Origin of the sequence: Mesorhizobium sp. B2-4-17 (assembly GCF_006441275.1) — a bacterium.
Lineage (GTDB): Bacteria > Pseudomonadota > Alphaproteobacteria > Rhizobiales > Rhizobiaceae > Mesorhizobium.
In genome coordinates, this window is sequence record NZ_VFUX01000008.1 from 54058 (window position 1) to 110369 (window position 56312).

The 56312-nt window shown below is 63.2% G+C and carries 56 protein-coding genes, 1 tRNA gene and 2 pseudogenes (2 of these 59 only partly in view); 36 read left to right on the forward strand and 23 right to left on the reverse strand.

From position 1 onward, the window contains the following. Together FJ548_RS08405 and FJ548_RS08410 are read right to left on the reverse strand one after the other, a co-directional pair. On the reverse strand, window positions 1-548 hold the start of the coding sequence (locus FJ548_RS08405; RefSeq protein ID WP_140766716.1) for an ABC transporter permease. 592 nt of this gene lie to the left of the window's left edge; only the first 548 of its 1140 coding nucleotides appear in the window; its start codon is at window positions 546-548; its stop codon lies off the left edge, out of view. Next, window positions 545-2074 carry an ABC transporter ATP-binding protein gene (locus FJ548_RS08410; RefSeq protein ID WP_140777637.1) on the reverse strand — a complete coding sequence of 510 codons (1530 nt, stop codon included), beginning with the start codon at window positions 2072-2074 and terminating at the stop codon, window positions 545-547. The genes FJ548_RS08405 and FJ548_RS08410 overlap by 4 nt, the downstream gene beginning before the upstream one ends. Window positions 2075-2287: 213 nt before the next feature. Here FJ548_RS08410 and FJ548_RS08415 point away from each other — a divergent pair, with 213 nt between their 5' ends. Both FJ548_RS08415 and FJ548_RS08420 read left to right on the forward strand, forming a co-directional pair. Next, complete coding sequence (locus FJ548_RS08415; RefSeq protein WP_140777638.1) at window positions 2288-2497, forward strand: SlyX family protein; 210 nt, start codon at window positions 2288-2290, stop codon at window positions 2495-2497. Between the two features lie 14 nt (window positions 2498-2511). After that, the gene (locus tag FJ548_RS08420; RefSeq protein WP_140766714.1) at window positions 2512-2898 is read left to right on the forward strand and encodes a hypothetical protein; all 387 of its coding nucleotides are present in this window, start codon (window positions 2512-2514) and stop codon (window positions 2896-2898) included. A gap of 17 nt (window positions 2899-2915) precedes the next feature. Here FJ548_RS08420 and FJ548_RS08425 read toward each other — a convergent pair whose 3' ends face one another. From FJ548_RS08425 to FJ548_RS29795, 4 genes are all read right to left on the reverse strand, one after another. Then, window positions 2916-3371, reverse strand: coding sequence for a GNAT family N-acetyltransferase (locus FJ548_RS08425; RefSeq protein WP_246678593.1), 456 nt, complete (start codon window positions 3369-3371; stop codon window positions 2916-2918). A 99-nt stretch (window positions 3372-3470) separates the two neighbouring features. After that, a complete protein-coding gene (locus FJ548_RS08430) occupies window positions 3471-4460 on the reverse strand; it encodes a BMP family ABC transporter substrate-binding protein (RefSeq protein WP_140609598.1) in 990 nt (329 codons plus the stop codon). 206 nt (window positions 4461-4666) lie between these two features. Then, window positions 4667-4990, reverse strand: coding sequence for a hypothetical protein (locus FJ548_RS08435; RefSeq protein ID WP_140609600.1), 324 nt, complete (start codon window positions 4988-4990; stop codon window positions 4667-4669). A gap of 145 nt (window positions 4991-5135) precedes the next feature. Further along, window positions 5136-5291 (reverse strand): hypothetical protein, encoded by a 156-nt coding sequence (locus tag FJ548_RS29795; protein WP_181168739.1) that lies wholly within the window; start codon window positions 5289-5291, stop codon window positions 5136-5138. 310 nt (window positions 5292-5601) lie between these two features. On the opposite strand from FJ548_RS29795, the gene FJ548_RS08440 reads away from it, so the two are divergent. Together FJ548_RS08440 and FJ548_RS08445 are read left to right on the forward strand one after the other, a co-directional pair. Next, a tRNA-Ser gene (locus tag FJ548_RS08440) sits at window positions 5602-5691 on the forward strand. Window positions 5692-6554: 863 nt separating this feature from the next. Beyond that, window positions 6555-6845 carry a hypothetical protein gene (locus FJ548_RS08445; RefSeq protein ID WP_140777639.1) on the forward strand — a complete coding sequence of 97 codons (291 nt, stop codon included), beginning with the start codon at window positions 6555-6557 and terminating at the stop codon, window positions 6843-6845. A gap of 671 nt (window positions 6846-7516) precedes the next feature. Here the strand turns inward: FJ548_RS08445 and FJ548_RS08450 are convergent. Beyond that, on the reverse strand, window positions 7517-7714 hold the full coding sequence (locus FJ548_RS08450; RefSeq protein WP_140777640.1) for a hypothetical protein: 198 nt from the start codon (window positions 7712-7714) through the stop codon (window positions 7517-7519). An 818-nt stretch (window positions 7715-8532) separates the two neighbouring features. Between FJ548_RS08450 and kdpF the strand changes: the two genes are divergently transcribed. The 7 genes from kdpF to FJ548_RS08485 are packed head-to-tail and all read left to right on the forward strand — an operon-like array spanning window position 8533 to window position 16716. Then, complete coding sequence (gene kdpF, locus FJ548_RS08455) at window positions 8533-8622, forward strand: K(+)-transporting ATPase subunit F (RefSeq protein WP_140609606.1); 90 nt, start codon at window positions 8533-8535, stop codon at window positions 8620-8622. Window positions 8623-8642: 20 nt separating this feature from the next. Beyond that, on the forward strand, window positions 8643-10346 hold the full coding sequence (kdpA, locus tag FJ548_RS08460; RefSeq protein WP_140766713.1) for a potassium-transporting ATPase subunit KdpA: 1704 nt from the start codon (window positions 8643-8645) through the stop codon (window positions 10344-10346). Between the two features lie 13 nt (window positions 10347-10359). Further along, on the forward strand, window positions 10360-10575 hold the full coding sequence (locus tag FJ548_RS08465; protein WP_226890408.1) for a hypothetical protein: 216 nt from the start codon (window positions 10360-10362) through the stop codon (window positions 10573-10575). Further along, the gene (gene kdpB, locus FJ548_RS08470; RefSeq protein ID WP_140777641.1) at window positions 10572-12665 is read left to right on the forward strand and encodes a potassium-transporting ATPase subunit KdpB; all 2094 of its coding nucleotides are present in this window, start codon (window positions 10572-10574) and stop codon (window positions 12663-12665) included. Before FJ548_RS08465 ends, kdpB begins: the two co-directional genes overlap by 4 nt. Window positions 12666-12676: 11 nt before the next feature. Continuing rightward, complete coding sequence (kdpC, locus tag FJ548_RS08475; protein WP_140766710.1) at window positions 12677-13240, forward strand: potassium-transporting ATPase subunit KdpC; 564 nt, start codon at window positions 12677-12679, stop codon at window positions 13238-13240. Between the two features lie 57 nt (window positions 13241-13297). Next, window positions 13298-16027, forward strand: coding sequence for a sensor histidine kinase KdpD (locus FJ548_RS08480; RefSeq protein ID WP_140777642.1), 2730 nt, complete (start codon window positions 13298-13300; stop codon window positions 16025-16027). Continuing rightward, the gene (locus tag FJ548_RS08485; protein WP_140777643.1) at window positions 16027-16716 is read left to right on the forward strand and encodes a response regulator transcription factor; all 690 of its coding nucleotides are present in this window, start codon (window positions 16027-16029) and stop codon (window positions 16714-16716) included. The genes FJ548_RS08480 and FJ548_RS08485 overlap by 1 nt, the downstream gene beginning before the upstream one ends. 24 nt (window positions 16717-16740) lie before the next feature. Here the strand turns inward: FJ548_RS08485 and FJ548_RS08490 are convergent, their stop codons facing one another. The 7 genes and pseudogenes from FJ548_RS08490 to FJ548_RS08520 all read right to left on the reverse strand — a co-directional run bounded on the left by FJ548_RS08490 (window position 16741) and on the right by FJ548_RS08520 (window position 21874). Next, window positions 16741-18177, reverse strand: a complete 1437-nt coding sequence (locus FJ548_RS08490) for an MFS transporter (protein ID WP_140777644.1) — start codon at window positions 18175-18177, stop codon at window positions 16741-16743. A 214-nt stretch (window positions 18178-18391) separates the two neighbouring features. Next, window positions 18392-18873: pseudogene (locus tag FJ548_RS08495) on the reverse strand (DUF992 domain-containing protein). A gap of 191 nt (window positions 18874-19064) precedes the next feature. After that, on the reverse strand, window positions 19065-19541 hold the full coding sequence (locus FJ548_RS08500; RefSeq protein WP_140777645.1) for a DUF992 domain-containing protein: 477 nt from the start codon (window positions 19539-19541) through the stop codon (window positions 19065-19067). Window positions 19542-19734: 193 nt separating this feature from the next. Beyond that, a complete protein-coding gene (locus FJ548_RS08505) occupies window positions 19735-20577 on the reverse strand; it encodes a tetratricopeptide repeat protein (protein WP_140609626.1) in 843 nt (280 codons plus the stop codon). Between the two features lie 191 nt (window positions 20578-20768). Next, a complete protein-coding gene (gene rpsU, locus FJ548_RS08510) occupies window positions 20769-21032 on the reverse strand; it encodes a 30S ribosomal protein S21 (protein ID WP_008874389.1) in 264 nt (87 codons plus the stop codon). 177 nt (window positions 21033-21209) lie between these two features. Further along, window positions 21210-21596: an SET domain-containing protein-lysine N-methyltransferase gene (locus FJ548_RS08515; RefSeq protein ID WP_140609628.1), complete on the reverse strand. Its 387-nt coding sequence runs from the start codon at window positions 21594-21596 to the stop codon at window positions 21210-21212. Between the two features lie 53 nt (window positions 21597-21649). Beyond that, window positions 21650-21874 carry a hypothetical protein gene (locus FJ548_RS08520; RefSeq protein ID WP_140777646.1) on the reverse strand — a complete coding sequence of 75 codons (225 nt, stop codon included), beginning with the start codon at window positions 21872-21874 and terminating at the stop codon, window positions 21650-21652. A gap of 137 nt (window positions 21875-22011) precedes the next feature. Between FJ548_RS08520 and FJ548_RS08525 the strand changes: the two genes are divergently transcribed. From FJ548_RS08525 to FJ548_RS08560, 8 genes are all read left to right on the forward strand, one after another. After that, a complete protein-coding gene (locus FJ548_RS08525) occupies window positions 22012-23265 on the forward strand; it encodes a sarcosine oxidase subunit beta (protein ID WP_140609630.1) in 1254 nt (417 codons plus the stop codon). Beyond that, window positions 23265-23690 carry a hypothetical protein gene (locus FJ548_RS08530; RefSeq protein WP_140777647.1) on the forward strand — a complete coding sequence of 142 codons (426 nt, stop codon included), beginning with the start codon at window positions 23265-23267 and terminating at the stop codon, window positions 23688-23690. Before FJ548_RS08525 ends, FJ548_RS08530 begins: the two co-directional genes overlap by 1 nt. 12 nt (window positions 23691-23702) lie before the next feature. After that, window positions 23703-24014, forward strand: coding sequence for a sarcosine oxidase subunit delta (locus FJ548_RS08535; protein ID WP_023810124.1), 312 nt, complete (start codon window positions 23703-23705; stop codon window positions 24012-24014). Next, the gene (locus FJ548_RS08540; protein WP_140777648.1) at window positions 24011-27004 is read left to right on the forward strand and encodes a sarcosine oxidase subunit alpha; all 2994 of its coding nucleotides are present in this window, start codon (window positions 24011-24013) and stop codon (window positions 27002-27004) included. Before FJ548_RS08535 ends, FJ548_RS08540 begins: the two co-directional genes overlap by 4 nt. Beyond that, window positions 26997-27578 carry a sarcosine oxidase subunit gamma gene (locus FJ548_RS08545; protein WP_140777649.1) on the forward strand — a complete coding sequence of 194 codons (582 nt, stop codon included), beginning with the start codon at window positions 26997-26999 and terminating at the stop codon, window positions 27576-27578. Before FJ548_RS08540 ends, FJ548_RS08545 begins: the two co-directional genes overlap by 8 nt. Window positions 27579-27637: 59 nt before the next feature. Continuing rightward, window positions 27638-27889 carry a hypothetical protein gene (locus FJ548_RS08550; RefSeq protein WP_140777650.1) on the forward strand — a complete coding sequence of 84 codons (252 nt, stop codon included), beginning with the start codon at window positions 27638-27640 and terminating at the stop codon, window positions 27887-27889. A 79-nt stretch (window positions 27890-27968) separates the two neighbouring features. Further along, window positions 27969-28754, forward strand: coding sequence for a ThuA domain-containing protein (locus FJ548_RS08555; RefSeq protein ID WP_140777651.1), 786 nt, complete (start codon window positions 27969-27971; stop codon window positions 28752-28754). Window positions 28755-28799: 45 nt separating this feature from the next. Next, window positions 28800-29852, forward strand: a complete 1053-nt coding sequence (locus FJ548_RS08560; RefSeq protein WP_140777652.1) for a Gfo/Idh/MocA family oxidoreductase — start codon at window positions 28800-28802, stop codon at window positions 29850-29852. Window positions 29853-29917: 65 nt separating this feature from the next. On the opposite strand, the gene FJ548_RS08565 is transcribed toward FJ548_RS08560, so the two are convergent. From FJ548_RS08565 to FJ548_RS08585, 6 genes are all read right to left on the reverse strand, one after another. After that, on the reverse strand, window positions 29918-30157 hold the full coding sequence (locus FJ548_RS08565; protein ID WP_140777653.1) for a DUF680 domain-containing protein: 240 nt from the start codon (window positions 30155-30157) through the stop codon (window positions 29918-29920). A gap of 181 nt (window positions 30158-30338) precedes the next feature. Then, window positions 30339-30983, reverse strand: a complete 645-nt coding sequence (locus FJ548_RS08570) for a TetR/AcrR family transcriptional regulator (RefSeq protein WP_140777654.1) — start codon at window positions 30981-30983, stop codon at window positions 30339-30341. Window positions 30984-31073: 90 nt separating this feature from the next. Continuing rightward, window positions 31074-31205 (reverse strand): hypothetical protein, encoded by a 132-nt coding sequence (locus FJ548_RS30695; protein WP_281407056.1) that lies wholly within the window; start codon window positions 31203-31205, stop codon window positions 31074-31076. Beyond that, complete coding sequence (locus FJ548_RS08575; protein WP_140777655.1) at window positions 31202-32236, reverse strand: phosphotransferase; 1035 nt, start codon at window positions 32234-32236, stop codon at window positions 31202-31204. The genes FJ548_RS30695 and FJ548_RS08575 overlap by 4 nt, the downstream gene beginning before the upstream one ends. Further along, window positions 32233-32718 (reverse strand): MaoC family dehydratase, encoded by a 486-nt coding sequence (locus FJ548_RS08580; protein WP_280175382.1) that lies wholly within the window; start codon window positions 32716-32718, stop codon window positions 32233-32235. Before FJ548_RS08580 ends, FJ548_RS08575 begins: the two co-directional genes overlap by 4 nt. Window positions 32719-32757: 39 nt before the next feature. After that, complete coding sequence (locus FJ548_RS08585; RefSeq protein WP_140609651.1) at window positions 32758-33573, reverse strand: SDR family oxidoreductase; 816 nt, start codon at window positions 33571-33573, stop codon at window positions 32758-32760. 115 nt (window positions 33574-33688) lie between these two features. On the opposite strand from FJ548_RS08585, the gene FJ548_RS08590 reads away from it, so the two are divergent. From FJ548_RS08590 to FJ548_RS08615, 6 genes are all read left to right on the forward strand, one after another. Then, window positions 33689-34930 carry an acyl-CoA dehydrogenase family protein gene (locus FJ548_RS08590; RefSeq protein ID WP_140609653.1) on the forward strand — a complete coding sequence of 414 codons (1242 nt, stop codon included), beginning with the start codon at window positions 33689-33691 and terminating at the stop codon, window positions 34928-34930. Between the two features lie 58 nt (window positions 34931-34988). Further along, window positions 34989-36026, forward strand: coding sequence for a zinc-binding dehydrogenase (locus FJ548_RS08595; RefSeq protein WP_140609655.1), 1038 nt, complete (start codon window positions 34989-34991; stop codon window positions 36024-36026). 214 nt (window positions 36027-36240) lie between these two features. Continuing rightward, on the forward strand, window positions 36241-37407 hold the full coding sequence (locus FJ548_RS08600; RefSeq protein WP_140609657.1) for a glycosyltransferase family 87 protein: 1167 nt from the start codon (window positions 36241-36243) through the stop codon (window positions 37405-37407). Continuing rightward, window positions 37400-38383, forward strand: a complete 984-nt coding sequence (locus FJ548_RS08605; protein ID WP_140609659.1) for a glycosyltransferase family 2 protein — start codon at window positions 37400-37402, stop codon at window positions 38381-38383. Before FJ548_RS08600 ends, FJ548_RS08605 begins: the two co-directional genes overlap by 8 nt. Continuing rightward, on the forward strand, window positions 38380-39189 hold the full coding sequence (locus tag FJ548_RS08610; protein ID WP_140777656.1) for a ChbG/HpnK family deacetylase: 810 nt from the start codon (window positions 38380-38382) through the stop codon (window positions 39187-39189). The genes FJ548_RS08605 and FJ548_RS08610 overlap by 4 nt, the downstream gene beginning before the upstream one ends. Beyond that, window positions 39186-39596, forward strand: coding sequence for a GtrA family protein (locus FJ548_RS08615; protein ID WP_140777657.1), 411 nt, complete (start codon window positions 39186-39188; stop codon window positions 39594-39596). The genes FJ548_RS08610 and FJ548_RS08615 overlap by 4 nt, the downstream gene beginning before the upstream one ends. Window positions 39597-39609: 13 nt before the next feature. Here the strand turns inward: FJ548_RS08615 and FJ548_RS08620 are convergent, their stop codons facing one another. From FJ548_RS08620 to FJ548_RS08630, 3 genes and pseudogenes are all read right to left on the reverse strand, one after another. Then, window positions 39610-42741: an efflux RND transporter permease subunit gene (locus FJ548_RS08620; protein ID WP_140777658.1), complete on the reverse strand. Its 3132-nt coding sequence runs from the start codon at window positions 42739-42741 to the stop codon at window positions 39610-39612. Next, window positions 42738-43900 (reverse strand): annotated as a pseudogene (locus tag FJ548_RS08625) (efflux RND transporter periplasmic adaptor subunit). Before FJ548_RS08625 ends, FJ548_RS08620 begins: the two are co-directional and overlap by 4 nt. 272 nt (window positions 43901-44172) lie before the next feature. Then, complete coding sequence (locus tag FJ548_RS08630; RefSeq protein ID WP_140766507.1) at window positions 44173-45000, reverse strand: MurR/RpiR family transcriptional regulator; 828 nt, start codon at window positions 44998-45000, stop codon at window positions 44173-44175. Between the two features lie 136 nt (window positions 45001-45136). Between FJ548_RS08630 and FJ548_RS08635 the strand changes: the two genes are divergently transcribed. From FJ548_RS08635 to FJ548_RS08685, 11 genes are all read left to right on the forward strand, one after another. After that, window positions 45137-45955, forward strand: coding sequence for an N-formylglutamate amidohydrolase (locus FJ548_RS08635; protein WP_140777659.1), 819 nt, complete (start codon window positions 45137-45139; stop codon window positions 45953-45955). A 20-nt stretch (window positions 45956-45975) separates the two neighbouring features. Then, a complete protein-coding gene (locus FJ548_RS08640; protein WP_140777660.1) occupies window positions 45976-47517 on the forward strand; it encodes an amino acid permease in 1542 nt (513 codons plus the stop codon). An 88-nt stretch (window positions 47518-47605) separates the two neighbouring features. Next, the gene (locus FJ548_RS08645) at window positions 47606-48976 is read left to right on the forward strand and encodes a glutamine synthetase family protein (protein ID WP_140609673.1); all 1371 of its coding nucleotides are present in this window, start codon (window positions 47606-47608) and stop codon (window positions 48974-48976) included. A 91-nt stretch (window positions 48977-49067) separates the two neighbouring features. Next, a complete protein-coding gene (locus FJ548_RS08650) occupies window positions 49068-49520 on the forward strand; it encodes a hypothetical protein (protein ID WP_140609675.1) in 453 nt (150 codons plus the stop codon). After that, entirely contained in the window at window positions 49517-49936 is a 420-nt protein-coding gene (locus FJ548_RS08655; protein WP_140609677.1) for a type II toxin-antitoxin system VapC family toxin, read from the forward strand. The genes FJ548_RS08650 and FJ548_RS08655 overlap by 4 nt, the downstream gene beginning before the upstream one ends. A 13-nt stretch (window positions 49937-49949) precedes the next feature. Then, on the forward strand, window positions 49950-51335 hold the full coding sequence (locus FJ548_RS08660; protein WP_140609679.1) for an aldehyde dehydrogenase family protein: 1386 nt from the start codon (window positions 49950-49952) through the stop codon (window positions 51333-51335). An 18-nt stretch (window positions 51336-51353) separates the two neighbouring features. Beyond that, window positions 51354-52526 carry an iron-containing alcohol dehydrogenase gene (locus FJ548_RS08665; RefSeq protein WP_140766512.1) on the forward strand — a complete coding sequence of 391 codons (1173 nt, stop codon included), beginning with the start codon at window positions 51354-51356 and terminating at the stop codon, window positions 52524-52526. A gap of 243 nt (window positions 52527-52769) precedes the next feature. Next, entirely contained in the window at window positions 52770-53876 is a 1107-nt protein-coding gene (locus FJ548_RS08670; RefSeq protein WP_140609683.1) for an ABC transporter substrate-binding protein, read from the forward strand. 187 nt (window positions 53877-54063) lie between these two features. Further along, a complete protein-coding gene (locus FJ548_RS08675; protein ID WP_226890706.1) occupies window positions 54064-54858 on the forward strand; it encodes an ABC transporter permease subunit in 795 nt (264 codons plus the stop codon). Continuing rightward, window positions 54855-55646 (forward strand): ABC transporter permease, encoded by a 792-nt coding sequence (locus FJ548_RS08680; protein ID WP_140609687.1) that lies wholly within the window; start codon window positions 54855-54857, stop codon window positions 55644-55646. Before FJ548_RS08675 ends, FJ548_RS08680 begins: the two co-directional genes overlap by 4 nt. Before the next feature lie 30 nt (window positions 55647-55676). After that, window positions 55677-56312: the 5' portion of an ABC transporter ATP-binding protein gene (locus tag FJ548_RS08685; RefSeq protein WP_140766513.1), read on the forward strand. 429 nt of this gene lie beyond the right edge of the window; the window shows 636 of its 1065 coding nt (coding positions 1-636); its start codon is at window positions 55677-55679; its stop codon lies beyond the right edge, outside the window.

A 56312-nucleotide genomic window follows, 5' to 3' on the forward strand; every position in this document is an offset into this window, starting at 1 on the left:
GCAAGGAAGTTCCGGGTTTGCGGGGCTTGCGAACCGGCCGGCTTTAACGGTCCCACCAGGAGGTAGACCATGATCGAGGCGGCGATGAAGTTGAACATGATGGTGGTGATGACGATGTGCGAGCCACGCTTGGCCTGCAGATAGGCCGGGATCAGCGCCCACAACGCGCCTACAAGCGCGGAAGCGACGATGGCCAGCGGAAATGTCAGCCACCAGGGCAGCGCGCTGTCGAAGGACAGGCAGACGATGGCGATGCCGAGACCGGCGATGTAGGCCTGCCCCTCGGTGCCGATGTTGAACAGGCCGCAATGCGCGGCCACCGCCACCGAGAGCCCGGTAAAGATGAAGGTGGTGGCATAGAAGAGAGTGAAGGCGATGCCTGTTCCCTTGCCGAAGGCGCCCTCGACCAGGATGACGGCGGCACGCAACGGATTTTCGCCGACCAACAGCACGACGAAGCCGGCGACGATGAAAGCCACGGCCAGATTGATCAGCGGGATCAGCCCATAGTCGGCCCAGGCCGGCAATTTGGCGTAAGGCGTGCTCATGCGGCGGCCTCCTGCTCGACCCCGGCCATGAGCAGGCCGAGCTCGCCTTCGGTGGCTTCGGGGCCGCGTTCGCCGACGATGCGGCCGGCAAACATCACCAGGATGCGGTCGGAGAGCGAGCGGATTTCGTCGAGCTCGACCGACACCACCAGCACGGCCTTGCCCTGGTCGCGCATGGCGATCAGGCGCTTGTGGATGAATTCGATGGCGCCGACATCGACGCCGCGCGTCGGCTGGCCGACGATCAGCACGCCGGGATCCTGTTCCATCTCCCGCGCCAGCACGATCTTCTGCTGGTTGCCGCCTGAAAAATTGGCGGTCTTCAGGCGCGGATTGCCGGGACGGATATCGTATTTCTCGATCTTGTCCTTCGCATCGGCCATGATGGCGTCGACATTGAGGAATGGCCCTTTGAGATAGCGGGGGTCGTCGTGATAGCCGAGAGTGGAATTCTCGTTCTCCTCGAAGGCCAGCACCAGCCCGACATGATGGCGGTCCTCCGGCACATGCGCGAGGCCGCGGTCGCGCAATTCGCCGGGATCGGCCTTGCCCGTCAGGTCGATCGGCTTGTCGTCGAGCATGACCGAGCCTGAAACGGCATGTCTGATGCCGGAAATCGCCTCGAGCAGCTCGGATTGGCCGTTGCCGGCGACGCCGGCGATGCCGACGATCTCGCCGGCGCGCACGTCGAAGGAGATGTCGTCGACCATGGTGACGCCACGGGAATCCCTGACCGTCAGGTTCTTGACCGCGAGCTTGACGGCACCGGCTTCCGCTTCGCCCTTTTCGACCCGCAGAAGCACACGGCGCCCGACCATCAGTTCGGCCAGTTCCTCGACGGTGGTTTTCTTCGTCTCCCGGGTCGCTACCATCGTCCCTTGGCGCATGACCGACACGGTGTCGGTGATGGCCATGATCTCGCGCAGCTTGTGGGTGATCAGAACCACCGTCTTGCCCTGTTCCTTCAGCTGCTTGAGGATGCGGAACAGATGATCGGCCTCGGCAGGCGTCAGCACGCCCGTTGGCTCGTCGAGGATCAGGATCTCGGCGCCGCGATAGAGCGCCTTGAGAATTTCGACACGCTGCTGCAGGCCGACCGGCAGTTCCTCGATGATCGCGTCGGGATCGACTTCCAGCCCGTATTCGCGCTCCAGCCGCTCCAGCTCGGAACGCGCCTTGGCGATGCTGCTCTTCAAGAGCGCATCGTTTTCGGCGCCGAGAATGATGTTCTCCAGCACCGAGAAATTGTCGACCAGCATGAAATGCTGGTGCACCATGCCGATACCGAGCGCGATCGCGTCGTTGGGCGTCTTGATCGATGCCGGCTTGCCGCCGACGCGGATTTCGCCGCCGTCGGCCTGGTAGAAACCGTAGAGGATCGACATCAGCGTCGACTTGCCGGCGCCATTTTCGCCGACGATGCCGTGGATGGTGCCGCGCGCGATCTCCAGATTGATGTCGCGGTTGGCACGCACGGCGCCAAAACTCTTGTTGATGCCGATCAGTTCGATTGCGGCTTGCGCCATGCAGCCTTTCCCACTCTTATTTTTTTATCGCTTGGTCAAAATGCCTAGCATGACGCTCCGCCCATGCCAATTGGCCGGAGCAGCGTCCACTCTCGACAAATCCGCGCGCGCTTGTCAATTTCGAACGTGTCCGAAGCTCTCACATTCGCTAGTATGGCGAAGCCGAATTGAAACCGCGGCGCAAGGCATCGCGGTATAAACTGGGGACTTTGCATGACCACGCCTTCCGACCGGCTGACGACGCTGGAAATCCGCGCCGCCGAGCAGGAAAAGACCATCGAGGAACTGTCGGGCCAGATCGCCGAGCAGTGGACGGTGATAGAGCGCATGCAGCGTAAGCTCGACGCGCTGACCGAGCGTTTCCTGGCGCTCGAGGAGCAAGCGGGGTCAGACGTGCCGGTGACCAAACCCCCGCACTGGTAGGGTGGAGGGGAGCCATGGCCGGGGAGGGCGACCGCATGGCAAGGGCTGGGGACTATGTGCTTGGCCTGATGAACGACGTGGAGCGCCAACGGGCCGAGCGTGACCTGGAGATCGACCCAGCCTTCCGCGATGCGGTGATACGGCTTGCCGAGCGCATGCACATTTTCGACCGTGCCGTGCCGTCGGGCGGCGACGATCGGTGGCGGCTGATCACCACACGCATTGCCGAACTGCCGCAGATGCGCGCCGCCGGCCTGGACGACGTCAAGCCGGTGATCCATGGTCTTGCCCGGAAGCCACATGGGTTCGGTGTGCATTCTCTTGGCGGCCGGTGCGGGATGATCGTTGCCGCTGCGCTGATTGCTGTCTTCGTGTTCGGCTATCTGATGGGAAGGTTATAGGCCAAGTCCACGCGACATCAGCAGCATCGTCTCGCCATCCTGCTCGAATGTCTCCACCCAAGTCCAGCCAAGAGCCGCGTAGAAGTCGCGCGCTTCCAGGTGTAGAGATAAAGCGTCTCGACACCGACGGAGGCCGCATGCGCTTCGATCGCATTGACCAGCGTCGTGCCAATCCCTTTGCCTCGATGCGGGATGTCGACGACAAGGCCCGCCAGCCAAGGCGTCAGATCGTGCGCCGGTTCCAATTCGTCGCGCACCAACAGGCAGCTGCCGACCGGCACACCGTCAATCCGGACGACTAGGGCCGCCTCGAACCCGTCGCCTGCAAGCAATTTTCGAAGTCCTGCCGCATCGTCTTCAAGCGTCCTTCCCGTGCCTTCGAAAAAGGCCGCGAGGCGCAGCCGCGCCACGGTCTCGATGTCGTGGTCCTGCATGGGTTCGATTGTCGGCTGCATCGCTCTCTCGAATGTCATTCCCTCCGGACGGATTGAAGCGTCGCCCCATCCAGCAAGAACAAACCGCCGGGCTTTCGCCCGGCGGTCTGCAAAATCATGGCTGGAGAGCGCTACCGATCAATAGGGACAGGCGTTGTCGGCCGTGTAGTCGTGCACCTGAATCTTGCCGGCGATAATGTCGGCCTTGGCCTTCTCGACCGCGGCCTTCATCGCATCGGTCACCAGCGCCTTGTTGTTGTCGTCCATGGCGTAGTCGACGCCGCCTTCCTTGAGGCCGAGGTTTTCGACGCCGCCCTTGAAAGTGCCGTTCTTGCCGTCCATGAAGGCGGTGTAGACTGCGACGTCGACGCGCTTCATCATCGAAGTCAGCACCTTGCCGGGCTGCAGGCCGTTCTGGTTGGAATCAACTCCGATGCCGAGCTTGCCGGCATCAGCCGCCGCCTGCAGCACGCCGACGCCGGTGCCGCCGGCCGCGGCGTAGACCACGTCGGAGCCCTGGTCGATCTGCGTCTTGGCGATTTCGCCGCCCTTGGCCGGATCGTTCCAGGCGGCCGGCGTGTCGCCGGTCATATTCTGGATCACTTCCGTCGCACCGGCCGCCTTGGCGCCACCGACATAGCCGCATTCGAATTTGCGGATCAGCGGGATGTCCATGCCGCCGACGAAGGAGACCTTCTTCGACTTCGAGGCCATCGCCGCCATGATGCCGACGAGGTAGGAGCCTTCGTTCTCCTTGAACACCAGCGAGCGGACATTGGGCAGGTCGACGGCATCGTCGATGATGGCGAAGTTGAGATCGGGATATTCGGCCGCGACCTTCTTCAGCGCATCCTCCCAGGCGAAGCCGGCCATGACGATCGGGTTGTGGCCGTCCTCGGCGAAGCGGCGCAGCGCCTGCTCGCGCTGCGAGGCATTGGACACCTCGAATTCGACATAGGGCGTGCCGGTCTCGGTCTTGAACTTCTCGGCGCCGTGATAGGCCGCTTCGTTGAACGATTTGTCGAACTTGCCGCCCAGATCATAGAGGATGGCCGGCTGGACATCCGCGGCAAAAGCCGGAAGAACCATTGCGGTTGCGGCCAGAAGGCCGAGAACGATACGTTTCATGTGATCCACACCCTGTCGGTTATTTTTTCCGTTACGCCCCGCCCGCCTGTCCGGTTCTGCGGCAGGCATGCGACGTCAGCCAGGAGTGTACTGACCTCCCGCTCGGCGGCAATCTGGCACGGCCCGAAACAAAATTCACGCGGAATTTTGACCCTTTGGAAAAGCGTGCCAAGGGCAAGCCGTGCCGGCAGTTTGGTCCTTGCGGATCAGTTGGCGGCGAACTGACCTGCACGCCGCTGCCGCTTGTAGCCGATGGCGTAGAGCAGGAAGGCCAGCACCGCGAACACGGCAAATCCCGGCTGGTTGAGCACCCAGGCAATGGCGCCATCCCACAGCAGTGGACTGGCTTTGGCGCGGACGAAGGTTTCGAAGGCCGCCCTTGTGTCCGGCGAGACGGCCAGCCAGCTGGCGTTCAGCGGGGTCAGCACTAGGGCCGAAGCCGCCACCGTGCGGGTGGTATCGAGCACCGCCATGATGACGGAAACCGACAGCGCGACCATGGCAGCAAGACGAAAGATGAAACGAAACATCAAAGCCCTCCCCCGGCCCATCCTGGACGCTTCCCAGGAACCTCCGGCACGTGTCCCGAAACGAGAAATAGAATGGGTATGGCTTGCCCGCAACCGCGATACGCGAATTTGAAGGCTCGGGCTTTCTCTTCCTATGCCACCGGCCCTATGCGGCCGGCCGACGCCTATGCCGGTGAGCGAGCCAGACGGCGAGAATGCCGCCGGCGATGGCGCCGACCACCAGTCCGGCCAGGCCGATGAAGGCGGCGAAATAGCCGCAATCGCCCTCGAAGCAGCTTATCCCGGCGACATCGGCGATCACCGAACCGGCGAAGAAGCCGCCCCTTGCCTGTGCACATCATTCGGGTGCCGTCGTCTCAAATTCGGGTACGACGGCGGCTTTGCGAAACGCTGTGTGGTCGGCAAAGCGAATAGACTGCCGTTATGGCTTGGCATTCGGCGCGGGATCGACTAGATGAGCCCCGCGCCTGTTGCTTTGACGGCTCAGGTGCCGGGGAAGGATGCCCGTTGGTTGGACGGCATCCATGGCGCGGAAGCTCCGCGCCGCAGGCCCAAGGAGATGCATCTCCCCAACCCGCACGGCGAAACCGGCCGGCGCGAAGGCAAAGGACGGAGAGGTGGCCGAGTGGTTGAAGGCGCACGCCTGGAAAGTGTGTTTACGGGAAACCGTAACGCGGGTTCGAATCCCGCTCTCTCCGCCATTCTCACGACTGTGGCATTTACGCCGGCAAAATCAAATGGTTAGTGGAATTGGTCATTATAGCTTCGACCAACTACTTAGACCAATCTGGAGCAATCGCCGGGCCCGTCAGCCAACCTTTCGCCTGTCCTCGTATCACTCAAGCTCCTGCCACAGGTCTCCTCGCACAGCCTCACCGCCTTGCCTCGAATCCAAAGTTAACTCTTGGCACCTAAAAAGCAGCAATGATCAAGGCTGCGGTCTTTTCAATTGGGTGCGTGATCGCATTAGGTCTTTGGATCAGCGGTCTAAGAGCTTGGTCTTCCAGCATCGCCTCTCAAAAAGCCCGTCGCCACAGAGACAGCGGTATAACCCTTTGGCTGGCATTATGTTCATGGGCCGCCATGATAGGCGTGCTGTTTGCTACAATTTATGTAATTAAATCAACTTAATTTGGTCGGTCGCTTACTTGGGAGGAGCTTCGCGGTGCGCGTCATGGATTGAACCCGGGGGGCGACAGCCGCTCCTCGGTCAAACCGCTGGGTGTTCTCTGCTTATTTGGAAAGCAGGTCCCGGGCAAGAATGTGGTGGGAGCTTGGGGCGTCCCGCCTACCCTACACCCCGGCCCGGGCGCCTAGCGAATTCTTCCTCGTGGCAAAAGACGTCCTTTCAGGTTGGGCAAAAGGGCCGAGTGCATGATTACCGAGCAGCGGGGGTAGCCGGCTGATGTGTCACCAGAAGAAAGAGGGCGGGCATCTGATCAACCCGGACGCGCTCAGCTCGACTCGCAAGTTTGTTTTGCAGCGCGCGGGAACCGACCCGAGTCAGTACACGTTCTTCCGTTACGGTCACAACTTTGGTGAATGACCTACGGAGGATATTCAAATGAACATCAAAGTGCTCAGTATGGGCGCAATTGCGCTCGCAATGATGGGTAGTACTGCAATAGCTGCCTCTACGAGCGGCGGCACGTCAGCACTCGATGACCCGGCCAAGATGTCGCCGTTCTTCACCGATGCCGGCATGAAGACAATGAAATCCGAAAAGGATTTCAAGACCGCGTGGACGGCCATGAAACCCGATGAGCGTAAGGCGGTGCTGAAAGACTGCGGCGATGCCGCTGTTAACAAGTCGCACGCAGAGTTCTGCGCGATGGCAAAGAAGATGGGTGGCTAACGTTTGACGTTTGCGGGAAGGCCCGGTTCGATTATCCAGAGTGTCAGTCCAGATGAACGAGCCGGGCTCGCGCCTCATTAGAGTCGCGACCGCAACACGCCCTTGCGATCATCCGCACCCAGTTCATGGTGCCGTTCGCTTTTTTCCCCAGCCAAGGCATTTGGTGATCGCGCCTAAGGTCCATCATGCCCACAGGCCGAACCGCCGCTGCCGTACCTCATGGTGATGTTTGTCGCATCGACGGCAATAGCAGCCATCTGCGAGGAACTAGTGTTGTTGGACGTTGTTCGAGGAACTTCGGCACACCGGCGCGTAGAGCGTATCGAAGTACGTCTTCAGGTACGCCTTGAACTGCGTTAGCGTGGTGTACTTGGGGATGTTCGAGGTCGTACTGTCACCGATCCAAATCCTGTCAGCGTCAGTCGCGTGGCTTTGAAGTAGCGAGGATGCCAGCCTTGATATTTGCCGACCTTGTTGTCGAGAAGCCCGGCGTCTCGCTGGGAAACAGTGCGGCAAAGCTTCGCCTGTTGGCGAAGCGCCAGACAGCCGAGAATGAGACAGCCGGGAATGCGGCGCAGCCCTGGATGATGGCGAATTTCAGAACACAATCGGCGGATCGGTCATAGCAACCGCAACATAGCCCTTCCATAAGTCGGGCACGCGTCTTGCCGTCACCCTTTCGGATGCGCGTGTCGGGGTGCCGGCCTGGGGCTCGCCGCTTCAGGTCCGTTCACCGCTCGCGCGGCAAGGCGCAGCGCTCTCAGCCTGGCTGTCTTTTCCTCGCGGGCTGCCCGCTCTGCATCGATCAAGATTTGCGATTCACGCTTGGCGCGCTCGTCACGCTGGGTGTCGACTTTTGCACGAACCATGTGCCGCTACTCCGTCCTGGGAGGCACCGTTTTCGGAACAATCGCCGCCTCCATCATCCTCAAGCTCCATGGTGCAGCGTTGCGGGGGATGCGACGATTACAAATGATAATTGGGAAATGTTTGTCATCGGTGCCCGGGCTGAAAGCTGTCAGTCACACCACCTGGAAAAGACGACAAGCGGACGATGTCGGGCAGGGTGCGGATCGCTTCGCGCCGCATGCGCTCGCGGGTTTCGAAGACCGGCCGTCATCGTCCATCGTCAGCCCGTCGCCACTGTAGAGATCGAGATAATGTCTTGGCATGGTGCGGCTGGACCTCAGGCTGACGGGTTTATGAGATTCGACCGACAATTCGCGGGCCGGGTGGTTGTTCCATCAGCGGTGGTGTTTGCCAGCGAATAGCGCACTCTAACGAATGTTAATGCCCGCCATCGCCCGAACACCCAGTGCTTGCCCCAAGGCGTGGTTGCGCGCCGCAATCCACCAGATCCAAATCGAAACGCCGGCTCGCTGACGGCGACGAGGCGGCAAAACCTTTATGAAATTTCTATTTCTTTCCGCCTCGCGCCGTCTCGAACCTTTATGGCGATCGGGCCCATATTCCCCTTGAGAAAAACGTCGGACGTGGCCGCCACTTGAAGTGCGGCGCACTGTTTCGACGTGGGTGCCGAGCTGGCCAGGCTAGGGCGAAGTAGAAAAGTGGAAGCAAGGAACAAGCACAATGGACGTCGTTTTTCTGGGTATAGGGATTTTGTTTTTTGCCCTGTCCTTTGCCTACGTCAAAGCCTGCGATGGAATTTGAGCTGAAGGACCGGACCATGCTTTTCGATTACATCCTGGGTGGCGGCGTGACGGTGTTCCTGCTCGCCTACCTGACCTACGCGCTCGTTCGTCCAGAACGCTTCTGAAGGCACGGAAAGCCACAGCCATGACACTGAACGGTTGGATACAGATCCTGGTCTTTTGCGGGATCATCGTTTTGCTTGTGAAGCCGCTTGGCTTCTATATGCACCGCGTCTTCAACGGTGAGCGCACGCCGCTTTCACCCATCTTCGGCCCGCTGGAGCGCGGGCTCTACCACATTTGCGGAACCAGCGAGCGAGAAGAACAACACTGGGCCGCCTATGCGGTGGCCCTGCTGCTCTTCAATCTTGCCGGCTTCCTGGTGCTCTATCTCCTGCAGCGCCTGCAAGGCAGCCTGCCCTACAACCCCGCAGGCATGAGCGCGGTGGGCCCGGCGCTTGCGTTCAACACGGCCGCCAGCTTCGTAACCAACACCAACTGGCAGAACTACGGCGGCGAAAGCACGATGTCCTATCTCGTGCAGATGGCCGGCCTGACGGTCCAGAATTTCGTTTCGGCGGCAACCGGCGTCGCGATCGCGATCGCGCTGATCCGAGGCTTCGCCCGCGCCTCCGGTAGATCGATCGGCAACTTCTGGGTCGATATGACCCGATGCATCCTCTACGTGCTCTTGCCGCTCTGTATCGTGCTGACGCTGGTTTATGTCTGGCTCGGCATGCCGCAGACGCTTGGGCCATATGTCGACGCCACCACGCTGGAGGGCGCCAAGCAGACGATCGCGCTTGGCCCGGTCGCTTCGCAGGTGGCCATCAAGATGCTTGGCACCAATGGTGGCGGTTTCTTCAACGCCAATGCGGCGCATCCGTTCGAAAATCCCGACGCGATTTCCAACCTGATCCAGATGGTGACGATCTTCGCGCTCGGCGCTGCTCTCACCAACGTCTTCGGCCGCATGGTCGGCAACCAGCGGCAGGGCTGGGCGATCCTGGCGTCGATGGGCGTTCTGTTCATCGCCGGCGTCGCCGTCTGCTACTGGGCGGAAGCCGCGGGCAATCCGCTGGTGCACGCGCTGGGCATTGACGGCGGCAATATGGAAGGCAAGGAAACCCGCTTCGGCATCGCGCTGTCGGCGTTGTTCGCGGTCATCACCACGGCCGCGTCCTGCGGCGCGGTCAATGCCATGCACGACAGTTTCACCGCGCTCGGCGGCATGGTCCCGATCATCAACATGCAGCTCGGCGAGGTCATCATCGGCGGCGTCGGTGCCGGTTTCTACGGCATCCTGATGTTCATCCTGATCGCGGTCTTCGTCGCCGGGCTGATGGTGGGACGCACGCCCGAATATCTCGGCAAGAAGATCGAGGCCAAGGAGGTCAAGATGGCGATGCTGGCGATCCTGTGCCTGCCGCTGGCGATGCTCATCTTCATCGCCGTCGCGGTGGTCCTGCCAAGTGCCGTGGCGTCCATCGCCAATGGCGGCCCGCATGGTTTCTCCGAAATGCTCTACGCCTACACGTCGGCGGCCGCCAACAACGGCTCGGCCTTCGCCGGCCTCAGCGGCAACACACCCTGGTACAACGTCACGCTCGGCATCGGCATGCTGATGGGCCGTTTTCTGGTCATCATCCCGGCGCTCGCCATCGCGGGTTCGCTGGCGGCGAAGAAAACCGTGCCGGCCTCGGCCGGCACCTTCCCCACCGACAGTCCGCTGTTCGTCGGGCTGCTGGTCGGCGTCATCGTCATCGTCGGCGGCCTGACCTTCTTCCCCGCGCTCGCCGTCGGCCCGATCGTCGAGCATCTGGCGATGATCCACGGGCAGACATTCTGAGGCGGACATGTCCATGTTCAACATCAGACGTCCGAATGGCCGGCATCAGCCCGACGGTGAAGGTGAAAGGGGCGGCAAGCCTCCTCCCTTTCCGACGATGTCGACGTTCCTCGGACTTGCCATCGTCATGATCGCCCTTTGGTTGCTGGCCTACGGGCTTCCGCATCTTCTTCAGGCGCCCGATCGGTCGGTGCCGACCAACAACAGCGAAGCTGGAGCTTCAAGATGAGACACTCAAAATCCGCGAGCATCATGGATGCACGCATCCTGTGGCCCGCCATCGGCGGCGCCTTCCGCAAGCTCGATCCACGCACGCTGGCCCGCAACCCGGTGATGTTCGTCGTCGCGGTGGTTACGGCGCTGACATCAGTGCTGTTCGTCAAGGATCTCCTCACCGGCGGTGGCGATCCGCGCTTCACCCTGCAGATCATCATTTGGCTGTGGTTCACGGTGCTCTTCGCCAATTTCGCCGAAGCCGTCGCCGAGGGGCGCGGCAAGGCGCAGGCGGATTCGCTGCGCAAGGCGCGTACCGAAACGCAGGCCAAGCTGTTGACCGGCGAGGATCGCACCAGGTTCAAGCTGGTGCCTGGCACTAGCCTGAAGGTCGGCGACGCCGTGCTGGTCGAAGCGGGCGACATCATCCCATCCGACGGCGAGGTGATCGAAGGCGTCACCTCGGTCAACGAGGCGGCTATCACCGGAGAATCCGCGCCGGTGATCCGCGAATCCGGCGGCGACCGCTCGGCGGTCACCGGCGGCACCCAGGTGCTGTCGGATTGGATCCGCGTCCGCATCACCGCCGCCGCCGGACACACATTCCTTGACCGTATGATCTCGCTGGTCGAAGGCGCCGAACGCCAGAAGACGCCGAACGAGATCGCGCTCAACATCCTGCTCGTCGGCATGACGCTGATCTTCGTGCTGGCCACGGCGACCATCCCGAGTTTTGCGTCCTATTCCGGCGGCTATATTTCGGTCACCGTGCTTGTCGCTTTGTTCGTGACCCTGATCCCGACCACGATCGGCGCGCTGCTGTCGGCCATCGGCATCGCCGGCATGGACCGGCTGGTGCGCTTCAACGTGCTGGCCATGTCGGGCCGCGCCGTGGAGGCCGCCGGCGACGTCGACACGCTGTTGCTCGACAAGACCGGCACCATCACGCTCGGCAACCGCCAGGCGACCGAGTTCTGTCCGGTCAAGGGCGTCACCGAGCAGGAACTGGCCGACGCGGCGCAGCTTGCCTCGCTCGCCGACGAAACGCCGGAGGGCCGCTCGATCGTCGTGCTGGCCAAGGAGAAATACGCCATCCGTGCCCGCGACATGGCCACGCTGCACGCGACCTTCGTGCCGTTCACCGCGCAGACCCGCATGAGCGGTGTCGACATTGACGGCTCCTCGGTGCGCAAGGGCGCGGTCGATTCCGTGCTCGCCCATGTCAACCGGTCGAACGCGGGCGGCCACGCGACGCGCCCGAACAGCGACACGATCAGGGATCTGCAGGCGATGGCCGACGAGGTCGCCAAGTCCGGGGGCACGCCGCTGGCGGTCGAGCGGGACGGGCGCCTGCTCGGCATCGTCCACCTCAAGGACATCGTCAAGGGGGGCATCCGCGAGCGCTTCGCCGAGCTGCGCAAGATGGGCATCCGCACGGTGATGATCACCGGCGACAACCCCATGACGGCGGCGGCCATCGCGGCGGAAGCCGGCGTCGACGATTTTCTTGCCCAGGCAACCCCGGAGGACAAGCTGAAGCTGATCCGCGACGAGCAGGCCAGGGGCAAGCTGGTCGCCATGTGCGGCGACGGCACCAATGATGCGCCGGCGCTAGCCCAGGCTGATGTCGGCGTCGCCATGAACACCGGCACGGTCGCCGCTCGCGAGGCCGGCAACATGGTCGATCTCGACAGCGACCCGACCAAGCTGATCGAGATCGTCGAGATCGGCAAGGCGCTGCTGATGACGCGCGGCTCGCTGACCACTTTCTCCATCGCCAACGATGTGGCCAAATACTTCGCCATCATCCCGGCCATGTTCGCCGTCTTCTACGTCGCGCCCGGCCAGACCACCGGCCCGCTGCAAGCGCTCAACATCATGCATCTGGCGACACCGCAGAGCGCCATCCTGTCGGCCATCATCTTCAACGCGCTGATCATCATAGCGCTGATCCCGCTGTCGCTGCGCGGCGTCAAATACAGGGCGATCGGCGCCGGTGCGCTGCTCAGCCGCAACCTCCTCGTCTACGGCCTTGGCGGCATCATAGTGCCGTTCGTCGGCATCAAGGTGATCGACATGGCCGTCACGGCCCTCGGCCTCGCATAAGGATCATTCCGATGGTCAAGCAAATCAGACCCGCGATCGTCATGGTCGTTTTCTTCACCGTGCTGACCGGCCTGGTCTATCCGCTGGGCATGACCGGCATCGCGCAGGCGCTGTTCCCGAAGCAGGCCAATGGCAGCCTGATCGAGAAGGACGGCAAGGTGATCGGCTCCGAACTGATCGGCCAGGCCTTCGCCGGCGATAGGTATTTCCATGGCAGGCTTTCGGCCGCCGGCAACGGCTATGACGCCAGCGCCTCCGGCGGTTCCAATCTCGGCCCGACCAATCCCAAGCTGATCGAGCGCATCAAGGGCGATGCCGGGAAGCTGAAGGCAGAGAATCCGAACGCGCCGGTGCCGATGGATCTCGTCACGACGTCCGGCAGCGGCCTCGACCCGCAGATCAGCCCGGAGGCCGCCTATTTCCAGGTTCCCCGCGTGGCCAAGGCCAGGGGCATCGACGAAGCCAGGGTCAAGGCGCTCGTCGACGGCCGGGTCGAGAGCCGGGAACTCGGTTTCATGGGAGAGCCTGTGGTCAACGTGCTGGCGCTCAACATGGCGCTGGACGCCGCGAAATAGTTGATGGCAGGCGCCGGGGATCGACAGCATCCCCGGCGCCATACATGATCGGTTCCGATGCCGGAAGACAGCAGCAGCGAAAACAGACCTTCTCCCGACGCGCTGCTCGAGCATGCCGAGCGGGAAGGGCGCGGCCGTCTGCGGATATTCCTTGGCGCGGCGCCCGGTGTCGGCAAGACCTACGAGATGCTGATGTCGGGCCGTGCCAGGCTGGCCGACGGCATCGACGTGGTGATCGGCGTCATCGAGACGCATGGCCGTCGGGAAACCCAGGCCCTGGTCGAGGGTTATGAAGTCATTCCCCGCCGCAAGGTCGACTACAAGGGACGCATTCTCGACGAGATGGATATCGACGCCATCCTTGCCCGGCGCCCGGCGCTGGTCCTCGTCGACGAGCTCGCCCATACCAACGCGCCCGGCAGCCGCCATCCCAAGCGCTACCTCGACGTCCAGGAAATCCTGGCGCGAGACATCGATGTCTACACGACGCTCAACATCCAGCATGTCGAAAGCCTGAACGACGTCGTCGCCCAGATCACGCGGGTCAGGGTTCGCGAGACGGTTCCCGATTCCATCATCGACCAGGCCGACGACGTCGAAATCATCGATCTGACCCCCGATGACCTGATCAAGCGGCTGCAGGAAGGCAAGGTCTATTTCCCCAACACCGCGCAACGCGCCATCGAGAACTATTTCTCGCCGGGCAATCTGACGGCGCTGCGGGAGCTGGCGCTGCGCCGCACGGCCCAGCGCGTCGACGAGCAATTGCTCAACCACATGCAGGCGCACGCCATTTCGGGACCGTGGGCTGCCGGGGAACGGGTTCTCGTCTGCGTTGATGCGCGTCCAGGCGGTGCTGCCCGCATCCGCTACGCCCGCAGGCTGGCCGACCGGCTTCGCGCGCCATGGACGGCGCTTCATGTGGATACGCCTCGCTCGGCGGGCATGTCCGAGGAAGACAAGGACCGCCTCGCCACGCTGCTGCGCCTTGCCGAGCAGCTCGGCGCCGAGGTGACGACCATTCCCGGCCAGAACGTCGCGCAGGACATCGTCCGCCATGCGACGGCGAACAACTTCACCCATATCGTGGTCGGCAGGCCGACCCGGTCGCGCTGGCGAGAATTGATCGAGGGATCGCTCACCTATGACCTGATCCGCAATGCCGGCGACATCAGCGTCCATGTCATTTCCGGAACGGAGCGTGATGCCGAGGCAAGTTCGAGAAGCGTCAAGGCGGCCGACGAGCAATGGCAATTCCAGATCCGGCCCTATCTCAAGGCTACCGCTTTTGTCGCCGGCTCGCTCGCTTTCGCCGTCCTGCTCGACCAGTTTCTCGACGTTCGCAACCTCGCGATCATCTTCCTCATCGGGGTGCTGACGTCCGCCGTCGCCGGTGGTCTCTGGCCGGCCCTGTATGCCTGCGTCGTCAGCGCCATTGCCTTCAACTATTTCTTCCTGGAGCCGCGCTACACGCTGACGATCCGGGATCCGGAGAGCATTGTGGCGCTCGGCGTGTTCCTGGTCGTCGCCGTCATCGCCAGCGACCTGACGGCACGCGTGCAGCGCCAGGCGGTCGCTGCCCGCTCGCGGGCGCGGGCCACGGAAGACATCTATCTGTTCTCCAAGAAGCTCGCCGGCGCCGGTACGCTCGACGACGTTCTCTGGGCCACCGCCTTCCAGATCGCCTCGATGCTGAAGCTGCGCGTGGTGCTGCTTCTGCCCGAAGACGGCACCATAACCGTCAAGGCCGGTTATCCGCCCGACGACACGCTGGCGGAGGCCGACATCGCCGCCGCCCGCTGGGCCTGGGAGCACAACCGTGCCGCCGGGCGCGGCGCCGACACGCTGCCCGGCGCCAAACGCCTCTATCTTCCCTTGCGCACGGGGCGCACCGCGCTCGGTGTCGTCGGCCTCGACAATGACAAGCAGGGCCCGCTGCTGACGCCCGAGCAACAGCGCCTGCTCGACGCGCTGGCCGACCAGGCTGCGGTGGCGATCGAGCGCATCCAACTGGTCGCCGACGTCGACCGTGCCAAGCTCGCCGCCGAGGCCGACCGGCTGCGCTCGGCCCTGCTGACCTCGATTTCGCATGATCTGAAAACGCCGCTCTCGGCCATCATGGGGGCGGCCGGCACGCTCAAGGAATTCGCGCCTGATCTCCCCGAGCAGGACAGGGCGGAGCTTCTGTCGACGGTGATCGACGAGTCGGAACGGCTGAACCGCTTCATCGCCAATCTGCTCGACATGACCAAGATCGAATCCGGTGCGATGGAGCCGAACTGTGCCCTCCACTATGCCGGCGATATCGTCGGCACGGCGCTTGACCGCGCCCGCAAGATCACCAGCGAACATAGAATCGAGGTCGATATTCCGCCTGACCTGCCGATGCTGAAGCTCGATCCCGTGCTGTTCGAACAGGTCCTGTTCAATCTTCTCGACAATGCGTCGAAATATTCGCCACCCGGCTCGACGATCCGCGTGCAGGGATGGATCGACAATGGCTCCGTCGTCGTGCGGATCATGGATGAGGGACCGGGCATTCCGGCGCAGGATCTGGAACGCGTGTTCGACACTTTCTACCGGGTGCGCAAGGGCGATCAGGTGCGCGCCGGCACTGGGCTCGGCCTGTCGATCTGCCGCGGCTTTGTCGAAGCGATGGGCGGCACGATCTCGGCCGCCAATCGCAGCGACCGTCCCGGTGCCGCTTTCACCATCAGGATGCCGGTGCCGGCCGAAGCGCCCGAGGCCGACAATCGCGGCAACGGGCCCAGCGTGGATCAGCTTTGATGACGAATTCGAATGTCAGGATACTGGTTGTCGATGACGAGCCGCCGATCCGCAAGCTGCTTCGGGTCGGCCTCGCCAGCCAGGGCTATGCGGTCAGCGAAGCGCCGAACGCCAAGGTGGCGATCGAGCTGATGGAACAGGAAAAGCCCGACCTGGTGTTGCTCGATCTCGGCCTGCCGGGCATGGGTGGCCATGAACTCTTGCGCAAATGGCGTGACGAGGGCGTCGACATCCCCGTCGTCATCCTCTCCAGCCGCACCGACGAGGCGGGCATCGTCAACGCGCTCGAACTCGGCGCTGACGACTATGTCACCAAGCCGTTCGGCATGAACGAACTGGTGGCGCGCATCCGCGTGGCGCTGCGGCACAAGTTCCAACAACAGGGCGAGAAGCCGGTTTTCCAGAGCGGCGACCTCTCGGTTGACCTGGTCAAGCGCATCGTCAAGGTCGAGGGCAGGGAGATAAAGCTCTCGCCGAAGGAATACGACATCCTTCGCATCCTGGTGCAGCATGCCGGCAAGGTGCTGACCCACCACTTCATCCTCAAGCAGATCTGGGGAGATTCCACCGACGTGCAGTATCTCAGGGTCTATGTCCGGCAGCTCAGGCAGAAGATCGAGAAGACCCCCGACCAGCCGCGCTACATCACCACCGAAACCGGTGTCGGCTACCGCCTGCGTGTCGATTGAGACGGCGCTTCGATTGACCCCAAGTCAGCCGGTGGCTTCCAGCGGCCGGCTCGCGGCCGCCGACATCCGGAGGGCGGCGAGACAGCCGAGCAGCCCAAGCGGCACGAAAGCAAGGAACAGCCAGCTCGCGACATTGGCCGCCGCGTCGTGGTTCAGTCCTTGCGAAAAACCACTGGCGTTGGCGACGATGCCGGCAAGGGCCGCACCCACGGCATAGCCGATGCGCTGCATGGTCGGCACCGCGGCCGAGGCGATGGTCTGCTCGTCGTCCGGGGCGGAGGCGACGATGACGCGGGTCAGGAATGGCCAGGCCACGCCGAAGCCGCCGCCTTGCAAAAGGGCGCAGACCAGGATCAGCGGGATCGAGCCCAGCGGTATCGTGTAGGCAAAGCCAGCTATGCCCGCGGCGATCATCAATGCGCCACAGACGATGATCAGCCGCTCACGCCGCGGCGGGGCGTTGGCGACGAGGATCGACAGGATAGACCAGGCGATCGATTCGGCGGCGATGATGTAGCCGGTGGTCAGCAGCGGAATGTCGTGCAGGCTGGTCAGCAGCAGGGGTCCGTAGACGCCGAAGGAGCAGGTCGCGATAGAAAAGGCGGCGACCATGGTCATGCCGGCGCCGACCGGTGTGCGCCACGAGAACAGCCGCGCCGGGAAAAGCCGCGAGCGCGGCTTCAGCCCGTCGATGTAGAAAAACAGCGCGAGACCCGCCAGGCCAAGCACGATCAGCAGCGAAGAGCGCAGCAGGGCGATATCGACGCCGGCCGAGGCGATCAGCACCACCGCGACGGCAAGGCAGCCGAGGGCCGCGAACGGAAAGGGCGGGGCCTTGCCCGCGCTTGTCGCGGGTTTCTTCGCCTCCGGCGTGTCGAGCACGAGGAAGCTCGCCAGCGCCATGGCGGTGCCGCCCAAGGTGAAGACGCCGAAGGCCCAGCGCCACGACAGGAGCTCGGTCATGATCGCGCCGAGCAGCGGGCCGCTGAACGCCGCGACGCCCCAGATCGCCGACATGATGCCGAAAAGCTGCGGCCAGATGGCGCGCGAAAACAGCCGCTCGACCGAGACGAAGGCCAGCGACACCAGCGCGCCGCCACCCAGCCCCTCGATCAGGCGGCCGGCAAGGAACAATTGCATGGACGGCGAGGTGGCGCAGATCAGCGCCCCGGCGGCGTAGAGCAGCGCCGCGACCACCATGGTGGTGCGCAGCGCTACATAGCTCACCAGCCGTCCGGCGGCAGCACCGGCGACGATGGCGCCAAGCTCGTAGATTGCCAGGGACCAGCCGACGAGCTGCACGCCGGCCAGTTCCCCGACCATGGCCGGCATGACGGTCGCCACCATCGTTTCATTGGTGGCGTGAAGCAGGATGCCGAGACTGATGAAGCAGAAGCGCGCCAGGTCGCCGCTCGCCCACAAGGCGCGCCAGTCGACCCTATTTGTGCTGATTTCAGCCATCTTCACCCCCGCCTCTGCATATCTCGACGCCGGCGCGTGGCACCAGAAGCCAGCAAGGCTTTCCGGCAGGACCATGCGCATCGGGATGGTGCGCCGCACCAGGCGTCGTTTGCCTGGGCGGGCTTGTAGAACCTCAACCGCGCTTGAGCTCAAGCGGTTTTTTGAGAGTGCGTTACGCGGCCGTCTCCCGCGATTGGCCGCGTTCGCGAAGCAATCAGTTCTCGGTGCTGCGCAGCTGGAACTGGCTGACGCCGATGGCGAGATTCATGCCGGTCTGGGTCTGCAGGCTGAGCGGCTGGAGGGTGAAGGCCTGCGAGGAGCCGCCGACCAAAAGATTGGCGCCGGCGCCGACGGCCGCCGTCACCTCGGCGCTGGGGCCGATATAGTCGCCCGCCAGCGCGCCGGGCGCGTAGATGTTCTTCAGCGGTGTCAGCACCAGCCATTGCATCACCGCCTGCTTCGTCGTGCCGATGTCGAGGCCGTATTTGTTGACGGCGCCGAAATAGGCTTCCGGCGCGAAGGTCTTGTCGGTCGGGTGAAGGTGCAGCTCAGATCCTTGCTCGAGCCGAAAATGAAGCCGGTGCCGCCCCCGATGGCGCATTCGAGCGTGCCGAGCTCTATTCCGCCGTCCTGCGCTTGTGCCGCGCCGGCAAGCACGGTTGCGATCACGGCAGCGGCAATGGCTGTCTTTGGCATGGCGGTCCCCCCAAAATCAAACGGCGCGGAACCATCCTATCCGGTTCCGCGCCGCAGGGTGAGGGGTCGTGGAGCTCACAGCAGTTCGCCGTGTCACGGAAACGTTGAACTGCTCTAACCCTTCGTTTTAGCGCAATTGCGGACGGGAAACCGTCTCACACTTTTCCTGTAATTGCGCGAGACCTATCCACTCACTTGAGCGAATGGATCAGCTCAAGCGAGGTCACGGCCACGGCAAGATTGACGCCGGTCTGCGCCTGGACGCTGAGTGGCTCCAGCATGAAGGCGCTATCCAAGCCGCCGACCAGCAAATTGGCGCCGCCGCCAGTGACGACGCTGGCCTCGGCGTTCACGCCATAATAGCTGCCGGCAAGGTCGCCGGCGTCGCGGTCGTGGGTCGCGGCAAGAACCGCCCAGACGAGCTGGCCCTGATGCGTCTTGCCGAGGTCGACGCCGAGCTTGGAGATGACGCCGGTGTAGATCTCCGACGGCCCGTGATGGTGGGGACGGAAAACGCAGGACACACCCTTGTTGGACGTCACGATGTAGCCGGTGCCGCCATCAATGGTGCAGTCGAGCGTGCCGAGTTGCAGCTTTCCGGCACTGGCCGGAGCGGCAGCAAACACGGTCGTGGCGAGTGCCGCGGCGCAGACGAGTCTCTTGATCATGGGGGAGGGTCCTTTCGCAAAATGCTTCGAAATAACGGCTTGGGTGACCAGTCCGTTCCGCCGAAAACTTGGCGCGAACAAGGCAAGGGCTAACGGCTTGTTGCGGGGGTTAACGCGCGGTTGATTGGCGGCGATCCGCCGCGGTGCGTGTCCTTTCGGACACGCAACCTGACCCGCAATGCTTAGCCGGCTATCAGCTGACGCGAGCGAGGCCGTCCTTGGCCGGCTGGTAGCTGGGGTTGAGGCGCACGGCTTCGTGATAGGATTTCGCCGCCTTCGCCTTGTCGCCGCGCTTCTCATAGATCAGCGCCTGGTTGGCCCAGGCCTCGGCATTCTGGCCGTCGAGCTTGATGGCCATGTTGAAATCGGAGAAGGCATTGTCCTCGTCGCCCGTCGCCAGGTAGGAGAGGCCGCGCCCGTTGTAAGGCTCCGCGGCATCAGGGGCCAGCGAGATGGCGGTCGAGAAATCCTCGATGGCGAATTTGTGCTGGCCCTGGCTCTGATAGATCAGGCCGCGATTGTGATACGCGCGGGCGTCCGTGGTGTCGAGCTGGATCGCCTTCTGGAAATCGTTGAAGGCATCCTGGGTGCGGCCCGCCTTGCGATAGAGATTGCCGCGGCCGATATAGGCGGCATCATAATTGCCGTTGATCTGGATCGAGCGGTTGTAGTCGGCAAGCGCTGCTTCCTGATTGCCGAGGAAGCGCTGGATGAGCGCGCGGTTCGAATAGGCCTGGTAGAAATTCGGATTGAGCTGGATAGCCTGGTTGAAGTCCTTGAGCGCCGCCTGGTACTGGCCGCCCCGGCCATAGGCCGAGCCTCGCACATTGTAGCCTTCGGGATCCTGGGGATTGCGCTGGATGACCGCCGACAGCGAGGAGATGTTCTCGCTCGACCCCTGCGCCTTGTCGATGTTGTTGAACTCGCCGGCCGGGCCCGACGTCTGGCAGGCGGCAAGCACCAATCCGGAAAGCAGGGCCGCTGTCAGGGCGAAACCACGCAATGCGGTCCCCCGCTCCACGCTTGTTGCGTTCATGTCTGCCCTGTCCTCACTTGCCGCGTCGTTCAGGTCCGGATCCCCCCTCCGGGCCGGTCACAATGTCATAAAGTGTCAGAGCGTATCCTGTGCGCCCAGGCGGGCGCATGTGGCTCTAAACAAAAAGGTGGCGGCGATTCCGCATCGCGCCACCTTGGTATCCTTCGAAAAGGACGAAATATTGGCGATAATCAGCGCGGCGGACGCGCTGCACCGGCAGCACCGGCAGCCACCGGACGCGGCGTCATCGGCAGCAGGCCTTCGCGCTGTGCGCGCTTACGGGCCAGCTTGCGGGCGCGGCGCACGGCTTCAGCCTTTTCGCGGGCGCGCTTCTCGGAAGGCTTCTCGTAGTGACCGCGCATCTTCATTTCGCGGAAAATGCCTTCGCGCTGCATCTTCTTCTTCAGCGCGCGAAGCGCCTGATCAACGTTATTGTCGCGGACGAGTACCTGCACGGGCAATCCTGTCTTTCGGGTTTGATATCAATAGGCAGGCGGCCATAGCCACTAGCCTCCGCAGCGGTCGACACCACGAATTGTGGCGGCTGATAGCAGAATCAGACCGCGCTGTCCACAGCCGAAATGAAGGACGGCGGCCTAATCGCCACGAATGGACAAGAGATAGGGGGCCGACTACGCCGTGGCCAGATGCAGCCGCTCAAAATCCTCGAAGAACTCGCCATAATCACAGGTGATCTCTTCGCCAATTGCAATGTCGCGGGTGGCGGTCGCGCCGCCATATTGCGAAAAGTCGGTGTTCGGCGTCGCCGAATGGTTCATGAAGCGGCCATTGTCGACCTCATAGACCATGAAACCCGGCCGATCGGGACTCGGATAGGCGTAGCGGTCGAGCAATTCCTTCAGAGGCGGCGGCGCCGCCTCGTATTTGTCCATCGGGATCAGCCGGTCGAAATCGGGATCGAGGCGCCAGATCGAGGCGCCTTTCCGGATCGGCTCGGCGGCGAACATGCCGACGCCCTCGATTGCGCTCGCGGCGACGTAGGTTCGGATCAGCATCATGGTTCCAGGACCTTTTTCGGCAAGAAGACCCGTTTCGACAGGAAACGAGATCGTCAAATCGCGCCAAAAAAGCAAGCCCGGCGGACTGGTAAAAAGTGGCGGACCAGCATCATCGCCTCGAAGCCCTTCACGTCCGGCTGATCGAGACCGCCGTCGGCAAACAGCGCGATGCCCGTGGTGAAGCTCGAGGCATCGGATGGCCTGGCGGTAGCCGGGATCGGGCGGGCGACCCGAAACCGGCCAATGTGCCGATGCCTAGCGGGCGTCTTTTTCACCACGGCGCAAAACGGCAAGCGCCGTCGCAAACAGCGCAAGGGTGGCAGCGCTGTTTCGCTAGTGATACACCTCGCGCGCCGGGGCCGAGTGAATGCCCCTGCGCCATTTTGCGAGACCTTTTTGGCGAGAGGCTGGGACGTTGAAAAAATATTCGGTATTCGCCATCGCCCGCGAGGCCATGCGCGGCCATAAGGGCTGGGAGGAGCAATGGTCCTCGCCCGAGCCCAAGAAGGAATACGACGTCATCATCGTCGGCGCCGGCGGCCATGGCCTGGCCACCGCCTATTATCTCGCCACGGTGCACGGCATCACCAATGTCGCGGTGCTGGAAAAGGGCTGGCTGGGCGGCGGCAACACCGGCCGCAACACCACCATCATCCGCTCCAATTATCTCTATGACGAGAGCGCCGGCATCTATGACCACGCGCTGAAGCTGTGGGATGGACTGAGCCAGGAGCTCAACTACAACGTCATGTATTCGGCGCGCGGCGTCATGATGCTCGCCCACAATGTGCACGACATCCAGGTGCTGAAGCGCCATGTCCATGCCAACCGGCTGAACGGCATCGACAATGAATGGCTGACACCAGAGCAGGCCAAGGAATTCTGTCCGCCGCTCAACACCTCGAAAGATGCGCGCTACCCGGTGGTGGGTGCGGCGCTGCAGCGCCGTGGCGGCACCGCGCGTCATGATGCCGTCGCCTGGGGCTATGCGCGCGGCGCTTCGGCGCGCGGCGTCCACATCATCCAGAATTGCGAGGTGACCGGGGTCAAGCGGGCACCGAACGGCGCGGTCACCGGCGTCGAGACGACACGCGGCTTCATCGGCGCCAAGAAGGTCGGCGTCGTCGCCGCCGGACACTCCTCGGTGATCATGAACATGGCCGGTGTGCGTATGCCGCTGGAGAGCTATCCGCTGCAGGCGCTGGTGTCGGAGCCGATCAAGCCGGTGGTGCCCTGCGTGGTGATGTCGAACACCGTGCATGCCTACATCTCGCAGTCCGACAAGGGCGAACTGGTGATCGGCGCCGGCACCGACCAGTATGTCTCCTATTCGCAGACCGGCGGCCTGCACATATTGCAGCATACGCTCGACGCCATCTGCGAGATGTTCCCGATCTTCACGCGCATGAAGATGCTGCGCTCGTGGGGCGGCATCGTCGACGTGACGCCCGACCGCTCGCCGATCCTGGCCAAGACGCCGGTGCCCGGCCTCTACGTGAATTGCGGCTGGGGCACAGGCGGCTTCAAGGCGACGCCGGGCTCGGGCCATGTCTTCGCCCACACCATCGCCAAGGACGATCCGCATCCGATCAACGCGCCCTTCACCATCGAACGCTTCCGCACCGGCCGTCTTATCGACGAGGCGGCAGCGGCGGCGGTGGCGCACTGATGATGGCCGAAATGGCTGTCGCGATGCCGCTGATGCTGGCGGGGGAACAGGGGATGTTCCATTTTCCGACGCCGGAAGAAGTGCGGCTGCAGCCGATCAGCCGCGCCGGCAACGAGACCGCATGGCCGTTTTCGATCGACGAGGGAATGCTCGCCTGTGTGTGGAGCGCCGGCCAGAAAGTCGTGATGTTCTTTGAAGGCCGGCCGGAAGGCCTGGACGAGGACGAGAATTTGAAACCGCGCGGCGGCGTCATCGTCACCACGGACCCGATGCAATTGACACTCGGCAACATGGCCAATCGCGACCTGTTTCGTGCCTCGGCTAGCGTCGAGGAGCGGCTGCGGCTCGTCGCTCCCTTCATGACAATGGGCCAGAAGCTTTGCGACCAACCCGCCGGCGCCCGCGTCGGCCATGGCGAATTGTAGGATCAACGAAAAATGCTTCTCATCCGCTGCCCCTATTGCGAGGAAGAGCGCCCGGAACTCGAGTTCCGCAACGCCGGCGAGGCGCATATAGCGCGTTCGGCCAACATGGCCGGCGAGAGCGACGACGATTTCGAGAAGTTCTTCTTCATCCGCTCGAACCCCAAGGGCATCATCTACGAGCGCTGGCGACACATGCATGGCTGCGCCCGCTTCTTCAATGCCGTGCGTGACACCGTGACCGACAAGTTCGTCATGACCTACAAGGCCGGCGAGCCGAAACCCACCAAGCTGCCCAAAAACTCCAACGAAGTGGTTGCCAAATGAGCGGCGCATTCCGCATTCCGAGCGCCGGTCGCCTCAGCCAGGCCAAGACCGCGCGGTTCAGCTTCGACGGCCGGTCCTATAGCGGCATCGAGGGCGACACGCTGGCCTCGGCACTGCTTGCCAATGGCGTGCATCTGGTCGGTCGCTCGTTCAAATACCACCGGCCGCGCGGCGTGCTGTCCGCCGGCGCGGAAGAGCCCAACGCGCTGGTGCAGATCGTACGCGACGACGCGCGCAAGACGCCCAATGTGCGCGCGACCGTGCAGGAGCTCTATGACGGGCTCGCCGCCAACTCGCAGAACCGCTGGCCGTCGCTCGCCTTCGATGTCGGCGCGGTCAACGACATCGCGTCGCCGATGTTTTCGGCCGGCTTCTACTACAAGACCTTCATGTGGCCGAAGGCGGCCTGGAAGAGCCTCTACGAGCCCAAGATCCGCGAAGCCGCCGGCCTTGGCGTTTCTCCGAACAAGCCTGATCCCGATCATTATTCCTCGCGCTATGCTCATTGCGACGTGCTGGTGCTGGGCGGCGGTGCCGCCGGCATCGCGGCGGCACTTGCGGCGGCCGAGACCGGCGTACGCGTCATCCTGGCCGACGAGCAGGCCGAGTTCGGCGGCAGCCTGCGTTTCGAGAGTGGAGCGAAGATCGATGGCCAGGACGGTTTTGCCTGGGCGCAAGCGGCCATCGCCAGGCTGAGCGCGATGGACAATGTCCGCGTGCTGCCGCGCACCACGGCGTTCGGCTACTACGCACAGAATTTCGTCGCCCTGGTCGAGCGCGTCAGCGATCATTTGAAAGCCCCTGGCCATGATCTGCCACGCGAACGGCTCTGGCAGGTCCGCGCCAAGCGCGTCGTGCTGGCCTCCGGCGCCATCGAGCGCCATATGGTGTTCGCCAATAATGACCGGCCGGGCATCATGCTGGCGGGCGCGGCGCGCACCTTCCTCAACCACTATGGCGTGGCCGTTGGCAGGAATGTCGGCGTCTACACCGCCAATGACTCGGCTTACGCGGCGGCGATCGACCTGAAGAAGGCCGGCGTCAACGTCGCGGCGATCGTCGACCTGCGCGACAATCCGACCGGTCCGGTGATCGACGAGGCAAGGGCGCTCGGCATCGAGATCAATTTCGGCCGCGCGGTGATCCGCGCCGGCGGCAAACTGCGCGTGTCGTCGATGACGGTGCAGCCGAAGAATGGCGGCGGCGAGCGCACCATCCCCGTCGATGCAATCCTGATGTCGGCCGGCTGGACGCCGTCGGTCCATTTGTTCTCGCAGTCGCGCGGCAAGGTCGCCTTCAACGACGAGACCCAGCGCTTCGTGCCGGGCACTTATGCGCAGGACTGCGTCTCGGTCGGCGCTTGCAACGGCACCGACGGCTTGTCGGCCACGGTGGACGAGGCCTATGCGGCGGGCGCCAAGGCGGCCAAGGATGCCGGCGCCAAAACCGCCAAGGGCATGAAGCCGAAGGTCGATGCCTCGGAGAACTGGTCGCGCGGCATGCTGGGCGCCGCGCCGGGGGCCGGGCCGGACACGACGGTGAAAGCCTTTGTCGATTTCCAGAACGACGTTACCGCCAAGGACATCCGCCAGGCGGTGCATGAAGGCATGCGCTCGATCGAGCACGTCAAGCGCTTCACCACCAACGGCATGGCGACCGACCAGGGCAAGACCTCCAACATGCATGGACTGGCGATCGCGGCGGAAACGCTGGGCAAGCCGATCCCGGAGGTCGGCCTGACCACGTTCCGCGCGCCTTACACGCCTGTCACCTTCGGCGCGATCGTCAGCCATGCGCGCGGGCCGCTGTTCGATCCGACGCGCAAGACGGCGATCCATCCGTGGGCAGAGGCACATGGTGCCGTGTTCGAGGATGTCGGCCAGTGGAAGCGCGCCTGGTATTTCCCCAAGGCCGGCGAAGACATGCATGCCGCGGTCGACCGCGAATGCGTCGCCGTCCGTAACCAGGCAGGCCTGTTCGACGCCTCGACACTGGGCAAGATCGAAGTGGTCGGGCCGGATGCCGCCAAGTTCATGGAACTGCTCTACACCAACCCGTGGGAGAAGCTGGAGCCCGGCCGTTGCCGCTATGGCATCATGCTGCGCGAGGACGGCTTCATCTATGATGACGGCGTCGTCGGCAGGCTGGCGCCGGACCGTTTCCACGTGACGACGACGACTGGTGGCGCACCGCGCGTCATGAACCATATGGAGGACTATCTCCAGACCGAATTCCCGCATTTGAATGTCTGGCTGACCTCGATCACCGAGCAATGGGCGGTCATCGCCGTGCAGGGGCCGAGCGCGCGGAAGATTATCGAACCCTTGGTCGAAGGCATAGACATGTCCGACGAGGCGCTGCCGCATATGTCGGTGCGCGAAGGCAAGATCTGCGGCGTGCCGACCAGGCTGTTCCGCATGTCGTTCACCGGCGAGCGCGGCTTCGAGGTCAACGTGCCGGCCGATTACGGCCAGGCCGTATGGGCGGCGCTGTGGGCCGAAGGCCAGAAGCATGGCGCCACCGCCTACGGAACCGAGGCCATGCACGTGCTGCGCGCCGAGAAGGGCTACATCATCGTCGGCCAGGACACGGATGGCACGGTGACGCCGAACGACGCCGGTCTCGACTGGGCGGTCGGCAAGAAAAAGACCGACTTCGTCGGCATCAGGGGCATGATGCGGCCGGACCTGGTCGCCAAGGGCCGCAAGCAACTGGTTGGCCTCAAGACCAAGGATCCCAAGGTGGTTCTGGAAGAGGGCGCGCAGATCGTCGAGGATCCCAAACAGGCGATCCCGATGAAGATGATCGGCCATGTCACCTCGAGCTACTGGTCGCAGAATTGCGGCCGTTCCATAGCGTTGGCGCTGGTCGCCGGCGGCCGTGACCGGATGGGCGACACGCTTTACGTGCCGATGCCGAACGGGTTGATCGAAGTGGAGGTTACCGGCATGGTGTTCTTCGACGAGACGGGAGGGCGCCTCAATGGCTAAGGCTGCTGCAAAGACCACCGCGACGGCTTCGCCTTCGGCCGAGCGGCGTCCGGCATTGGCCGGGCGCAGTGTTTCCGCAACCGGTGTCAAGGTCGAGGTGCTGCCGCCGGCGGAACGCATCTCGCTGCGCGCGCCGGAGGCTTCCGTCGCTGCCCTGTCAAAGGCGCTCGGCGTGACCTTGCCGAAGAAGCCGAAGACTTCAACGTCGAAAGCCGGGCGCACGGCGCTTTGGCTTGGGCCGGACGAATGGCTTGTCATTGACGAGGCCGGCAAAGACCCGCTCGCCGATTGCGCAGGGGTTTCCGCCTTGCATTCGTCGGTCGGCATCTCGCATCGCAACATTGCCATAGCCGTCACCGGTCCGGCGGCCGAAGCCGCGATCAATTCAGGCTGCCCGCAGGATCTGTCGCTCGACGCATTTCCGGTGGGCGCAGCCTCGCGCACCATTCTCGGCAAGGCAGAGATCGTGCTGTTGCGTACGGCCAACGACGCCTTCCGGGTCGAATGCTGGCGTTCCTTCTCGGACTATGTCTTTACTTTTCTGTCCGAGGGAGCCCGCGACGCCGCCGGCTGACCCCGGAACGTTTGCCGCCAGCATTCGTTGTGCGGCGACAGGTCGAGGGAGAAATGCCGATGCCGTCGAAGTCCGCGCCGAAATCGCCCAGGAAAGCCACAGCGGAAACCATAGCGAAAACGGCGGCGGTTCGCTCGTTTGAACATGAGCGGCATCACGAGGCCAACGCTGAAGAGGAACTCGAGGAGGGTCTCGAGGACACGTTCCCGGCCAGCGATCCGGTGTCCATCACCGGGTCGGCCATTCCGGGCGGGCCGGCGAAACCCGGCAAGGCCAAGACCGTCCCCGGACGCAAGGCTCGCCAGCCCTGATGTTGAGAAAATTTTGGTCGAGAGGCATCTTCCCAGCACATCAGTGGATGCGATATTCAAAGCGCTTTGGAGAGGGAAAATGACGATAAGAGCCATTGTCTGGGGCGAGAACGTCCACGAACAGACCAATGCCGCCGTGCGCGGCCTCTATCCCCTGGGCATGCATGGCACTATCGCGGCCGCGCTCAACCAGGACAAGGGCATCGAGGCGACCGCCGCCACCTTGCAGGAACCGGAGCATGGCCTGAGCGAAAAGCGCCTTGCCGCCACCGACGTGCTTCTATGGTGGGGGCATGCAGCGCATGGCGAGGTCAAGGATGAGGTCGTCGAGCGCGTGCAGAAGCGGGTCTGGGAAGGCATGGGGCTGATCGTGCTCCATTCCGGCCACTACTCGAAGATATTCAAGCGGCTGATGGGCACGCCCTGCTCGCTGAAATGGCGCGAGGCGGGCGAGCGCGAGCGCGTCTGGGCGATCAACCGCGGTCACCCGATCGCGCAAGGCATCGGCGAATGCCTGGAGATCGGCGAGACCGAAATGTATGGCGAGCCGTTCGCGGTGCCGGAGCCGCTCGAGACAGTGTTCATCTCCTGGTATGAGGGCGGCGAGGTGTTCCGGTCGGGGCTGACCTATCAGCGCGGCGCCGGCCGCATCTTTTATTTCTCGCCCGGCCACGAGACCTATCCGATCTATCACAATGAGGGCGTGCAGCAGGTGCTGCGCAACGCCGTGCACTGGGCGCACAACCCGGCACCGGCATGGGCCGGCATCACTGATGCGCCCAACGTGCCGGCCGACAAGGCCAAGGAGAAGATTGTCCAAAAGGGCCTACGCCTGCATGCCGACGGCGACAAGGGCCTGAGCTGATCGGGGCTGAGTTGCCTGGGGTGAGTTGATGAGGGGCTTGGGCCGATGACACACAGGCTGCTTCTGCTTGGCACCGGCGGCATTGCCGGGCATCACGTCGACGAATTTGCAGCGATTCCCGGCTGCACGATCGTCGCTTGTGTCGATCAGGTGCCGGGCCGCGCGGCGGCGTTTGCCGCCGCCAACAGGATCGGCGATTTCTTCGAGAGCCTGGAGGCGGCGATCGCCTGGGGGCAGTTCGATGCTGCCATCAATGCGACGCCGGACGGCGTGCACAAGGCAACGACGCTGGCCCTGCTGGCTACGGAAAAGCACATTTTCTGCGAAAAGCCTCTGGCGCCGAACCACGCCGATGCGCTGGCCATGACGGAAGCGGCCGAGGCGGCCGGGGTCGTCAACATGGTCAACCTGACCTATCGCAACTCGCCCGCGATCCAGGAAGCGCGGCGCATGGTGCAGGCCGGCGAGATCGGCGATTTGCGCCATGTCGAGGCGAGCTACAAGCAGAGTTGGCTGGTCAGCAAATCCTGGGGCGACTGGCGGGTCGAGGACAAATGGCTATGGCGCCTGTCGAGCCGGCATGGTTCGACAGGCGTGCTGGGCGATGTCGGTATCCACATACTGGACTTCGCCACCTACGGCGCGGCGGAGGATATCGTCAGTCTCCATGCCGATCTGGTGACGTTTCCCAAGGCCGACGGCGACCGGATCGGCGACTACGTGCTGGATGCCAATGACAGCGTGGCGATGACGGCGCGGCTGAAGTCGGGCGCCCTCGCCACGATCGTGGCGAGCCGCTACATGACCGGCAACACCAATGAGCTGTCGCTGGCCATGCACGGCACCAAGGGAGCCATCAAGGTCGAGACCGATGGCAAGGTATCAAGCCTGTCAGCTTGCCTCGGCAAGGATGTCGACCAGCAACGCTGGCGGACGCTGACGCCGCCGGATGTCAAGCGCAACGCCCGGCGCTTTGCCGAAGCGCTGAACACCGGCCTCAACGGCGATCCGTCCTTCCGGCGCGCCGCCGACATGCAGAAGCTGATCGACGCGGCCTTTGAGAGTTCTGCTGCCAGGCGACCGCTGACGATCGCCTGATAGGGTCGTTCGGAGAGCCAGTTCCGGCCCCAAGGGCTCCGTGGCCCCTTTTCGATGGCCGTGGATCAGAAGTTCGGCACGATCCACGGATTGATGTCGATGCCGAGCCGCGGGCTCTTGCCTTCGGTCGAGCTGGTGGTCGTTTTTTCGATCGATCCCGTCGCGCTGCAGTCAAGCTTCGCATGGGTCTTGGTGTCAACGCAGGTTACGGCAGGCGCCTGCTTGACCGGCTGGGCGGCGCTGGCGGCGAAGGCCGAGCCCGAAAGTGCCAGCACGGCGGCTAGGGTGAGGAGGGTCTTTTTCATTGTCAGTTTCCGTTTTCGACGGGCGAATTCTGTTCGTACATGTACGATATGCCTTACAAATACGCCCGTCGATCCGGAAGTTCAAGCCAAAATCGTACGCGTACGGTAAATTTTTGTTAACCCAAAAATTGCCCCGGTTTGGCCGGGATGACGGGGAGATCGGGAATGGAAGAAGCGACTGTCAGCAGGTGACCGGTGTCTCGGTCAGGGGCGGCACATCTTGCGTGCTCAGCGTCGCAAGGGTGAAATCGCACATCCGCTTTACAAAAGCCTGCGGGTCGCCGAAGGGGTAGAAGGGAAAGGTGATCAGCAGCGAGATGGTACCGTGGCCGACAGCCCACAGCATGGTGGCGATGGCGCGCGGATCGCCCCGCAATTTGCCGGCGGCGACGCAGGCTTCGACCCGCTTGATGAGCACCTTCATCGCCGGGTTGCCTTCCTCCATATCCTTATAGCTTCGGCCTTCCGGCGGCTTGGTTTTTTCGGTCATGAAGACGGTGCGGTATTCATTGGGGTTGCCGAGCCCGAACGCGGCATACTCGGTCATCACAGCCTGCAAGGCCTCGATCGGATCGTCGGACGGGTGCTCCTCGATGCGTCGGGCAAGCGTCTCGAACGCATCTTCGGCCAGCGCGAACAGGATGTCCTGCTTGTCGGCGAAATAGGAATAGACCGACATCGGCGCATAGCCGACCCGCTTGGCCAGCTTGCGGATGGTCAGGCCTTCATAACCTTCTTCCTGGACGAGCTTGTGCGCGGCCTCGACGAGCTCGGAGCGCAGTTCGGCCTTTTGTTTTTCGCGGCGTTTCTGGACGCTCAGCGGCAAGTCTGGTGCCTCTTTTGGTTGGTGTACGTGGCTAATTATATACGCTGTACGGAAACGAACAAGGGCATCGCCTGTTCCCAAGCGGCAGGATCAGATGGCGCCGACGCCGCCATCGACGGCCAGTGCGTGCCCGGTCATGAAGGAGCCTTTCGCGGCACCGCGGCCGAGACCTCCGGCGGCACCCGTGATCAGCACCGTTGCTCCCTCAAAGCTGTCCGTCATGCCTTGTCCTCAATCAGTCTGGCGGCGAGATGCGAAAGCAGCTTCACCGCCTCGCCGTAGGTTTTGGCCTTTTCAGGATTGGAGGCGTTGCCGTCGAGCGCCCGCTTGTAGACGCCCTGGCAGATCGCGGCCAGCCTGAAGAAGGAGAAGGCGAGGAAGAAGGTCCAGTTGCCGATGCCGGAGAGCCCGCGCCGGCGACAGTAGGCCGCGACGTAGTCCTCTTCCGAGGGCAGCCCGAGGGCGGCGCGGTCGATACCGCCCAAGCCGCGAAAGCCGGAGGCGTGCGGCAGGCGCCATTGCATGCACTGATAGGCGATGTCGGCGAAGGGGTGGCCCAATGTCGACAGTTCCCAATCAAGCACCGCCAGCACCTTTGGCCGGTCCGGCGCGAAGATCAGATTGTCCAGCCGATAGTCGCCATGCACCAGCGATATCAGGCCATCATCGGCGGGCATATGCGTTTCCAGCCAGGCGATCAGCTGGTCCATTTCGGCGATGGTGCCGGTTTCCGAGGCACGGTACTGGCTGGTCCAACGTGCCAGCTGGCGCTCGAAATAATTGCCCGGCCGGCCGAAATCGGACAGGCCCACGGCCTCGACGTCGACATCGTGCAGGGCCGCGAGCGTGGCGTTCGTGGTATCGTAGATCGCGGCGCGCTCGTCATTGTCGCGCGCCTCCGGCAGTGCCGGATCCCAGAAGATGCGGCCGTCGAGGAAATCCATGACGTAGAACATGCGGCCGATCGGCGACTCCTCGGCCGACAGATGCAGCATTTTCGGCACCGGCACGGCGGTGCCGGAAAGCGCTTTCATCACGCGGAATTCGCGGTCGACCTGATGCGCCGATTTCAGCAACCGCCCCGGTGGCTTGGCGCGCAGCACATAGCGGCCGCTGGCCGCCTTAAGAAGATAGGTCGGGTTGGACTGGCCGGATTTGAATTTCTCGATCGTGGCGAGCCCCGAAAAGCCCGGTATTGCCGCCTCAAGGTAAGGCGCGAGCGCTGCCTGGTCGAGCGCGTTGGCGTCGTTCATGCGGTCTCGGGCTGGCGTTCGATCAGGGTCAGCGTCAGCCAGCGGGCGGTCAGCGCCGGTTTCTTCGATCCCTCGATCTCAATCGTCACATCGTGCGCTGTCTGCACCCAGCCCGACGGCCGGACCTTGACGTCGGCCAGCACGAAATGGGTGCGGATACGGGCGCCGGTCTTTACCGGGGCCAGAAAGCGCAGCGAATCGAAGCCGTGATTGACCCCCATCTTGCCATTTTCCAGCGGTGGCATGGTCTCGAAGGTCATCGCCGACAACAGCGACAGCGACAGAAAGCCATGCGCGATGGTGCCGCCGAACGGCGTCTCGCGCTTGGCCCGCTCCGGATCGCAGTGGATGAACTGATGGTCGTCCGTAGCGTCGGCGAACTGGTCGATCATGCGTTGCGTGACCACACGCCACGGTGAGACGCCGACTTCCTTGCCGACACTGGCCAGAAGCACATCGAGACTGATCGGTTCCACGCTCATGTCCTCCAGTTCATCTCCGGCTTCTGCGGCCGGAACATGTCATTCCTTGAACAGGGTCAATCCATGCTGCACCGACTGCCCGCCGTCGATCGGCAGGATGGCGCCGGTGACATAGTTGCCCGCACGGCTGCACAAATAGAGCGTTGCGCCGGCAATGTCATCTGGCGCGCCGATGCGGCCGATCGGGACGTGGCTGCCGACATGCCTGGCCTGTTCATCCGTGCCGGTGGCAAACGCCGTCATGCGACTCTGGAAAGGCCCCGGCGCGAAGGCGTTGACGGTGATGCGGCGGGCGGCGAACTCAAGCGCCAACGTGCGTGTCAGATGATGAACGGCGGCCTTGGAGGCGGCGTAGGAATAGGCATCGTCGGCCAAGGGCTGCGTGCCCATCACCGAACCCAGATTGATCACCCGGGCCGGATCGTCGTCGCTGGCGGCCGCTTCGAGCAGCGGCAGCAATTCGCGCGTCAGATGGAAGACCGCGGTGACATTGACGCCGAACACCTTGGCCCAGGCCGAGTAGGGAAAACTCTCCAGCGGCGCGCCCCAGGAAACGCCGGCATTGTTGACGAGGATATCGAGCCTGTCGGTCCGCGCCTTGACCTCGGCGACGAGCGCCGCAATGCCGGCTTCGCTGGAGACGTCGCCGGCAAAGCCCTCGGCGCGGCCAGAAGCGCCGAGCGCGTTCAACTCGCCGGCGACCTTGATGCAATCCTCGCCCTTGCGCGACGCGATCATCACGCTGGCTCCCGCCCTGACCAGCGCGGTCGCCGCCATGCGGCCGATGCCGGTCGCCGCTCCCGTCACCAGCGCGGTCTTGCCGGCTACCGCAAACAGCTCGTCGAGATAGCTCATCACAATCCTCCGCGCTCGGCATGCGGGCAAACGGTTCGCGTTGACAAGGCTATCCGAAGTGCGGTCATCCTTGCCACTGACAAAATGCCCGGCTTGCATGAAGGGTTAGCGACCGATGACGGAGATGAATCTCGGCATGACCGAGCGGCTGAAGCCGATCCACACGCGTGTCGCGGCCATGGTGCGCGACGAGATCATGCCGCTCGACAAGGAATTCCTGGGCGAAGTCGGCAAGGCGGGCGACCGCTGGGTCTACAGCAAGCGCCAAAGCGAAATCCTGGAAGGGCTGAAGAAGACCGCGAGAGAGCGCGGCCTTTGGAATTTCTGGCTGACCGGCTCGGGACGCGGCTATGGCCTTTCCACTGTCGAATACGCCTATCTTGCAGAAGAAATGGGCAAGGCGCATCTCGGCGCCGAGACCTTCAACTGCTCGGCGCCCGACACCGGCAATATGGAGGTGCTGGAGCGCTATGGCACGGCCGAGCACAAGATGACCTGGCTCGAGCCGCTTTTGGATGGAAAAATCCGCTCGGCCTATCTGATGACCGAGCCGGATGTCGCCTCGTCCGACGCCACCAACATTTCGATGCGCTGCGAGCGGCAGGGCGACGACTATGTGCTCAATGGCGAGAAATGGTGGGCATCGGGCGCGGGCGATCCGCGCTGCGCCATCTACATCGTCATGGTGCGGACTGGCGGCGACGGGGAGCCACAGCACCGCCGCCATTCGATGATCCTGGTGCCTGCCGGCGCGAAAGGCGTGACCAAGGTCCGCGCCATGCAGGTCTATGGCGACGATGACGCACCGCATGGCCACATGCACCTTCGCTTCGACAATGTCCGGGTACCGGCATCGAACCTGATACTCGGCGAGAGCAGGGGGTTCGAGATCGCGCAGGGCCGGCTCGGCCCCGGCCGTATCCATCATTGCATGCGCGCCATCGGCCAGGCCGAGATGGCGCTGGAGATGCTGTGCCAGCGCTCGGTGCGCCGCGAGGCCTTCGGCCAGCCCCTGGCGAAACTCGGCGCCAATTTCGACATTATCGCCGAATGCCGCATGGAGATCGAGATGGCCCGGCTGCTGTGCCTCAAGGCGGCGTGGATGATCGACCAGGGCGATGCGCGCGCCGCGGCTCCCTGGATCAGCCAGATCAAGGTGATCGCACCGCGCGTCGCGCTGAAAGTCACCGACGAGGCGGTGCAGATGTTCGGGGCGCAAGGCATCAGCCAGGACACGCCGCTGGCCCGCTCGTGGACGCATCTCAGAACCTTGCGCCTTGCCGATGGGCCGGACGCCGTGCATCGGCGGCAGGTGGCGCGCACGGAGCTGAAGAAATACACACAGGAGAAGATCTGAGCGCCCGGTCAATCCCGGCCCGTTGCGATCTCTCCGCCAGCAAAGAAGGATTATTCCGATGACCGTCCCGTCCCAGATGAAGGCACTGCTGCTTGTCGGTGATGGTTACACCAAGACGCCGAGCGGCAGCATGCTTGAGGCAATGGAGCCTTATCTTCAGCCGGGCAGCATCGCGGTGCCAACGCCGGGACCGAGCCAGGCGCTGATCAAGGTCAGTCTGGCTTCGATCAATCCATCCGATGTCGCCTTCATCAAGGGCCAGTATGGCCAGCCGCGCGCCAAGGGCCGGCCGGCCGGCTTCGAGGGCGTCGGCACCGTCGTGGCCGGCGGCGACGAGCCTTACCCCAAGAGCCTTGTCGGAAAGCGCGTGGCCTTCGCCACAGGACTCAGCAACTGGGGCTCGTGGGCCGAGTATGCCGTTGCCGAGGCGGCGGCCTGCATTCCGCTCCTCGATACGGTGCGCGACGAGGACGGTGCGGCGATGATCGTCAATCCGCTTACCGCGATCGCCATGTTCGACATCGTCAAGCAGGAGGGCGAAAAGGCCTTCGTCATGACTGCCGGCGCCAGCCAGCTCTGCAAGCTGATCATCGGCCTGGCCAGGGAGGAGGGGTTCCGGGCTGTCGTCACCGTGCGCCGCGATGAGCAGATCGCTCTTCTGAAGGAGATCGGCGCTGCCCATGTGCTCAACGAGAGGGCGCCGGATTTCGAAGCCTCGCTGCGCGAGGTGATGAAGGCCGAACAGCCACGCATCTTGCTGGACGCGGTCACCGGTCCGCTGGCGTCAGCCATCTTCAATGCGATGCCGAAACGGGCGCGGTGGATCATCTATGGCCGGCTCGATCCCGACCCCACCATCATCCGCGAGCCCGGCCAGCTGATCTTCCAGCACAAACATATCGAAGGCTTCTGGCTGAGCGAATGGATGCGGCAATACAAGGATCGGCGCGGTCCTGCGATCCTGGAAGCCCAGAAGCGTTTCTCCGACGGACGCTGGTCGACCGACGTGACGGCTGTCGTGCCGCTCGCCGAGGCGGTGACGCGGGTGCCGGGTGAACTGGCCAAGCCGAACGGCAAGGTTTTCATCCGGCCTTGAGGCCATTCGGAGCTGCGCCGGAAGTTTCAATGCGAGGCTTTCAGGGCTTTTCCGAGCCAGGCCGCGGTGCATGGCCGTCGCCGGCAGTTCGCGAAGTTGATGGCCGTGTCCTTCAGCCCCTATGCCAATTCGCTTTGTCCGTGATATGCCGCCGCCATCGAAATGCCGGACGGCGCGGGCAAGGGCCTGTTCTGAAGTGGTGTGGGGTGCGTTTATGACGATTTCCAAGCCGGTTTTCGACCGTTTGGGATTTGGCCTGTGGGTCGGAGCGTTTCTGGTCGTTCTTGTCCTCGTCCTGTGGGCGCCCGACACGCGTTCCGTGTTGATGGCCTACAGGTATGGCAGCGAAGAGTTTCTGGCCGGCCGTCCGCTCTACAATATCCAGTCCGAGATGGGATATCTCTACGCGCCGGCCTTTGCAGCGCTCTACATCCCGCTGTTCAAGCTCGGCTCTCATCTTGGCGGCCTGGTGTGGCATATCATCGGTTTCGCGGTGCTGACCTTCGTCGCGATGCGGCAGGTGCGCAAGCTTGGCGGCGGGGAATTGACGTGGCTGCTTTCGTTCGGGCTCTTCCTTGCCCTGCCGATGTCCCTGGGCGCGATCCGCAATGGCCAGGCAACGGTCCTTTTGACCGGTGCCTGCTGGCTCCTCACTCTGTCGGCGCTCGAAGGGCGGCGCGCCGAGACCTTCTTCTGGGCTTCGGTTGCCATCATCGCCAAGCCGACCGCGGTCATCATGCTGTTGTTGGTGGGCGCCCTGCGCTTCCGGTTGATACCGGTGCTGGTGCTCGCGGTGCTGTTCGTGATCGCGCTGCCTTATGCATTCGCTCCCGCCGGCTACCTGACCGAGCAGTACCGGGTTTTTGCGGGGATGCTGACCTCGATGGCTGTCGACAATACCAGCCATTTTGTTCCCACCGACTTCACGGCGCCCTTCACCAAAATGGGGCTGCCAATCCCGGAATTCGGCGCGACGATCGTTCGCATCGTCATGGCGCTGTTCACGCTTTCCATGGTCGTCTGGTTCGATCGCAAGCTCGAACGCGGAACAGCTGAGCTCGCCATCTTCCTGACGGCGACGTTCTACATGTGTGTCTTCAACCCGCGCGTCGAGCCCAACACCTATGCCATGATCGCCGTGCCCGCCGGTCTGGCCATTGCCTTGCTGTGGCGCGAGGAGCGAGGTGGTGTGCTCGTCTCGATACTGTCCGTGATGCTGTTCGTGACAGGGTTGACGGGCATCGAGCGTCATATCCAAGATTTCACGTACCCTTGGTTCCGGCCGATCGCGGTCACCGTCATTGCCGGTTCCCTGATCTGGTGGTTCTGGGCCAGGGCGCGAGGCAAGGTGATGAATGAGGGGCCTGTCGCAAATGGCTGAGTCGCGGTCTGTTCTCGATATCGTGGCGCCGTTCTTCAACGAGGCGCAATCCGCATCGGCTTTCGCCGCCTTGCTCGACAAGCTGGAGGTCGTGGTGTCGCAGCGTTTCGGCATGGCCGTCCACAAGATCCTGGTCGACGACGGCAGCCGCGATGACGGCGCGGAGCGATTTTCGCGGGCGCTGTCCGGTTCCTGGGAGATCGTGCGGCTCAGCCGCAATTTCGGCAAGGAGGTCGCGGTGCTCGCCGGCCTCGACTACGCGCGCGGCGACATGGTGCTGATCATGGATTCCGACCTTCAGCATTCCATGGATGTCAGCCTGCGAATGATTGGCGAGTTGGTGGAGCACCCCGACATCGACGTGGTCTACGCCCAGAACGACCGGCGCGAGGCCAGCTGGCGGCGCAGCCAGTTGGCGAAGCTGTTCTACAGCCTGATCAACAGCAGCCAGCGTTTCGACATTCCCGAGAATGCGGGCGATTTTCGCGTCATGCGCGGTACCGTGGCCCGCGCGCTGACAAGCTTGCGTGACAAAAGGCGCTTCAACAAGGGTCTGTTCGCCTGGGCTGGCTTTCGCCAGAAGGCCATACCTTATTCGCCGGAGAACCGCGCCAGCGGCACGTCGAAATGGAGCAGGCTCAACCTGCTTGCCTTTTCGCTGGAAGGTTTTACCTCGTTTTCCGTCATTCCCCTGCGCCTGATCAGCCTGAGCGGATTACTGGCGGCGCTGGCGGGTGCGGCCTATGGCGCCAAGGTGTTCTTCGAAGTGTTGTTCTACGGCATTGCCGTTCCAGGCTACCCCAGCCTTCTGGTCGCCGTTGTTCTGCTTGGTGGTCTCAACCTCACCTTGCTTGGACTGATCGGCGAATATGTCTGGGTCACACTCAGCGAGAGCAAGGACCGGCCGATTTACATCGTACGCGATGTCGTGCGCGGCGACGTTTTGCACAGGCCGCCAGGCGCGTCCGGCGCATGACGCGGCGCATCCGCCTGATCGCCGATGACTATGGCCTGGCGCCCGGCGTCTCGGCAGGGATTCTCGACCTGCTCGATCGTGGACGCCTGACTGGCGCTAGCTGCATGACCGGCTTTCCCGAATGGGCGGAGGCGGCGGCGCTTATCAAGCCGCTGCGCGGCCGCGTGGCGATCGGATTGCACCTGACCCTCACCGACCAGCGGGCCATCACCGGCCAGTCCAGCCTGGCGCCGGAGGGCCGGCTGCCGCCGCTCCGTTCGCTGGCATTGCCAGTCCTGCGCGGCCGTGTCGACGACCGGGATGTCCATGCCGAGCTCGACGCGCAATACAGCCGTTTCATCGAGACGCTTGGCCGGCTGCCCGACTTCGTCGACGGGCACCAGCACGTGCATTTCCTGCCGGTCGTACGCAAATGGCTGCTGGCGCGTTTTCCCACGGACACGGGCCGGCCGATGCTGCGCGGCGCTCCTGCACCGGCAGCGATGCCGAAGGTCGCGGCGATCGCAGCACTGGCCCGGGGCTTCAATCGGTCGATGCAAGGCGCCGGTTTCATCGTCATGACGCCTCTTGCCGGCATCTACGATTGGCGGCAGCCGGAAAAGTTCGCGCCTGCGCTGCAGGCCGCCGTCGAGGCGTTGCCGCAAGAGGGGCTATTCATGTGCCATCCCGGCCATGTCGACGAAACGCTGCGCGCGCGAGATCCGATGCAAAGCGTGCGCACGGTCGAATTGCAGATCCTGGCCTCGGACGCTTTCGGCGCGAGCCTCGCCCGCGCCGGTGTCGAGATCATGGATGGCAGGGGATGAGCGGCGCCGACCAGCCCCGGCGTTCGACCGGCAACAAGATCGTCCGCTTTGCCATTGTCGGGCTCGCGAACACCGCCATCGACCTTGCCGGCTTTTTCCTGCTGCTCAAGCTGCGTATCCCGCCGTTGCCCGCCAACGTCATCTCATGGTCGATCGCCGTCGTCTTCTCTTTCGTGGCAAATGGCTTCTGGTCGTTCGAGCGCAATCAAGCGATCCGGCTGCATGACGCCTTCCTGCGTTTCGCCTCGCTCGGGGCGCTGATTTCGCTCGGCGTCTCCAGCCTGTCGATCGCACTCTTTGCCGGCATCGCCGGCGTGTGGCCGGCAAAGATCGGCGGTGTCATTGTGGCGGCGGTGCTGAATTTCCTCGCCGCGCGCTGGTCGATTGAGGGTCGGGTGCTGAAATAGACCTGGATTTTCCCTATTCCGCCGGTTCCACATTGGCGTAGGCGGCTTCCTCGAGCTCGCGCTTCAGCCGCGCTTCCTCGTGGGTCTTCGGCGTAACGAAACGGCCAATCAGCAGATAGGCGACTGGCGTCAGGAAGAGCGTCGAGATGGTGGCCAGCCCCAGCCCGCCGACGATTACCCAGCCGAGCGCCACGCGCGCTTCGGCGCCCGCGCCGGCCGCCAGCACCAGCGGCACGCCGCCGAGCACGGTGCAGATCATCGTCATCATCACCGGCCGCAGGCGGATGGTCGAGGCCTGCTCGATCGCCTCGCGCACGCCGAGCCCGCGATCGCGCAGCTGGTTGGCGAACTCGACGATCAGGATGCCGTTCTTGGCCATGACGCCGACCAGCAGCACCAGGCCGATCTGGCTGTAGGCGTTGAGGCTGGTGCCAGACAGCAGCAGCGCGAAGATGGCGCAGGCGAGGCCGAGCGGCACTGTGGCCATGATGATGACCGCGCTGACGAAGCTTTCGAACTGGGCGGCCAGCACCAGAAGGATGATGACCAGCGCGAAACCGAAGATGGTGACCATGGCGCTGTTGGTCTCGCCCAGCGTCGCGGCTTCGGCCAGCGGCAGGATGCGGCTGCCAGGCGGCAAGAGCGGCGTGGCGATTTCCTCGGCGCGCGTCAGCGCATCACCAAGTGCGAAATTGCCGCTGAGGTTGGAAGTGATGGCCACCGACGGCTGCTGCTGTTCGCGCGACAGCGACGGCGGCACGGCGCGTTCGGTCAGCGTGGCGATGGTCGACATCGGCACGAAGCGGCCGTCAGCCGTCTTCAGGAAGATATTTTCCAGGTCGGTCGGATCGTTGATCGGGTTGGTGGTCGAGACCAGCTTCACGCCATAGCTGCGGTCGGCGATGTAGACGTCGACGACGTCGTTGCCGTCGAGCATGGCCTGCAAGGTATTGGCGAGGCCCGTAATGTCGATGCCGAGATCGGAGGCGCGCTCGCGGTCGATGGCGACGGCAAGCTGCGGCTGCGTCGGGTCGATGGACAGGCGCGGCGTCTGGAACCGCGGATCCTTCTGCATCTCGGCGATGATCCTGATCGCCGCGTCGCCGAGCGCCTTGCGGTCGTTGCCGACCAGCGCGAACTGCAGGCCGTTGCCGGCCCCGCGGATGCCGAGGCTGTTGGGCTGCACCGGGAAGATGCGCACGCTGGGCACCTGCTTCGTCAGCTGGCTGATCTCGGCCATGATTTCCTGCTGGTTGCGGCCGCGCTCGTTCCATGGCGCCAGCGTCATCACCATGAAGCCGGAGTTGTAGGAGCCGTTCTGACCGGCGTTCTCGAAGGTGGAGCGGATCTCGCCGGAATCGCGCATCGGCTGGATCAGCTTCTCGATCTTCCGCATCTGCTGCGTCGTGTAGTCGAGGCTGACGCCTTGCGGGGCATTGATGCGCAACAGCACCGCCGCGCGGTCCTCGGTCGGCGTCAGTTCCTGGCGGATGGTGCCGAACAGGGTGAAGGCGGTGCCGGCAAACAGCACCGCGACAAGCATCACGATCCAGGGCGCATCGAGGCAAGCGTGCAGGGCCCGCTTGTAGCCAGCGTTCAACGCGCCGCCGATACCGGCGCCGATACCATGGCCGCCTTGATGATGCAGCGATGCGCTGGTCAGCATGCGCGAAGCGAGCATCGGGCAAAGCGTCAGCGCCACCACGCAGGACAGAAGCACCGACATGGCTAGCACGAAGCCGAATTCGCGGAACAGGCCGCCGGTCTGGCCGGGCAGGAACGAGATCGGCACGAAGACAGCGACCAGCGTCAGCGTCGTGGCGACGACGGCGAAGAACACCTCCCGCGCACCAAGCACGGCAGCGGCGCGGGGCCCCATGCCTTCGTTGCGGCGGCGCACGATGTTTTCCAGGACGACGATGGCGTCGTCGACGACAAGGCCCGTCGCCAGCACAAGCGCGAGCAGCGTCAGGATGTTGACCGAGAAGCCGGCCAGATAGATGGCAGCGATGGTGCCGATCATGGCGACCGGCATCGACAGGCCCGGGATCAGCGTGGCGCGCCAGTCGAGCAGGAAGGCATAGATGACGATCAGCACCATTGTCACCGACAGGCCGAGCGCGATCTCGACCTCGTGCACCGCGCCCTTGACGAACACGGCGTCGTCGCTGGTGATCTTGATCGCCATGCCCCTGGGCAGGTTCTGCTGCAGTTTGGCGACGGCGGCCTGGACGCCGGTCGAAATGTCCAACGTGTTCGATTCCGCCTGGCGGATGATGCCGATACCAATGCCGGTCTTGCCGTCGGAACGCAGCGTGGTCTGGCCGACATCGGGGCCGAGCGTGACGGTGGCGACATCGCGGATGCGCGTCGTGCCGCCGATGATGATGTTTTCGAATTCCTCGGGGGTGGTCACATCAGCCGTGGTACGGACGATCAGGTCCTGGTTGGTCGTGGTGATCGACCCGGCCGGCGAATCGAAGGCGACCGAGGCAAGGGCCGCCCTGAGATCGGCGACGGTGAAGCCAAGACTGGCGAGCTTGTTCTGGTCGACATCGATGCGGAAGATCTTGTCGCGGCCGCCATAGACCTGGACGTCGGCGACGCCGGGCACGGCGGCTAGCTCATCCTCGATCTGATCCTGAACCACCACTGTCATGTCCTGGATCGACATGCTGTCCGAGGTCACCGCAAGCCGCATCACCGCGTCGGAATTGGCGTCCGCCTTGACGATGCGCGGCGGATCGGCGGTGTCCGGCATCTGGTTGGCGACGCGGCCGACGGCATCGCGCACATCGGAAGCAGCCACATTAAGGTCGATGCCGTCGTTGAATTCGATGGTGACGCGGCTCTGGCCAAAGGAGGAGGAAGAAGAGATCGACTTGACGCCGGAGACGCGGGCGACCGCACCCTCGATCGTGTCGGTCAGCTCGCGGTCAACGGTTTCGGCGGCCGCCCCTTCGAAGGTGGTCGTGACCGTGACCACAGCGCGGTCGACGTCGGGCAGTTCGCGGACCTCCACGCCGTAGAAGGCGGCGAGGCCGGCAACCGCGATGAGCACGTTCAGCACGAAGGCCAAGACCGGCCTGCGGATGAACAGGGCGGTGAAGCCGGTATCGCTGGCGGCGTTGACGGTACCGGTCATGAGCCTTCGGCGGTATTGGCGTTGAGCTGGTCCTGGCCGGCGATGCGGACCTCGCCGCCTTCGCTGACGCTCTGCGTGCCTTCGGTGACCACCATGTCGCCGCTGTCGATCTCGGCATCGATCAGCACGGTCTCGGTGTTGCGCTGGATGATACGCACCGGCACGCGCTTGGCCTTGCCATCCTCGATCTGCCAGACATAGGCGCCGTCTCCGACCCCCACAGGATCGCCAGCGGACTGACGGCGGGATAGGTTTCGCCGGGGAATTTCATGGTGATGGAGAACGACATGCCGGCGCGCAGCGAATCGGCCGGATTGGCGATCTTGGCCTTGACCAGCAGCGTGCGGCTCTTCTCGTCGATGTGGTTGTCGATGGCTGATACCATGCCGGTATAGGCGTTGCTCGGATTGGCGATCGGCGTCGCCGTCAATTGCGCACCAACCTTGACGGCGGCGGCGAAGCGCTCAGGCACCTGGAAATCGACCAGGATCGAGGAGCGGTCGTCGAGCGTGGCGATCGCCGACTGGTTGGTGACATAATTGCCGGCCGAGATCGGCAGGATGCCGACAGTGCCCGATACAGGCGCCAGAACGGAGCGGCGCCGTAGCGCGAGCTCCGCGTCCTGAAGCGCCAGTCTGGCGTTCGCCAGTGCCACTTCGGCATCGGCCACGGCGACCGGCGTCGCGGCATTGGAGGCGCGCAGCGACTTGACGCGATCGAGCTTGGACTGGGCATCCTGCAAAGCGAGCTTGGCCCGGTCCAGAGCGATGATCTCGGTTTCGGAATCGAGCGCCGCGATGATCTGTCCCTTGTCGACATGAGTGCCGGATTCGACCAGCAGTTCGGCAAGGCGGCCTGAGCTATAGGGATTGACGGTCACCGAGGCGTTGGCACGGCCGGTGCCGATTGCCTGCAGGCGGTCGTTGATGATCGCGGCGGCGGCCGGCGATGCAACGATGGTGGCAATCCGGGTGCCGCTGCGCCCCGTCGCTCGGGAGCCGCCAGCTGCCGCATCCTTTGTCGGGGGTGTCGCGCCATAGGCCCAGTCGATGCCCCAGCGCGCCAGCACTTCGGGAGCGCCGGGATAGAAGCGAGCCCAGGCAGCCACGGCGGCGACCACGATCACAAATGCAAGGGCAATCTGTTTCCAGCTCGGCATCGATACTCCAGCGGCAAGGATGTCGGCCGGTTCCAGGTGGAAGCGGACGCGGCGACGATACGGGCTGGCGGCGAAACCGGCCAAGCCACATCCCGGTATCACTGGTTTATGGCAATTATCACGCAATCGTGCACATTAAATCTCGGTAACGTGAAGGCGGGGCGGTCTTCGGCACGGCTGCGATTTGCCCGGGATCGGCGCCTGGGTCCGCTTCCCTTTGTTTGGCGCAATTCCGGACGGGAAACCGTTTCACAGGTTTTCCCGGGATCGGGCTAGCGCAGACCTTCCATCTCGCGGATGCGCCGGGCGCCGTCGGCCTCGAGCTGTCTCGTGACGGCGCCGATCAGCGTTTCGGCGACGACGAAAAGCGCGGCCGAGGAATCCCATGCGGAAGGCACCGCCGTCCGTCCGGCGATGACGTGGCGGGCAAAACGGGCGATCGGCGACAGCCACTGGTCGGTGAAGAGCACAATCTGAACGCCGCGCTGATGCGCCTTTTCGGCGAAGCGGACGAGGCTGTCCTGGTAGCGCCTGATGTCGAAGATCACCAGCACGTCGCGCTTGCCCATGTCGATCAACCGGTCGCGCCACATGCTCTCCTGTCCGGCAAGGTGAAAGACATCGGGCTGGATGACGGCGAGGTGGGCCGCCATGTAGCGTGCCAGCGGGTCGGTGAAGCGACCGCCGATCAGGAAGGTCTTGCCACGCCGATCGGCAAGCCGCGCCGCGATATCGTCGAGCTGCCTGTCGGAGAGGTGCCGGAAGGTCTCGCGCATGTTGTCGAGCGTCGCTTCCAGCATCGGGGATACGGCGCTGCCGCCGGGCGAGGGCGGGTTGAGCGTCCGTATCGCCGGCGATTGAAGTTGCGCGGCCAGTTCGTCCTGCAGGCTCGACTGGAATTCCGGGTAGTTCTGGAAACCAAGCCGGGCAACGAAGCGCAGGATCGTCGGCGAGGAGACGCCGGCGGCGGCCGAGAATTCGGCGACCGTCTTCAGGCCGATCATCGGATAGCTGGCGATCAGCGTCTGGGCGGCGCGCCGTTCGCCCGCCGGCATCGTGCCGACGCGGTCGGCGATCAGTTCGGCAATGCTGGAAATCATCTTTTCCCCCACGCAATGGCCTCGCTAATGAGATCGCATTTGACAAAGCCGGATAAACTGTATGAAATCATTCACAGGGACGCAATGAGACAAAATACGTAACATACGATACAGCGCTCCCCGGGGACGGCAGACTATGGAGCAAGCACGGCCCGCCAGCCTTGCATCGTCTGATACCGTGAGGGTGACCAATCCCGGCGGATCAAGCCCTTTCGTGCTGACCTGCGATCACGCTTCCAATTTCCTGCCTGCCGAATTCGGCACGCTCGGCCTCGCCGCCGAGGACCTGTCCCGCCACATCGCCTGGGATCCCGGCGCGCTGCCGGTTGCATTGCGCATGGCGCAGGCGCTGGATGCGACGCTGGTTGAAACCCGCATCTCGCGCCTCGTCATCGACTGCAACCGGCCGCTCGATGCGCCGGACCTTGTGCCGCCGGTCAGCGAGACGACAGCCATCCCAGGCAATACCGGCCTGTCGGAAAAACAGCGCGCGGCGCGGGTCGCCCTGTCATGGCAGCCTTTTCATGGTGCCATCGAGTGCATTGTCGAGGACCGGCTGGCGCGCGGACAGGAGACGCGTCTGGTTTCCGTGCATTCCTTCACGCCGGTCTACAACGGCCGCAGCCGGCCATGGCATATCGGCATCATCCATGACGACGACCGACGGCTGGCGTCGCCGCTGATATCGGCGCTGCGGCGGCTTGCCGGCGTCACCGTCGGCGTCAACGAACCCTATTCGCCTGCCGACCGCGTCTATTTCACGCTGGAACGGCATGCGCGCTCGCGTGGGCTGCCCTGCGCGATGATCGAAATCCGCAACGATGAAATCTCCGGCGAGACCGGGCAGCGGAAATGGGCGGATCTGCTCACAGGCATTTTTTCGAATCTGGAGCCCGAGGAGGCCAGGGGCTCCCGACAAGGCGCAATGGGAAAATCAGTACAAACGGCCAGCTAAGAAACCATAGGGGACTTCAAATGGCAGCACCGGATCACACAGACAAGTCGGAGGATGTAAAGATCCTTCACAGTATGGGCTACGCCCAGGAATTGGCTCGCCGCATGAGCGGTTTTTCCAACTTCGCCATTTCCTTCTCGATCATTTGCATCCTGGCCGGCGGCATCACCTCATTCCCGCTGGCCATCGGCACCGGAAGCGGTTTCGAGGCGACAATCGGCTGGGTCGTCGGCGGCCTCTTTGCCCTTGTCGTCGCCGCCTCGCTCGGTCAGATCGGCTCGGCCTACCCTACCGCTGGGGGCCTCTACCACTGGTCCTCTATTCTTGGCGGGCGCGGCTGGGGCTGGGCAACGGCCTGGATCAATCTGCTCGGCCTGATCTTCGTCGTCGCTTCGGTGAATGTCGGCGTTTATTTGCTGTTTTCCGGGCTTGTCGCGGGGCCGATCCTGGGCTTGGACACATCGGCATGGGGCTTCTGGCAGCAAACGGCGGCAGTCGTCATCATTACCGTCACCCAAGGCCTTTTCAATCATCTGGGCATCAAGACAACGACCAGGTTGACCGATTTTTCGGGATATTTCATCCTCGTTGTCGCGGTCGTGCTGACGCTGACCTTCCTGATATGGGGCTCGCATAGTTTCGATCTTTCGCGGTTGACGACATTCGTCAACACTACCGGCGATCCTGGCGGCGGCTATGTTCCGACGGCCCGGACGGCGCTGGTGGCCTTCCTGATCGGCCTTCTCTACCCGCTCTATACGATCACGGGCTTTGACGCCTCGGCACACACCGCCGAGGAGACGCACAATGCGCGCACCGCAGTGCCTAGGGGCATGATCCACGCAGTCCTGTGGTCTCTCGTCTTTGGCTCCGTCATGGCGGTCTCCTTCGTCCTCGCCAGCCCCGACCTCGTGGCGACTGCCAAGGACGGCGGCAATGCTTGGTTCAACCTGTTCAACAACCTGCCCGCGCCAACGTGGCTCAAGGATCTGCTTGGCATCTGCATCGTGCTGTCGAACTATCTGTGCGCGCTGGCCGGGCTCACTTCGACCTCGCGTATGATCTTCGCCTTTTCGCGCGACGGGGGTCTGCCGGGGTCATCTCTGTGGAAGCAGGTTTCGCCGACCTGGCGCACGCCCGTCCCGGCCATCTGGCTCGGAGCCGTGCTCTCGATCGCGGCAACACTGTACTCGCCGGCCTTCGCCGCTTTGGCAGCTGGCTGCGCCCTGTTCCTCTACGTGTCCTATGCAATGCCGGTAGCGGCTGGCCTGCTTGCGGAAGGCAAGAGCTGGACCGAATTCGGTCCGTTCCGTCTCGGCATATGGTCCAAGCCGTTCGCTGTCATTACCGTCCTTGGCGTTCTGGTCCTGATGTATGCTGGCATCCAGCCGCCATTCGACATCCTGATCAACTATGCCATCGGCTTGATCATCCTGCTGGTCGTGTTGTGGTTCGGCATAGAATCCCGGCGCTTCAAGGGTCCGCCGGTCGGCGCCGACATCGCCCGCCGCCAGGCGGAAATCGCGGCGGCCGAAGTAGCGGTCGGCGAAACCGGCCACTGACACTTCGCCTCAAGCTCATGGCCGGCCTCGCGCCGGCCATGACTGCGTTTATCCCTTTCAACCGAAAAGCATTTGGAGTGCCGCAGGAATGGCCGGAAATTTCTCGTTCGATCAGTTGAAGAAAGCGGTCTCAAACTGGGAGATCGACACGGTGCTGGCTTGCATCGTCGACATGCAGGGCCGGCTGGCGGGAAAGCGGTTCCTGGCGCAGTACTTCGTCGATTCCGCGCATGACGAAACGCATGGCTGCAATTATCTGCTCGCCGCCGACATCGATATGGAGCCGGTGCCAGGCTACAAAGCGGCAAGCTGGTCGAAGGGTTATGGCGACTTCGTCATGAAGCCGGACCTTGCGACGCTGCGGCGCATTCCATGGCTGGACAAGACCGCCCTGGTGATCTGCGATGTGCTCGACCACCACACCCATGACGACCTGCCGCATTCGCCGCGTGCGATCCTGAAGAAGCAGGTCAAGCGGCTGACGGAGCGCGGCTATATCGGCTATTTCGCCTCCGAGCTCGAATTCTACCTTTTCAACGAGACCTACGATTCCGCCCGCAAGAAGCACTGGCAGGGTCTCGACACCGCCTCGCCCTATATCGGCGACTACCAGATCGGCATCACTACCAAGGAAGAAGGCGTCATGCGCCGGCTTCGCAATGAGATGGAAGCGGCCGGCATTCCGATCGAGAATTCCAAGGGCGAATGGGGTCCCGGCCAGGAAGAGATCAACGTGCGCTACGCCGAGGCGCTCGACATGGCCGACCGCCACGTCATCCTGAAGAACGGCGCCAAGGAGATCGCCGAGTCCGAGGGCAAGGCCATCTCGTTCATGTCCAAGTACAATTACGGGCTCGCCGGCAATTCCAGCCACATCCACAATTCGCTCTGGAGCGCCGACGGCAAGACGCCGCTGTTCTTCGATAAAAAGGCCGACTGGACGCTATCGACGCTCGGCCAGCAATGGGCGGCGGGGCAGCTCAAATATGCCAAGGAGTTCACCTGGTTCCTGGCGCCCTACATCAATTCCTACAAGCGCTTCCAGGCCGGCACCTTCGCTCCGACCAAGATCATGTGGAGCGAGGACAACCGCACCGCCGGCTTCCGCCTGTGCGGCGAGGGCACCAAGGGCATCCGCATGGAGTGCCGCATCGGCGGCGCCGATCTCAACCCCTATCTCGCCTTCGCGGCGCTGATCGCGTCAGGCCTTGCCGGCATAGATGAGAAACTGGAGCTGCAAAAACCGTTCGTCGGCGATGCCTATCAGGCATCTCGTTTGCCGGAGATCCCGAAAACCCTGCGCGATGCCACCGAGACGCTGGCGAAGTCGAAGATGCTGAAGCAGGCGCTCGGCGAGGATGTGCTCGAACACTACGTGCATACCGCGAAATGGGAACAGTTCGAATACGACCGCCGGATTACAGATTGGGAACTGCACAGAGGGTTCGAGCGATATTAAAACTTTATACAGCTTTAACGTTGACAATGTAGTGAGACTGAGGCCATATGAGACCTGTAAAATTGCAATGTGCTGCATTGAGGAGTTTGCAATGTCGAAATATGCGCCGCTCAAGGACTTTCTCGTTGCCCAAGATGTAGATCGTGTGCCGATGTCGTTTGCTGAAATCGAGAAAGTGCTCAATCTGCCACTGCCCGCATCGAAGCAATACCCTGCATGGTGGAGCAACAATCCGAGCAACAATCCCATGACAAGGGAATGGCTTGAAGCCGGGTTCGAGACCGAATCCGTCAACGTAGGCAGTGGGAAACTGGTCTTTCGCCGCGTTCGCAAAGCGCCCATTTCGACGCCGCCCAGCGGTAGCGCGGCTGCGCCAAAGGAGGCGCGTCCGGACCGCCACCCCGGTTTTGGTTTCATGAAGGGCTTGATAACAATTGAAGCCGGATTTGATGTTACCAAACCTTTCGACGATGAGCCCTGGGACCGGGGCTATCTGGGCGGCGAAGCTCAGGCACGCGATGGCAAACGCGCGGTGCGTAAATGAGTGAAGAGCCGAGCCTGCTTCTGGATACATGCGCGATGATCTTTATCGCGAACGACAGTCAAATTGATCCGCACGCAAGCCGGGAGATTTCGGAGGCGGCCTATGACGGTCGTCTCTATCTCTCCCCGATGTCGGCATGGGAGATCGGAATCGGTGTGGCCAAGGGCCGGCTCAACCTGCCATTGGCGCCACTTGATTTCGTGGAGCGATTCATCGAGCGAATGTCAGCAAAGCTCAGCGTTATTTCACCAGCCATTCTGATTGCGTCTTCCAACTTGCCTGGCCCGCCTCATGGCGATCCCATGGATCGGATACTGATGGCAAGTGCGAGAGCCTTGGACATGGTTCTGGTGACGCGAGACGAGCCCATCCTTCGCTATGGCCGCAATGGCCATCTGCGTACACTAGCCTGCTAACTTGGAGCATCCTTTGGAAACGGTAAGACTCAAATCCCCCATCGATGGCTCGATCTATGCCGAGCGGCCCGTGGCGACGGACCAGGCGATCAATGCCGCGGTCGAGCGCGCCAAGGCGGCGCAGGAGAAGTGGGCCGAGACGCCGATCGTCGAGCGCGGCAAATACATGCTCGCCATGCTCGAAGCGCTGGTCTCGATGACCGACGAGATCGTGCCGGAGATCGCCTGGCAGATGGGGCGGCCTGTCCGCTATGGCGGCGAGTTCGGCGGTGTCAAGGAACGCACCAACCATATGGTCGAGATCGCCGAGGCGGCGCTGAGACCGGTGCCGGCCTCTAATCCCAAGGACGGGTTCCGCCGCTATGTGAAGAAAGGTCCGCTCGGCGTGGTCATGGTGATCGCGCCGTGGAACTACCCTTATCTGACCGCCGTGAACACCATCGTGCCGGCGCTGATGGCCGGCAACGCCGTCATCTTGAAGCACGCGGCGCAGACGCTGCTGGTCGGTGAACGCTTCCAGCAGGCGTTCGACAAGGCCGGCCTGCCAAAGGGTGTGTTCCAGAATATCGTGCTGAACCATGCTCAGACGGAAAAGCTGCTCGGCTCCGGCAAGATCGATCATGTCAACTTCACCGGCTCGGTCGGCGGCGGCCGTGCCATCGAAAGGGCGGCTGCAGGCACCTTCATGACGCTCGGCCTCGAACTCGGCGGCAAGGATCCCGCCTATGTGCTGCCCGACGCCAAGATGGACCATGCGGTGGCCAATCTGGTCGATGGCGCTTTCTACAATTCCGGCCAGTGCTGCTGCGGCATCGAGCGCGTCTATGTGCACGAAAAGGTCTATGACGAATTCGTCGAAGGCTTTATCGCCGAGACCAGGAACTATGTCGTCGGCAATCCTCTGGAGCAGGCGACGACGATGGGACCGATGGCGCAGGCGCGCTTCGCCGACCTGATCCGCGAGCAGAAGGCCGAAGCGCTGCGCAAGGGCGCCAAGGCGCACATCAACATGAAGGTGGCTAACGACAAGGCCGGCTCACCCTATCTGGCCCCGGAGGTGCTGACCGAGGTCGACCATCAGATGAGCGTCATGCGCGAGGAAAGCTTTGGCCCGATCGTCGGCATCATGAAGGTGCGCAACGACGAGGAAGCGATCGCGCTGATGAACGACAGTCCCTATGGGCTGACGGCCTCGATCTGGACCCGCGACATCGAGCACGCGGTGGTGATCGGCAACCGCGTCGAGACCGGCACGGTGTTCATGAACCGCTGCGACTATCTCGATCCGGCGCTGGTCTGGACCGGCGTCAAGGACACCGGCAAGGGCGCGGCACTGTCAGCCATCGGCTACGACAATCTGACCCGGCCGAAATCCTTCCACCTGCGCGAAGCCATCTGATTTTTCGAAAGACAAGCAATGACCAAGCTGATCTCCAAATGGAACTACCCCACCACTGTCCGCTTCGGCGCCGGACGCATCAAGGAACTGCCCGAGGTGCTGGCGGCAACCGGCATCAAGCGGCCCTTGTTCGTCACCGATCCAGGCCTGGCGAAACTGCCGGTCGTCGCCTCGACGCTGAAGATCCTCGACGATGCCATGGTTCCCTATGGCGTCTTCTCGGAGGTGAGGCCGAACCCGGTGGAATCCAATCTGACCGCCGGTATCGAAGTGTTCAAGAAGGGCAAGCATGACGGCGTCATCGCCTTTGGCGGCGGTTCGGCGCTCGACCTCGGCAAGCTGATCGCCTTCCAGGCCGGCCAAACGCGGCCGGTGTGGGATTTCGAGGATGTCGGCGACTGGTGGACGCGCGCCAATTCGGACGCCATCGCTCCGATCATCGCAGTACCGACCACCGCTGGCACCGGCTCGGAAGTCGGCCGTGCCGGTGTCATCACCAATGAGGCGACGCACACCAAGAAGGTCATCTTCCATCCCAAGCTGTTGCCGGCGATCGTGATCGCCGATCCGGAATTGTCGGTCGGCATGCCGGCCTTCATCACCGCCGGCACCGGCATGGACGCGCTCGCCCATTGCCTGGAAGCCTATTGCGCGCCGGGCTACCATCCGATGGCTGACGGCATCGCGGTCGAGGGTGTGCGCCTGGTGTTCGAGAACCTGCCAAAGGCCTTTGCCAACGGCAAGGACCTGGTCGCGCGCGCCCATATGATGAGCGCCGCCGCCATGGGCGCCACGGCCTTCCAGAAGGGGCTGGGCGCCATCCACTCGCTGTCGCATCCGATCGGCGCGCTCTACGACACCCATCATGGCATGACCAACGCCGTGTTCATGCCTTATGTGCTCGCCTTCAATCGCGACTCCATCGAGGAGTGCATTTCCCGCCTCGCCGCCTATTGCGGCATCAAGGGCGGCTTCGACGGCTTCGCCAAGGCGATCATCAGGCTGCGCAAGGACCTGAAGGTGCCGCACGCCCTGCCGGGCCTGATCAAGGGGCTCGACATGGACAAGAAGCGCAAGGCGCTGATCGCCGACATGGCGGTGGTCGATCCAACGGCCGGGGGCAACCCGGTCAAGCTGACCAAAAAGGCGGCGCTGACCTTGCTCGAAAACGCCATCGCGGGCACCGTCTGAAGCACTTTTCGCGCATCGAGTTGATCTGGAAATGGGGCAGGGAAACAAGGGGAGGCGATGCAGGACAGGGCAGAAACTAGTTAGCCGGAAAAAGATACGCCGGCCAATTGCTACACAAGGTTAAAAAGAGTTTACTTTTTCGCACTGCGGGCCGCCGGTTTCACAAAGCTTTCATCTGGCTGTCACATGAAACCGATACCGCATCGCAGGCGTCCAACGGCGTCAGTTCAACGGAGAGAACACATGTTCAAATTCACGGGGAAGGTGCTTTCCCTTTCGGCCGCGACCCTCATGGTGTCGTCGGTGATTTCGTCCGCGGCTTCGCTGGACGATCTCGTCAAGGCTGCAAAGGCTGAAGGCCAGCTCACGACCATCGCCCTGCCGCATGACTGGTGCGGCTATGGCGACGTCATCGCCGGCTTCAAGGCGAAGTATCCGGGAATCACCATCAACGAACTCAATCCCGACGCCGGCTCCGGCGACGAAGTCGAGGCGATCAAGGCCAACAAGGATAACAAGGGCCCGCAGGCTCCCGACGTCATCGACGTTGGCCTGTCCTTCGGTCCGACCGCCAAGGCCGATGGCCTGTTGATGCCTTACAAGGTATCGACCTGGGACTCGATCCCGGACAGCGCCAAGGATGCCGATGGCGCCTGGTACGGCGACTATTACGGCGTTCTGTCGTTCATGGTGAACAAGGACCTGATCAAGGAATCGCCGAAGGACTGGGCCGATCTCCTGAAGCCGGAATTCGCCAACGCGGTGGCCGTCGCTGGTGACCCGCGCGCCTCGAACCAGGCCATCCAGGCGGTGTATGCCGCCGGCCTGTCGTCGGGTGCCGCTGCTGGTCAAGCCGCCGGCACCGCTGGCCTCGACTTCTTCAAGAAGCTCAACGCCGCTGGCAATTTCGTCCCGGTCGTCGGCAAGCCTGCGACGCTGGCACAGGGCCAGACCCCGATCCTGATCAACTGGGATTATAACGCCCTTGCTGGCCGCGACACACTGAAGGGCAACCCGCCCGTCGACGTCGTCGTGCCGAAGAGCGGCGTTGTCGCCGGTGTCTACGTGCAGGCGATCAGCGCTTTCGCTCCGCATCCGAATGCGGCCAAGCTCTGGATGGAATACCTCTATTCCGACGAAGGTCAGGTCGGCTGGCTGAAGGGCTATTGCCACCCGATCCGCTTCAACGATCTCGCCAAGAACGGCAAGATCCCGGCTGACGTGCTGGCCAAGCTGCCTCCGGCTGAAGCCTATGCTTCCGCTGCCTTCCCGACGCTCGACGAGCAGGGCAAGGCCAAGGAAGCCATCAGCAAGAACTGGGACGCCGTTGTCGGCGCCAACGTCAAGTAAGGTTTGAAATTGACCGGGCGGCCGTGAGGCCGCCCGGCTTTTCCTCGAAGACGGTAGCCGGCGCATGACCGATCTTACGCTTTCAAATCAGTCGCTTGCCACCAGGCCCGCGCCGCCGAACGAGGCGACTGCTTTCCGCTTGCCGACGCAATGGATCGGCGTGGCGCCGTTCTTTATCTTCGCCCTGATGTTCCTGATCCTGCCGACGATCTATCTCGTCGTGGGGGCGTTCCAGACCGGCGACGGCCGATTTACGCTGGATAACATCCTGCAGCTGGTCAGTGACCCGTCGATCAGCGCTTCCTACTGGGTTTCGATCAAGATCAGTTTCTGGTCGTCCATCATCGGCGCCTTTGCCGGGCTTGCGATAGCCATCGCCATCGTGCGCGGCGGACTTCCAAGCTGGACGCGCTCCGCGACCCTGACCTTTTCGGGCGTCGCGTCGAATTTCGCCGGTCTGCCGCTGGCCTTCGCCTTCCTGGCGACACTCGGCCGTGTCGGCATCGTCACGACGCTGCTGCGTGATGTCCTCAATATCAACATCTATGCGATGGGCTTCAATTTCCTCACCACGTCGGGGCTGATCGCCGTCTATCTGTTCTTCCAGATTCCCCTGATGGTGGTCATCATCGTGCCGGCCATCGACGGCTTGAAGAAAGAATGGGGCGAGGCGGCGGCCACGCTCGGCGCCACGCAGTCGCAATATTGGCGCATGGTGGTCATACCGGTGATATGGCCGAGTTTCCTCGGCACCGTCATCCTTCTGTTCGCCAATGCCTTCGGCGCCATTGCCACTGCCTATGCGTTTGCCGGCCCGGCACTCAACATCGTTCCCATCAAGCTCTATTCGCAGATCAATGGCGATGTGCTGCACAACCCGCAGCTCGGCTATGCCATCGCCTTCGGCATGATCGTCATCACGGGCTTGGCCAACGTCTTCTACATCTGGTTCCGGACTCGCTCCGAGAGGTGGCTCAAATGAAGTCGGGCAAATTCTGGGCCTGGGTCGTCTTTATCGTCGGCGCTGCCTACTTCTTCATTCCGCTGATGGCGACGGTCGAATTCTCGCTGCGCATGCGGCGCGGCGTCCATTCCTTCGACGCCTATCAGATCGTGTTGGGCGATGCGCGCTTCCAGTCGACCTTCCTGTATTCGGTGATCGCTGCCATCTTCACCATCATCCTCGGAATCCTGATCGTGGTGCCGGCTGCATACTGGATCCGGCTGCGTCTGCCTCAGCTCAGGCCGATCGTCGAGTTCATCACATTGTTGCCGCTGGTCATACCGGCCATCGTCATCGTCTTCGGCTACATCAGGATGTACGGTTCGAATTCGCCGCTGCCGTTCCTGGGAAGCAATATGGGCGCGAACGCCTTGCTGGTGATCGGCTATGCGACGTTGTCGCTGCCTTACATGTATCGCGCAGTCGACACCGGGCTGCGCACAATCGACGTGCGGACATTGACGGAAGCAGCACAGATCCTGGGCGCGGGTTGGTCGACGATCATCGGCCGGGTTATTCTGCCCAATGTGCTGATCGCGGTGTTGTCAGGGGCGTTCCTGACCTTCGCGATCGTTATCGGCGAGTTCACCATGGCGAGCCTGCTCAACCGGCCGGCCTTCGGCCCTTACCTGCAGAACATCGGCGCCAACCGCGCCTATGAGCCGGCAGCCCTTGCCATCATCGCTTTTGCCATCACCTGGGGCTGCATGTCGCTCATCCAGATCCTGTCCCGCTTCGCGCCGAAATCGGCGAACCGCCCGAATTGACCGAAAAGCACTGACCTGAGAGAAAAAGCCATGGCCGAGCCATTCCTGTCCATCCAGCATGTGCGAAAGTCCTACGGTACCAACACCGTGGTCCAGGATTTCAGCCTCGACGTCGAGCCGGGCGAGTTCGTCTCGTTCCTCGGACCGTCCGGTTGTGGCAAGACCACGGTGCTGCGCATGGTTGCCGGCTTCGAGGAGCCGTCGGCCGGTAAGATCGTCGTCGCCGGCAAGGACATCACCCGGCTGAAGCCCAACCAGCGCAATGTCGGCATGGTGTTCCAGGCCTACGCGCTGTTCCCGAACCTCACCGTGGCGCAGAACATCGCTTTCGGCCTGAAGGTTGCCGGCATGCCCAAGGCCGACGCCGACAAGCGCGTGGCCGAGATGCTCGACATGATCAAGCTGCCGCAGATGGCCGACCGTTATCCCTACCAGCTCTCGGGCGGCCAGCAGCAGCGTATCGCGCTGGCGCGTGCGATCGCGCCGAAGCCGAAGCTGCTGCTGCTCGACGAACCGCTGTCGGCGCTGGACGCCAAGGTGCGCGTTTCGCTGCGCGAGGAAATCCGCTCGATCCAGAAGAAGCTCGGCATCACCACCATTTTCGTCACGCACGACCAGGAAGAAGCGCTGTCGATCTCCGACCGCATCGCGGTCATGTATGGCGGC

Bases quoted from the DNA above. Each gene is read 5' to 3' on its own strand.
- FJ548_RS08410 (WP_140777637.1), bottom strand. From the start codon at position 2,074: ATGGCGCAAGCCGCAATCGAACTGATCGGCATCAACAAGAGTTTTGGC.
- FJ548_RS08415 (WP_140777638.1), top strand. From the start codon at position 2,288: ATGACCACGCCTTCCGACCGGCTGACGACGCTGGAAATCCGCGCCGCC.
- FJ548_RS08420 (WP_140766714.1), top strand. From the start codon at position 2,512: ATGGCCGGGGAGGGCGACCGCATGGCAAGGGCTGGGGACTATGTGCTT.
- FJ548_RS08425 (WP_246678593.1), bottom strand. From the start codon at position 3,371: ATGACATTCGAGAGAGCGATGCAGCCGACAATCGAACCCATGCAGGAC.
- FJ548_RS08430 (WP_140609598.1), bottom strand. From the start codon at position 4,460: ATGAAACGTATCGTTCTCGGCCTTCTGGCCGCAACCGCAATGGTTCTT.
- FJ548_RS08435 (WP_140609600.1), bottom strand. From the start codon at position 4,990: ATGTTTCGTTTCATCTTTCGTCTTGCTGCCATGGTCGCGCTGTCGGTT.
- FJ548_RS08445 (WP_140777639.1), top strand. From the start codon at position 6,555: ATGAACATCAAAGTGCTCAGTATGGGCGCAATTGCGCTCGCAATGATG.
- FJ548_RS08450 (WP_140777640.1), bottom strand. From the start codon at position 7,714: ATGGTTCGTGCAAAAGTCGACACCCAGCGTGACGAGCGCGCCAAGCGT.
- kdpF (WP_140609606.1), top strand. From the start codon at position 8,533: ATGCTTTTCGATTACATCCTGGGTGGCGGCGTGACGGTGTTCCTGCTC.
- kdpA (WP_140766713.1), top strand. From the start codon at position 8,643: ATGACACTGAACGGTTGGATACAGATCCTGGTCTTTTGCGGGATCATC.
- FJ548_RS08465 (WP_226890408.1), top strand. From the start codon at position 10,360: ATGTTCAACATCAGACGTCCGAATGGCCGGCATCAGCCCGACGGTGAA.
- kdpB (WP_140777641.1), top strand. From the start codon at position 10,572: ATGAGACACTCAAAATCCGCGAGCATCATGGATGCACGCATCCTGTGG.
- kdpC (WP_140766710.1), top strand. From the start codon at position 12,677: ATGGTCAAGCAAATCAGACCCGCGATCGTCATGGTCGTTTTCTTCACC.
- FJ548_RS08480 (WP_140777642.1), top strand. From the start codon at position 13,298: ATGCCGGAAGACAGCAGCAGCGAAAACAGACCTTCTCCCGACGCGCTG.
- FJ548_RS08485 (WP_140777643.1), top strand. From the start codon at position 16,027: ATGACGAATTCGAATGTCAGGATACTGGTTGTCGATGACGAGCCGCCG.
- FJ548_RS08490 (WP_140777644.1), bottom strand. From the start codon at position 18,177: ATGGCTGAAATCAGCACAAATAGGGTCGACTGGCGCGCCTTGTGGGCG.
- FJ548_RS08500 (WP_140777645.1), bottom strand. From the start codon at position 19,541: ATGATCAAGAGACTCGTCTGCGCCGCGGCACTCGCCACGACCGTGTTT.
- FJ548_RS08505 (WP_140609626.1), bottom strand. From the start codon at position 20,577: ATGAACGCAACAAGCGTGGAGCGGGGGACCGCATTGCGTGGTTTCGCC.
- FJ548_RS08515 (WP_140609628.1), bottom strand. From the start codon at position 21,596: ATGATGCTGATCCGAACCTACGTCGCCGCGAGCGCAATCGAGGGCGTC.
- FJ548_RS08530 (WP_140777647.1), top strand. From the start codon at position 23,265: ATGATGGCCGAAATGGCTGTCGCGATGCCGCTGATGCTGGCGGGGGAA.
- FJ548_RS08535 (WP_023810124.1), top strand. From the start codon at position 23,703: ATGCTTCTCATCCGCTGCCCCTATTGCGAGGAAGAGCGCCCGGAACTC.
- FJ548_RS08540 (WP_140777648.1), top strand. From the start codon at position 24,011: ATGAGCGGCGCATTCCGCATTCCGAGCGCCGGTCGCCTCAGCCAGGCC.
- FJ548_RS08545 (WP_140777649.1), top strand. From the start codon at position 26,997: ATGGCTAAGGCTGCTGCAAAGACCACCGCGACGGCTTCGCCTTCGGCC.
- FJ548_RS08550 (WP_140777650.1), top strand. From the start codon at position 27,638: ATGCCGTCGAAGTCCGCGCCGAAATCGCCCAGGAAAGCCACAGCGGAA.
- FJ548_RS08555 (WP_140777651.1), top strand. From the start codon at position 27,969: ATGACGATAAGAGCCATTGTCTGGGGCGAGAACGTCCACGAACAGACC.
- FJ548_RS08560 (WP_140777652.1), top strand. From the start codon at position 28,800: ATGACACACAGGCTGCTTCTGCTTGGCACCGGCGGCATTGCCGGGCAT.
- FJ548_RS08565 (WP_140777653.1), bottom strand. From the start codon at position 30,157: ATGAAAAAGACCCTCCTCACCCTAGCCGCCGTGCTGGCACTTTCGGGC.
- FJ548_RS30695 (WP_281407056.1), bottom strand. From the start codon at position 31,205: ATGACGGACAGCTTTGAGGGAGCAACGGTGCTGATCACGGGTGCCGCC.
- FJ548_RS08575 (WP_140777655.1), bottom strand. From the start codon at position 32,236: ATGAACGACGCCAACGCGCTCGACCAGGCAGCGCTCGCGCCTTACCTT.
- FJ548_RS08580 (WP_280175382.1), bottom strand. From the start codon at position 32,718: ATGAGCGTGGAACCGATCAGTCTCGATGTGCTTCTGGCCAGTGTCGGC.
- FJ548_RS08585 (WP_140609651.1), bottom strand. From the start codon at position 33,573: ATGAGCTATCTCGACGAGCTGTTTGCGGTAGCCGGCAAGACCGCGCTG.
- FJ548_RS08590 (WP_140609653.1), top strand. From the start codon at position 33,689: ATGACGGAGATGAATCTCGGCATGACCGAGCGGCTGAAGCCGATCCAC.
- FJ548_RS08595 (WP_140609655.1), top strand. From the start codon at position 34,989: ATGACCGTCCCGTCCCAGATGAAGGCACTGCTGCTTGTCGGTGATGGT.
- FJ548_RS08600 (WP_140609657.1), top strand. From the start codon at position 36,241: ATGACGATTTCCAAGCCGGTTTTCGACCGTTTGGGATTTGGCCTGTGG.
- FJ548_RS08605 (WP_140609659.1), top strand. From the start codon at position 37,400: ATGGCTGAGTCGCGGTCTGTTCTCGATATCGTGGCGCCGTTCTTCAAC.
- FJ548_RS08610 (WP_140777656.1), top strand. From the start codon at position 38,380: ATGACGCGGCGCATCCGCCTGATCGCCGATGACTATGGCCTGGCGCCC.
- FJ548_RS08615 (WP_140777657.1), top strand. From the start codon at position 39,186: ATGAGCGGCGCCGACCAGCCCCGGCGTTCGACCGGCAACAAGATCGTC.
- FJ548_RS08620 (WP_140777658.1), bottom strand. From the start codon at position 42,741: ATGACCGGTACCGTCAACGCCGCCAGCGATACCGGCTTCACCGCCCTG.
- FJ548_RS08630 (WP_140766507.1), bottom strand. From the start codon at position 45,000: ATGATTTCCAGCATTGCCGAACTGATCGCCGACCGCGTCGGCACGATG.
- FJ548_RS08635 (WP_140777659.1), top strand. From the start codon at position 45,137: ATGGAGCAAGCACGGCCCGCCAGCCTTGCATCGTCTGATACCGTGAGG.
- FJ548_RS08640 (WP_140777660.1), top strand. From the start codon at position 45,976: ATGGCAGCACCGGATCACACAGACAAGTCGGAGGATGTAAAGATCCTT.
- FJ548_RS08645 (WP_140609673.1), top strand. From the start codon at position 47,606: ATGGCCGGAAATTTCTCGTTCGATCAGTTGAAGAAAGCGGTCTCAAAC.
- FJ548_RS08650 (WP_140609675.1), top strand. From the start codon at position 49,068: ATGTCGAAATATGCGCCGCTCAAGGACTTTCTCGTTGCCCAAGATGTA.
- FJ548_RS08655 (WP_140609677.1), top strand. From the start codon at position 49,517: ATGAGTGAAGAGCCGAGCCTGCTTCTGGATACATGCGCGATGATCTTT.
- FJ548_RS08665 (WP_140766512.1), top strand. From the start codon at position 51,354: ATGACCAAGCTGATCTCCAAATGGAACTACCCCACCACTGTCCGCTTC.
- FJ548_RS08670 (WP_140609683.1), top strand. From the start codon at position 52,770: ATGTTCAAATTCACGGGGAAGGTGCTTTCCCTTTCGGCCGCGACCCTC.
- FJ548_RS08675 (WP_226890706.1), top strand. From the start codon at position 54,064: ATGTTCCTGATCCTGCCGACGATCTATCTCGTCGTGGGGGCGTTCCAG.
- FJ548_RS08680 (WP_140609687.1), top strand. From the start codon at position 54,855: ATGAAGTCGGGCAAATTCTGGGCCTGGGTCGTCTTTATCGTCGGCGCT.